Genomic DNA, 57,671 nt, shown 5'->3' with positions numbered 1-57,671 from the left:
GGCCACAGAGATTTCGATATTTCATTATGCTATTCTAGGGTGGAAAAAAAAGATTGAAACCAAAACTTCTACTTATTTTACATACCATAAGGAAAACGGCTATATCGCCTTTATGGTCACCATTGCGTTAGTGCTCATTGCTGAGACCGTAGTCCTGCATATTTGGTTAGCGAGCTGGAGCAATGTGGTTGCATGGGTATTGACTGGAATAAGCATTTATTCTTCCTTCTTTTTAATAGGTGACCTAAATGCTGCACGCCTGCGTCCCATCTTTTTCACTGATGAAGGAATCGTTTTTCGAGCTGGTTTGCGGTGGAGAACCACAGTTTTATATAGCCAAATTGAGGCTGTTGAACTTAAGACACCAGACAAGGAAAATGAAGAATTTCAAAATTTTTCGCTAACAGGAGACCCAAATGTTCTATTGACTTTCAATACTGAAATTGATGCAAAAGGACTCTATGGTTTAAGTAAAACCTTCACCAAGCTGGCCATTCATTTAGATGATAAGCTTGGCTTTAAGGCAGAAATAGAGAAGCATATTTAGCGTTAATCTTCCCCAACAATCCTTTTTCTCAATTTAACCACGCGGTCTTTGCTGCGTTTTCTCATGTTGAGGGCCTCCACTGATAAGGAGAAGAAAACCGCAAAGTAGATATAGCCTTTTTCGATGTGTTCGCCTAGACCTTCGAGCACCAACATAAAGCCAATCAAAATCAAAAATGACATGGCCAGCATTTGCAGCGATGGATGTTTGTTGATAAAAGCACTGATTTTCCCTGCTGCAGACATCATAACAATCATCGCCAAAGTAACTGCAATGATCATGATCAAGACATGCTCGGTAAGGCCCACAGCGGTTAGAATAGAGTCAAAAGAGAAAACAATGTCCAAAGCAACTATTTGAAGAATCACTTTACTGACAGTAACGCTTTTACTCTTTTTTACATGATGCTCATCTCCTTCTAAAGTATGGTGTATTTCGGTGGTGCTTTTTCCGATGAGAAACAGACCTCCCAAAATTAAAATCAAGTCCTTTATGCTCACCGGATGATCAAGTACGGTGAACAAAGGTTCTGTGAAACCGATGATCCAGCTAATGCCTAAAAGTAAACCAATCCGCATGATCAAGGCCAAAGCCAATCCAATATTTCGTGTTTTCTTACGGTCAGCTTCTGGCAGACGATTCGACACGATCGAAATGAAAATGATGTTATCGACCCCAAGAATAATCTCTAAAAAGGTAAGGGTTAATAGTGCGATAAGACCTTCTGAGCTAAGTAATACTTCCATTCCTAAATTGTATGTTTATTGATGAGGGAGAGGCACGTAATTTTCTTTGGCGTAATTCAGAATGGTTTTGTTAGTAAACCTCCAAACAGCCCTTTCCATTTCCTTGCTCTTTTTGTCCAGTGTAATATAAAGCTTCAGGTTAACGGTATCTCTTAGAATATGAAAGATTCTAAGACTGAATTTTTCAAGATTGATACTCGGAAACTCCGATTTAAGCGCTTTGACAATGTAGTCTTCAAGGTCATCTGGGTTGCCCAATGTCTGCCTGTCCATTTCAAAATCAAAGCTTAGTTTTTTGAAATTCTTTTTACTCGTGTTCACCACATTATGCGTAACGAGCAAGGTATTCGGCACATAAACAATTTCATCTTCATCGTTCAATAAAACCACGTTGAGCAAGGTAATATCAGTGATTCGGCCACTGAGCTCTTCAATAACAATATAGTCGTTCAGTGAAAGCTGATTAGAGAACATCAGGATGAATCCGTTGATGGTATTGGCAATATAATCTTTAGAAATAATAGCAATGGCTGCTGCTACAATACTGATGGAAGTAAAAAACTCCTTGGCATTCAACTCAAAAAAAGCCAGCAAAGCAAAAAGCAATATAACAATGTGTAGTATTGCCGAAATTCCGTTGATCCCCAAAATGAAGTTATCCTTAAAGTCAGTTCCCTTCTTTTTTCGCTTTAGGTAGAAATAGACCATCAAAATACGACCAAGTGATACGAGAAGTATACCTGAGATGTAAGAAATAGCCGCAGGCACTATCCTTCTACCGAAGAAGCTACTCTCATCAAAATCTGGCTTGCCCCAGAATCTCCAAATCAATATGACCACTAGTAAAATCAGTTTCAGGAAGAAAAACAATCGTTTTCTTCCTTCTTTTTTGGCCTGATTGATAGGCTTATTTGTTTTTACTCTCGTCTTAATCATTCATCTAAATCTGTTGCAAAATTAAAGGAATTTCGAACCAAAAAAGTTTAAAGTTCTAACTCTTTAATGGGCTCCCAATACACCTCTTTAAACCCCTCAATTTTATCATCGTTCACTTTTACTCCTTCGGCTTCCAAACGTTCTTGCATCAGGCTAGGTGTCTGAAAATGGTGGCGGCCGGTTAAAACGCCAGCTCGATTTACCACCCTATGGGCAGGAACATCACTTAAGCCATGAGCGGCATTCATCGCCCAGCCCACCATTCGAGCGCCACTCTTTGTGCCTAAGTATTCGGCAATGGCTCCATATGAAGTAACTCGCCCGGCAGGAATGAGTTTAACTACTTCGTAAACATTATTGAAAAAATTGCTGTGGTCTTTTGCCATGAGGTAAATTTGGGCATTCTGATCAACGGAAACAAAAAATGGAACCTGTTACAGTGCCATTTTCCTACAATGCGTTAAGCTTCGATTAGCCACCTCCACCAAAAATGCCAAATACGCCCATCATATTGAGAAGCACAATGAGTATAACCAGCGGACATACGTAACGGATGAAAAACACAAAGGCATTTGAAGCAAATGTGTTGGGTTTCCAGCCGGGTGCTCCCATATCAATTTCAGAAACGATATTCTTGATTGGCATTTTCCACGCCACATAAATACAAGTCACCAAGGCCACTACCACAATAAAGAAGGTGCCGAAGAAGAAGTCGAGAATATCTTGAAAGCCAGTGTAGGTCGATCCGAAAACTGTAACGTTCATTTCTGAGAAAAATGCTGAGCCCCCTTGCGAAAGCGCTGAGGGAATTCCCACAATGAAAAGTAAAATACCCACTACCCAAGCCGATTTGTTTCGGCTCCATTTTTTCTCATCCATAAAATAAGAAGCGGGCACCTCTAACATAGAAATAGAAGATGTAAGCGCAGCTACCATAAGTAATAAGAAGAAGAATGCCCCTATAATTGCTCCTCCAGGCATATGGCTAAAAATATCGGGAAGCACCTGAAATACCAAAGTTGGGCCAGCGGCAGGGTCTTTTCCAAAAGCAAAAACCGCAGGGAAAATCATAAAGCCAGCAAGCAAAGCCACACCAGCATCCATAAAACCAACCCAAACACCACTGCTCACAATATTGGCCGTTTTAGGCAAATATGAGCCGTAAGTAATCATAATCCCCCAGCCAATACTCATCGAGAAGAAAGCTTGACCCAAGGCCACCAGAAATGTCTGACCTGTAATTTTACTAAAGTCTGGATTTAAGTAGAAGTCCACCCCTTTCATTGCGCCTTCTAACGACATACTTCTAATCGCTACAATGAGAATGAGTAAAAAGAGAACAGGCATTAATATTTTAGCTGCCTTTTCAATCCCCCCGGAAATTCCTTTCCGGACAATCAGAATCGTAATTAATGTAAACAAGCCCATTAAAGGGATAGTGTTCATTGGATTGGCGGCAAATTCTTCGAAAGGAACTTGACTACCACTTAGCGATTTGAAAATATAGCCAATCGTCCAACCAGCAATATTCCCATAATAGGAAAGGACAAAAAAGCTCACTAACAAAGCCATAATGGCACCTAAGCCCATAAAGATAGGGTTGGCACCCGTATCTTTAAATGCACCAATGGTACCCTTCTTTGTATACCGGCCAAAGCCCATTTCTGTAAAGAGCAAGGGCACTCCAATAAGGACTACACAAAGCAAATAAACCAAAACGAAGGCTCCGCCTCCATTCTGACCTGTGATGTAAGGGAATCTCCAGATGTTCCCTAACCCGACAGCTGAACCGGCAGCAGCCATGATAAACCCAAATTTGGATCCCCATTGACCTCTGCCCTCATTACTAACGTTAACCGCCATAATCTTAAAAATTGAGTTGAGTGTTGAAAAAATTAACGTAGAATATTGAGAATTTTCCACCTAAAAACCTAGCGGTTAGACACCTACGGCAGACTAATTAATAAAACCAGATTTACCGCAAGTCAAGTTTTAGAATAGAAAATCAGTCTAAGGCTTGGGTTTTAATTTCAAAAAACTACCTTGTTGGGCTGGAAAAACGATTTTTCTTAAACTTTAAACAAAACTTACAGGTAATTGAGCACGCAAGAAAAACCAGAAGAATTTAGTAATCGGTGGGGAATTATTTTAGCCGCTCTAGGGATGGCCATAGGTGCTGGTAACCTTTGGCGCTTTCCGAGAATAGCTGGAGAGTACGGTGGCACATTCATTATTTTATGGATGTTCTTCCTAGTTGTATGGTCCATCCCGCTGCTTATGGCCGAACTGGCGATAGGTAAGTATTATAAAAAAGGAACCATAGGTGCTCTAGGCAGATTAGGGGGCAAACGATTTAATTGGATGGGCGTATTTGTTACGCTTGTCACGATGGGAATTGCCTTTTATTACTCAGTAGTAACAGGTTGGTCTTTTAGGTATTTCCTACTCAATACTCAGAACTTAATAGACTATATTTTTGGCTCAGGAACTATGAATGCAAAGTTCGCAGATCCTGATGTCCACTACATGGATAATTTCTGGGCTCAACTATCTAACTCCAGCTGGCAGGCAGTCGTTTGTTATATGTTTACAATCGCCATAGCCATATGGGTTTTGGGAAAAGGAATTAAACAAGGCCTAGAGAAAGTAAACAAAATACTTATCCCAACCCTGTTTATTCTACTCATGATAGTGGCAGCTTTTGCTATTCAATTGCCAGGTGGAATTGAAGGGCTTGAATACTTATTTACGATTAATGTCGAACTCTTCAAAGACCCAAATATTTGGATTCAAGCCATTACTGACTCCGCTTGGAGCACTGGGGCAGGCTGGGGTTTAATGATTACCATTGGTTCATTTTCACGAAAGAAAGAAGATGTTACACTTAATACATTCTTAGGAGCCTTTGGGAATAATTCGGCAGCCCTATTGGCAGCCATGGCAATTTTACCAGCCGTATTTGCAATGTCAGCAACATCGGGTGAAGCCATTGATTTTTTACATGGTGGGAATACAGCTTTAGTATTTACAGTTCTCCCTCAGCTCTTTTCTCAAATGACTGGAGGACCTTTCTTATCTTGGATTTTCTTTGGTGCATTTGCCATGGCAGCTTTTAGCTCTATACTGCCAATGATGCAATTAATCATTAAGAACTTAACCGACTATAGTATATCTAAAAAACGAGCCGCATTAATTACTGGCGCAGCTTGCTTTATCATTGGTTTCCCTTCAGCATGGAGCCTCGCAATATTCGAAAATCAAGATTGGGTTTGGGGCGTAGGCCTATTGGTGAGTGGTATCTTTATTTCATTTCTCATTATGCGTTACGGTCCAGCTAAATTCAAGCGAGACTTTATTGATGATAATTCAGATTTCAAAGTCTCTGCTAAATACTTCTCTGCGATGATCTATTTCATCTTTTTTGCTGGACTTTTCTTGGTCTACTGGTGGATGGATCAAGGATACAGTGAGTATCCATGGTTCGATGCGGACGGTAATTGGAATGTGTTCGATACGTTTAGTAATGCTTCAATCGTAACACAGTGGGCCATTGCCCTCATCGTTGCCATTGTATTTAATGGGTGGTTCTACAAAAAATTCGTAAAAAAATGAGTCAAGCAGCAATAATAGGAATGATCATATGTTTAACGATTACCTTCGGAGGTTTTATCACCTTCCTAATGATCGCGCTTAAATCTGATAAGAAAAAATCTGATGCAGGTTTAGAAGAATAAGTCTAAAGTTAACGGCTGGCTATTTGTTCTGAAACAATGGCTATCCCTTCGCTAAAAGTATGAGGCTCGTACCCCAAAACGGTGCGGGCCTTTTCTATTAACAAGCCCGTTTTTGGTGGTCTTTTGGCGGTTTGGGTAAAAGTTGAAGCGTCTGCTTTTTGCATCGTGGCAGTATTTAAGCTGAAGAACTTGGCGGTCTCAATTGCCATTTCATAAGGCGTAAGTAAATCACTACCACTAATATTGAATGTACCTTTCGCTTTTTGTTCCGAAATTAACAAACAGCCTTTGGCCAAATCCTCTGCTAAAGTGGGGCTTCGCAATTGATCATCCACCACTTTGATTTCTTTGCCATCTTCCAAACTATTTTTCACCCAAAGAATAATGTTAGAACGGCTCATATCATGTGCAATACCATACACTAAAACGGTGCGAGCGATGGCCCAATCAATTTTACTGTCTTCTAAAATACGTTCGGCTGCAAGCTTGCTTTCTCCATAATAACTAATGGGATTGGCTTCAGCCTCTTCATCATAAGGGCCACTTTCTCCATCAAAAATAAAGTCGGTAGAAAGGTGTACTAGAAAGGCATTGTACAGTTCGCAAGCTTCAACAATGTGCTCTACGGCAGTTACATTCAAATCCCAACAGGCTTCTTTTTCCAACTCGCATTGGTCCACATTGGTCATGGCTGCAGTGTGAATTATAACCTCGGGCTTGTGCTCTGCGATTACTTCAAGTACTTGATCACGATTAGTGATATCAAGGGATTGGAATTGATATTTTTCTTCTGGAATAGGCAGTCGATTGGCTCCTCTGGCAGTCGCCACCAACTGATGGTTTCCCTCATCTAAAATAAGCTTGACCAGCTTTTGGCCAAGTAAACCATTGGAACCTGTGACTAATATTTTCATTTCTCCTTTTGAGGGTATTCTATTCCGTATTTTTTCGTGATCTCTTTTTTCGACATTTCGACCACAGAAATGGTCATTCTAACTTCTTGGGTTGGCTTGTCTCTTCTGCCTGTCTCTACAGCTGCAATTTTATCAATTACACCCAAACCTTCGACCACCTGGCCAAACACTGTGTACTCACCATCTAAATGTGGTGCGCCACCCATGGTGGTATAAGCTTCCACTTGCTGTGTTGTAAAACCTGGATCTACTTGCGGGCCAAATTCCTGTTCAATCAACTCCTTCGAACCAAAAACTAAGCTTCTTTGTGCCTCCTCAAAATTGTAGGTGGTATCTTCCTGATACTTGGTTACATGGTAATTATACTTCTCATTCAACTCAATGTATTTATCCATTTTGCGCATGCGATCAAAAAAACCATTGAGTTTCAAAAATTCTCTTCTTTGTGCTCTGGTCGTTAAGCCTTCCTGATCGTACACTTCGCCATCGACAATATAAAATTGAGACCCACTAGATTGCTTCTGTGGGTTAACGTTATCTCCCATTCTCGCAGCAGCCAAAGCTCCTTTTATATGGATATATTTCTCTGGAAGAAACTCTGCATCAATTCTATAATCAGCATCGTTCTCCTGGTTTCCTGTTGAAAGATCTCCTGTCTGAATCATGAAATTTTCAATGACTCTATGGAAAATCACAGAATCATATTTGGCTTCTTTGGCCAAACTCAAAAAATTGGTTTTATGTAGTGGAGTATCGTCATACAAAACCGCAGTCATGTCTCCGTAAGGAGTTGAAATCACCACTACCTCATCCATTTCCGTATCACAGGCTGAAAAAAACAGGCTGAAAGTAAGTAAGAAAGCTAAGTTTAAAAAGGTCTTTTTCATCGCTAATTATTGATAAACTGGTCCGTATTTTTTCACTATTTCAGTTCTTGGCATTTCTTCTACTGAAATGTACATGCGCACATCTTCAAAAGGCCTATTGTTTCGATCAACTCCAACCGTAGTAATTGAGTCAATCACTTCTAAGCCCTGAATTACCTGACCAAAAACCGTATACTCATCATCCAATGGAGGGTAGCCGCCAAGTGTAGTGTAAGCCCCTACTCTTTCTTCAGGCATTTTTATCGTAATTCCAGTTGCCTCACTGAGCTTATCTGCTAATTCCATTGCTTTAATTCTGAAAGACTCGTCTCCTCCTTCGTTAAAAGAATCTTCCAACTCCTGATTTAAAGGGTTATCAGGGTCGTTCCTTCTCAAATTGGATATCGATTGCGACAAAGCCTGCATGTCAATACCTGTTTCTTGTTCAGAGAACACTCTGCCTTGCACAATAAAAAACTGGCTTCCACTTGATGATTTCTCTGGGTTCACTTGATCAGGCTGTCTAGCTGCTGATAAGGCTCCTTTTTTATGGAAAAAGCTTTTTACAAACTCCGCAGGAATGGTATAACCTGGTCCACCGGAACCTAAACGAGCACCAGATTCGGCACCTTTTGAATTAGGATCTCCGCCTTGAATCATAAAACCGGTCATTACCCTGTGAAACAAAAGGCTATCGAAAAAGCCTTCTTTAGCTAGTTTGATAAAGTTTTCTTTGTGTTTCGGGGTTTCATCATAAAGAATGGCCTTCATTTCACCCATGTCGGTTTTGATGGTGACCAAAAAATCATTGCCCGATAGTTTCTCGGAATTTGTTCCTCCACAAGAAGTAATCACCGCAATTAACAAGGCCATTGTGGCTAGCTGTAGATAGTTTTTCATTCGATAGATAGTTCGGTTTTTATAGATTTCAATATGCGATCTCCGCCCGAAGATAATACTTCTTCCGCAAGTTTTTGTCCTATTGATTTTGCATCTTTTAGCTTACCTATGAACACTTTACGGATCATTTCCTTCCCATCAAGGCTCACTATTCCTCCCGTCATTTGCAGGCTATCGTCTTTGATTTGCGCCAAACCAAAAACAGGGATTGAACATCCCCCATCCATGGTTTTCAAAAAGGAGCGTTCAGCCAAAAGACAAACCTCCGTAGGCTTGTGGTTAAGTGCTTTTCTCACCAAGTCCTTTTTGGTTTTACTCAGTCCTTTGTGCACCTCAATGGCGACAGACCCCTGACCAACCGCAGGTGTAAACTCCGTCAAACTCAGTTTCTGAGCAATTTTATCTTCATAACCCATTCGGTGTACACCTGCATAAGCAAGCAATAATGCATCGCATACGCCTTCCTCCATTTTAGCAATTCGGGTTTGGAGGTTTCCGCGTACTGGAACCGTTTTGATATGGGGATAAAAGTGTTTTAATGTAGCAATTCTTCTAGTGGAAGAGGTGCCTATGACCAAATCTCTGTTCTTTAGAGAAGCCTCTTTATTATTGCTAACCAATACGTCATTGGCCAATTCTCTTTCTGAAAAAGAAATCAATTCAAAACCCTCTGGAAGAGAGGACTGCATATCTTTAGCGCTATGTACGGCTATATCTATACTGCCATCGGCCAGCTGTTCTTCAATTTCTTCCGTAAAAACCCCTTTGCTCCCTATTTTGGAAATAGAAACATCTAAGATTTTATCTCCTTTAGTTTCAATGGTGACAATTTCGGTTTCTGCTCCAGCGGCTACCAACTTATCCTCCACAAAGTAAGCTTGCCAAAGCGCCAGCTTACTTCCTCGCGTACCTATTCTAATCTTCATTTAAGCATTCAATTTTGCTTTCGCGCCTCTTTTCTTAGGCTGATTATTCTCAATAAATTCAACGATGGTTCCTGCAATATCTACACCTGTAGCCTTTTCAATACCTTCCAAGCCTGGTGAAGAGTTTACCTCCAACACTAAAGGCCCTCTTGATGATGGCAACATGTCTACACCTGCCACAGAAAGCCCCATGGCATTGGCTGCTTTAATGGCTACAGATTTTTCTAATCTCGAAAGTTTAATGACTTCTGCCGAACCTCCTCTGTGAAGATTCGAGCGGAATTCGCCTTCCATACCTCTTCTGCGCATAGCGCCTACTACTTTTCCGTTGACTACGAAAACACGTATGTCGGTAGCCTTGGCTTCCTTTATAAATTCTTGTACTAAAATTCTAGCTTTTAGGCCGTGAAAAGCCTCTATTACTGATTGGGCAGCTTTTCGCGTTTCGGCCAAAACAACCCCCAAACCCTGAGTACCTTCTAATAATTTAATAATCACAGGAGCTCCACCCACATGCTCTATCAGGGACTTTTCTTCCTTAGAATAATTAGTGAAAGCCGTTCTAGGCATTGGCAAACCTGCCCCAGCCAAAATCTGCATCGATCTCAGTTTGTCTCTAGAACGAACAATGGCCTGAGAATCGGTGGTGCTAAAAACACCCATCATTTCAAACTGACGTACCGTTGCTGTTCCATAAAAAGTAACCGAAGCCCCAATTCTAGGAATTACCGCATCGATCCCCTCCACTTTTTCACCCATGTAGTACACGGCTGGCCCTGCATCTTCAATAACAAGGTCACACTTCAAGTGATCGAGGATGACGGCCTCGTGCCCCCTAGTTTCAATCGCTTGTACCAACCGCTTTGTACTGTAAAGGGCTGAGTTTCGAGAGAGCACTGCAATCTTCATTTTTTCTGGGTTATTGGTTATTCGGCACTGTCGGCCTTAATGTTTTTTGATGTCAATTTTAGCGAAATATCTTTTTGGCTAACATCAACTATAAATCGATTGGTGAGCACCTTACGTCCTAATAGGACAGGGAATTTCATCTTACTACGATCTGATAATGAGAATTCTGTATTGAAGCGCCTCTTCATTATTACCACCGATGTTTTGATAATATAACGCTCTTCTGTTACTCCGTTTGAGCTGCGAATTTTCTTCTTCTTAAATGTAGTTGTGGAAAACTTCCTAGCCTTCTTTTCATGGATTTTATTTCCTGACAATTGGAAATTTAAAGTCGGTACCCCATCCACTTTAGTAAGCTTCACTTTGGAACAATTGATAGAGGATGTGTAGGCACCAGTATCCACTTTAGCGGCTACGCCTTTTAATCCAAATTCTGGCAAATGAATAAAATCTTGCCTTCCAATAAGCTGTAACGGTTTCGACATTCTACTTTTTAGAACGTGCAATTTGGGCAATCGCTAGAGATAAATCAAGGAAGAGGATTTTAGGATTGGCATTTCGTTCTATATGATAAGCAGCTTCTTCTATTTTCGGGACAGCTTCAGCGATTTTTTCAGTATTAAAGACTTTACCAAAGTTAGCCACGAAACCTTTTTCAGCATCGGGAATCCGTTCCAGTTCGGTTACCTCATACTGATGAATCAGCGTATCGCGCATCACCTTGCTTCCTGTATTGAGCAATCCTTTCTGAAACTCCTTTCCCCCACTCTGAAATTCATCGGCCATTTTAACTAAGGCTTGAAAATCGAAAGTGAAACACAAGCGCATCCATTGTTTAAACTGAACGCCCATGGCGTCTTGGCCTCCCTGCACCAAATGTAAGGCTTCGCGCATATTGCCTTCGGCCAAATAGGTAATTTCTTGTGCACGTTCTGCACTTGTTCCTTCTACTTTACTTACAGTTGAAGAAATATTTTCATCCGTAAATGAAGGGATTTTCATTAACTGAACCCTAGAGCGAATGGTGGTGAGCAGCTTATTCTCATCATTCGATACCATTAGGAAAATGGTTTTAGCAGGTGGCTCTTCTAATACTTTCAGAATTCCGTTGGCCGCATTGCTATTCATCAGCTCGGGCAGCCAAATGAGCATTACCTTGTATTTACCCTCAAAAGCCTTAAGCGAAAGATTGGTGATGATATTTCGGCTTTCCTGACGCGGAATAATCAACTGCTTGTTTTCCCAACCAAAGTGAAAGCTCCAGTCACTTACGTTTCCGTAAGGTGATTTTTGAAGATAATCCCTCCACTCTTTCAAGAATTTTTCGCTGGTAGCGTCTTCCCTTTTTATTTTGGGTGTTGCCGAAGTAGGGAAGACAAAATGCACATCGGGGTGAATGTGCTTTGCCTGTTTTGTGCAGGATGAGCATTCTCCGCAAGCATCGCTCTCTTGCTTGTTTTCGCAATTCAAATAGGCTGCAAAAGCCAGCGCCATTGGTAAGTTGGCTGAGCCTTCCGCTCCTAAAAAAAGCTGTGCATGCGCCACATGATCTACCTTAACGGCTTCAATGAGCTTATTTTTAACTTCTTCTAAACCGGGTATGTCTTGAAAACGCATGTTTATTTTTTATCCCAAGTTCTGTAATGGGTAGTAATTTCAAAAATTCGGTCGATGATCTCCTTTTCGGTATCATCAAAAGTCAAGCCCCTGCGTTGCATTACCGCTTCGGCTACTTCGTAAAATTTTCTTGACTGGAAGGTAATTAAACCGGAAGCACCACCCCAAGAGAAAGAAGGAATAAAGTTTTTCGGAAAACCAGCGCCAAAAACATTGGCACCAACACCCACTACCGTACCCGTATTAAACATTGTGTTGATACCACATTTGGCGTGATCACCCATCATTAATCCACAGAACTGTAAGCCTGTTTGCACAAAACGTTCGCTGGTGTAGTTCCAAAGCTTAACGGGTGCGTAGTTATTTTTCAGGTTGGAAGTGTTGGTGTCAGCACCTAAGTTACACCATTCGCCAATCACTGAATTACCCAAAAAGCCATCGTGCCCTTTGTTGGTAAAGCCGAAAATAACGGAGTTACTCACTTCGCCTCCCACTTTAGAATGAGGACCAACCGTGCTATCGCCTTTAATTTTTGCACCCATATTTACATGCGATCCCTCGCACAAAGCAAAGGCTCCGCTAATAATCGCTCCCTCATGTACCTGCGCATTCTTACCGAAATACACCGGGCCATTTTCAGCATTGATAATGGCTGCGCGAATATTGGCACCTTCTTCCAAAAACACGTTTTCCTTGCCATAAACCACTGTATGCGGGTCGGTGATTGGCTGAGAAGTTCTGCCTTTGGTGATTAGGGCATAATCAGCTTCAATTTGTTCTTTATTGAATTGGAAGATTTCCCAAGGCTGGTTGATCATTCTAAACATGCCTTCAAAAGTCACTTCTTCCAATCCGTTTCCTGAAACAGCCAAAACCGTGCTTTCTGACACCAGTTTAGCATCTGCGGTTAAAGCCAAAATTGCTTCAGATAATTCTTTTGACGGACACAATGCGCCATTCACCTTTACGTTTGTTGGCAAGGCTTGAAACTTCTTTCCCAAATACTCTTGGGTTTCGAAGCCAATGTGAAAGCCATATTTCTCCCACTTTTCGGCAATAGTCAGAATCCCTATGCGAATGCAGGCCACTGGTCTGGTAAAAGTAAAGGGAAGAAGATTCTCCCTGATTTGGGGCGGATCGAAAAGATTGATGTGCATGTAGCAAAAATATAAAAGGCTTTGGATTAAGTATCAATTCTGTGATTATATCTCGCGATTACCAAGAATTTGGAAATTACAATTATTACTCTACATTTGTAGAGCACACTCTAAACAAGTAGAGCATGAATTTATCAAAAAGCGAAGAACAACTCATGAATTATTTGTGGAAGCTGAAAAAGGCTTTCATGAAAGATTTGCTCACAGAGTTCCCAGAACCAAAGCCTGCCACCACAACCGTGGCCACGCTATTAAAAAGAATGAATGACAAGGGCTTTGTGGATTACAAACTCTTTGGAAACTCACGAGAATACTACCCGCTGGTGCGTAAAAGCGAATATTTTTCGCAACACCTCAAAGGGTTTATCAAGGACTTCTTTAATGATTCAAGCACTCAGTTTGCCTCGTTTTTCACCAACGAAACGGATTTGACTACGGAGGAATTGGAAGACCTTAAAAAGGTGATTGACGAACAAATAAAGAAGAAACAATGATTGCGGGCTTATTCGAAATCTTCTTGTGCTTATTAGTACTCTTTGGTATTTATAAGCTGGTTTTAGAGCAAACTGCGCTGCACCGAGTAAAAAGGTTTTACTTACTCTTTGCTTTGGTTTTCTCATTGACCACTCCTTGGCTGAACCTAGAGATCAGCTCCGACAAAATCATAATCCCAACTGGAGAAATGATTTCAGAGACACTTTACGAAGTAGTAGCCAACGAGCAGGCGATGATTCCAGAAGCAGTTAGTCCATCGGAATTCACAGAAGTAAAACCTAAAACGAGCATCAACTATTCGGCTTGGGCAATTGGGGGGCTTTATTTAATAGTTGCCTTAATTCTGGTGATCCGCTTCGGACGGAACATTTACGAGCTGTTTTCTAAGGCTAGAAAGAATACTCGAGTTCCTTACAAATTGGCCGAAGTGGTGCTTCTTCGGCAGCCTACCATCCCTCATAACTTCTTGAAATTCATATTCATGCATAATGAAGACTATGAAAAGGAGGTTTTGAGGGAACAACTTTTAGCACACGAACTAGGCCATGCACAGCAACGACATTCATTAGACATTCTATTGGTAGAGTTGCTTCAAGTGCTGTTCTGGTTCAATCCAATGTATTATTTCTATGCCAAGGCCATTCGGCTGAACCATGAGTATTTAGCAGATGCGATGGTGCTTGGCAAGTTTAACGACATCGCTACTTATCAGCGCCTGTTGCTGAAGTTTGCCAACCGCAATCACAGTACAGAAATGAACTTGGCCTGTCTTTCAAATTATTCATTAACAAAAAAAAGATTCAAAATGATGACACAACAAACCTCTAAAATGGCTGCTCTGGTACGTGTAGCTGTTTTGCTGCCGCTCCTGGTGGTAACCACACTCTGCTTCAGTTTAAAAACTAAGGCCGAAGCTATTATAGGCAGTAATGCGAATGAGCTTATTTACACCATTGAAAACTCCTTATTTCAGGAGAACAAACCAGAATTACTTCCGCTTGCAGAAAGTGATATTTCAAGAATGACTTCTGGTTTTGGTATGCGACAAGACCCCATTTCTAAGCAACAGAAAATGCACCTAGGTGTTGATTTTTCTACCAAAACGGGAACGCCAGTAATCGCTACCGCCTCCGGTACAGTAGAAAAGGTAGAATCTCTAAAAGGTGGTTACGGCAACTACATTCAAATTAAGCATGACAATCAATACCAAACCCTTTATGCGCAGCTCAGTGAAATGGATGTTCAGGTGGGTGATAAGGTAGAAAAAGGACAGCTCATAGGAAAAGTTGGTACCACAGGAATGAGCACAGGCCCGCACCTTCATTATGAGGTAATCAAAGATGGCGAAAGGGTTGACCCGAAAGGTTACTTCACAATGACTCGCCCAGCTCCGCCTACTAAAGAAGCCCAAGCCAATGCGAGCACACCTGCCCCACCTACAAAAGCGCAGAACAATACCAGCAAGCCTGCACCGCCCACGAAAGCTAAAAACAACACGAACAGGCTCGCGCCTCCTAGAATAATAGAAAACGGAAAGATAACAGACCCAAAGAACGCTGCACTATACGACCTAGAAGAACGAAACTTTGCTGTAAATTTTGGAAATGGGTTCAAATATGAAGGAGTTATTTATGATGTTAACAAAGTCGTTTTCTTAAGGAAGAATGAGGAGCCGATCATTAAGAAGATGGACGACTTATCGGCAGAGCAAGTTGAAGCCTTAAAATCCCTGACTTTACCATCCCCCCCTTTCCGCGGAAGACTTGAACTCACACAAGAAATTGTAGACAATTGGAGTGACCCTACCATTTACGGAATTTGGATTGATAACAAAAAAGTAGACAATTCTGTAATGAGTAATTACAAGGCTTCTGATTTCGCCACCTACTTTAAAAGTTTTCTACACCCAAATGCCAAAAAAGGCAAGATTTACGATTATCAGCTCAACCTGACCACTAACGAGAAATACGAAAAAGATAAAATAAGAGCAGCACAACAAAAAGCAGAATGGGAGAAAATAACCAAGGCCTCGCTCGCCAAGCTAGATTTTTAGAAAAACCTGATCAACTCAAATGCACAACAAAAAAGCCCCGACATGTCAGGGCTTTTTTGTTGTTAAAAATCTCCAATTAATACTTTTATGGAGTAAGCGCCTCTTTTGGGAGATGATATATGTAATACATATACACCACTCACCAAGTTGGGGCTGTTCACTTCCACTTCATTTCCAGAAAAGTTCTTAACAGACCAGTGCGACTTGCCATCTCCATCAATTAGGTTCAATTGATGTTTATCATTAAACGGATTAGGGAATTTGACTTTAAATATTCCTTTTGATGGGTTCGGGTAAATGAGTACCAGTTCATTTTTCAATGGCCCATCATCCAAAATAGAGGTAGCCGCCACTGGCTCCGAAACTACAGCGCAGCCAGCGCCTGAAGTTACACGAACAGTATAATTACCGTCATCCGACACCTGCAATGTACGGTTCGTTTCTCCGGCCAATTCAGCGCCATCTTTAAACCATTGATAAGACGCTCCATCGGGTGCGGTAAGCGTACTTCCTTCCACAGTTATTTGTGTACCTGGTAATTCGTTCACAACAAATTCAAAAGGCTTTGATGTACTCGAACAAACACTATTACTAATCACTTTCACAGTATACTGACCCGAATCACTGGCCTCGTAAGTTTGAGAATCAGCACCAGCAATAGCCTCTTCATTTAGAAACCACTGATATTGATCAAAGCCAGCGCCAGCATCCAATAAAGTTAACCCTTCACCACAAACAGAACTATTTGTACCAGAAATCACAAAATCATTATTACACGATTTATACTCTCCTTTTCCAGACAATTCAATAACAAAATCTCCCAAACTGGTTTGAACGGTTAACGCACCAGCATAGTCGTTTTCATCCAAGGGATTAAAATCTACTGAAATTTCATTAGTCTGTCCTACTGCGATTTGACTTGGAGGATTGGAAACTGAAAACACATTATTATCGGTACTAAATCCGGTTATGATCAAGGGTGCATTTCCGTAGTTGGTCATGTTAAATTTTGCAATTCCCGACTCAGCAACTTTCACTGTGTCAAAATCTAACTTTTCTATAAGTGGGCGCATAAGCGCTTCATTAGTTAACTGCATGCTGAAAACTCCTCGCCCTTCAGATGCTGAATAAACAAATTTACCATCACTAGAAAATTCGATATCTCTCAATATTCTAGTCTCAAGTCCTGTATTGGTTAGGTTCCAGGAGGTACCTCCATCCAAGGAAAGATAAACTCCTGACCACCAATCTGCAGCCATAATAATATTGGCATCTAAGGGATGAACCGCCAATGCTCCAAACAAACTATTTACTTCATCAATCGCCACCGTCATTGGTGGGCTAAGGACTTGCGACCAGGTACCTCCACCATCAACCGTTTTCCAAAGCCCATAAAACCTTGTTCCAACATAGATTATGTTCGAGTCTTGTTTTGATATGTCCAAGCTATATAAATTCCTCTCAGGTAGATTATTTGTAATCTCGAGCCAATTACTGCCACCATCTGAAGACTTGAATATCCCCCCTGAACGCAAGGTTATAAACACCTTGTTTTCATCATTTGGGTCAACTCGAATTTGCGTCACATTGAGTTTTCCTCCTAAGCCATTATTAATCACCTCCCAAGTGCCTGACTTACCTCCTTCAGTAGACTTGACCATTCCATAACTACTCTGAAAATCACCTTGAAATCCATCGTAGCCAGCGCCTCCAGATACAATTGTGGAGTTACTCTCAGAAACTGCGGGTCCAGAATCTATCCCCTGATAAGCGAAGCCGGCATAAACCACACTGGGTTTTGAAGGAGCGAAAACTATTTTTCTTGCTCCATTTCGATCTTCCACATCGAGTGGGTCAACTGAAGATGGATGACGATAGACCACTTCCCAACTTTGTCCTCTATCCTTAGACTCAATTATTATGGCTTGGTGTTCATCAGAAACAAACAAATGCGTATCATCAGACGGGTCAATCACAATATCATACCATTCAGGAAAATCAGCCGTTCCGAATTGAACTCCCTTCCATAAGGCACCACCGTCAGAAGAAATGAATGGGCCACTTCTTCCTATGGAAGCCACTACGCTGTGATCTTGATGGCTAACACTGACACTGTGCATCTGAGCTCCCGTGTAACCATTGCTTAAAGAGGTCCATGTAACGCCTGCATCTATACTTTTAAAAACACCTCCACCATAATTATTAATAAAGAGCGTGTTAGGGTCATCAGCGTCTACCGTCATTTCAATCGGGACTCCAGCGATTATACCAACTGGCCCCCACGAGCGGCCAGCCTCGGTTTGCTGATTCCATGTTTCTCCCGAATCATCACTCTTCATAATTACAGCTTCGTTGGCTGCATAGACAATGGTTGGATTTGAGGCGCTAAATTGAATGGCAGTGAATTTTCCAAGTGGCTGTCCGTCACTATCATTAAGCAGTTTAGCCTCCCAAGTACTACCTCCGTCAATGGTTTTATAAATACCTCCATTTTCCCCTTTGAGGAGTTCGGCATTATTACCCGTTCCTACTATGATCTTATTTAGGTCTGAAGGGTCTGCGTGCATTCCACCCACAAATAGGCTCGACATTCCCTGATTGGAATTTGTCCAAGTCGCACCATTGTCGTTACTTATTACAATGCCATCACCAGTAGTATTGAAGGCTTCGCGATCAAAAATACCGGTAGCCAGAACCAGTCTGGTTGGGTTTACATTTGACGGAACCGCCTCCAGCCATCTGGCCAAGCTATTCCCTTCCCATGCTTTTGTCCAATTTGCACCTCCATCTATACTCTTATACAGAATACCTTTTACTTTAGAGAATTCGTCCCCTTGCACAGCAACATCGTACTCGCAACTCATGAAAACGGTTTTAATGTCATCAATTTTTACGATCGTGAAATTTCTTATGGTCAAGCCTTCATCTTCGGTAATACCATTTACCTTGGACACATAGGTTTCTCCTGTATCTGTCGATTTATAGACACCTCGGCCGCCTTGTGTACCCACCCATATTTCGTTAGGGTCGAAGGGGTCAATTGTTAACGAAAAAACGGGGATTGCATCACCTGTCTGGCCTGTTCGCATATCAATCCCATTGTTTGATGAGACCCAAGAAGCGCCTCCGTCTACAGATTTATTTACGCCACTGAAAACGTCTGTCACGAACATTACATTTTTGTTCACAGGGTGGGTTCGAACATTATAGCCAAGACCACCAATTGGGCCACCTGTTTTTTGCCAAGGATTTTGGGCGTTTAGTAAAGTGGAAAACAGTAAGCTGATCAATAGATAGCTAACAAGTCGCATATCGAAAAAATTGTGATTAAAGAATCAATAAACATAACAATAAACAATTGCACAGACAACCCTAAGTCTACTTGGGGGTTCTTTGTGCAGTTGAATCGGACACGAGAAAATGCTATTTTGAAGGAACATATGGAGGCGTATATCCTACAATGCTCGCATCGTAAAGCGATTTCTTAAGAAATAATGTGATTAACCCAACCTCGCTCGAAGTAAGGTTCAGCGGTTTAAACAATGGGGACAACTGATCTAAATGGATCTCCTTACTCTGAGGTTCGCCCGTATTTATATAATGGATTACTTCATCAATAGATGTAAAAGTAGCCCCATGCCCAAAAAAGGCCGCATCTGCCAAGTTATAGAGTTGAGGGGTTTTAAACTTGTACATATCTTCGGGCCTTCTAGTAAAACCACCCCTTCCAAGTCTTTCATTTTTGAAGCCATTGGTTCTGTATGTTCCAATGCCTTTGAGTTCCCCCATTCCTAAAGCATGGAAGTCGACATTGCCTAATGCAGGGTTCGAATGACAACTAACACAGCCCGCTTTACCAAAAAACAGTATTGCTCCCTTTTTTTCATTTCTACTCATCGCCTTACGTTCTCCATCTAGCCATTTTTGAAAAGGAGCTTGATTAGTAAGAAGCGTTCTTTCATACGCTGCTATGGCAAGTGCAGCGGCAAAATCAGTGTGGCGTTCTTCTTCCTCTAAATCGGGAAAGGCCTCAGCAAACAATTCTATGTATTCAGGATAATCTGAAAAAAAATCTTCACCCAAACCCAATCGATGGACTTCAAAAGCTGCAATAGCCTGTGATTCCAGGCCATCAAAACCTAGCTGATTTACAGCTGCTGGAACACTATTTTTCCACTCATTTTCTGTTCCAATATTAGACCCCTTTGCCCCAAACTGACCATCCCAAAATACGGTTTCACTAAAAGCTGAATTAAGAACAGTAGGGGATTTACGCATTTGTACGTCTATCTCCCTTTCTCTGTAGTCAGGGTTTTTCACTCGATCCTCCCCTCGTTTTCCAAAACCTATACCACCATCGCCAATGGATTGGCGAGTTGCCACTTGAAAAGCAGCTCCAGCATTGTGGCAGGTTGCACAGGTATATGATCTATACGAAAGCCCCTCTATCAAAGGCTTACTTCCTAAAGCTGTATCATGAAATAACAGCCTACCCAAATCAACCTTCGCAATTGTTAAAGGATTTTTGGGATCTTGTGGAACGGCATCTAAGTTAGAAGGGGAAGGAAGCTTAAAGTATAATGCTCCATTGATGCCCCCAAGTTCATCCAGCTTATTCATCAATCTTTGATCAATCCCGTGACTATAATCAGGAGCGATAAAGAGCTGCCGCAACAGCGTGACCACAAAAATCAATATTGATAAAAAAAATAGCTTGGATTTCACATTGTCAAAATGACCAAAAAGCCTCAGGGATCAAAAAAATAAAGCTCTAAATAATAGATTTAACCTACTATTTGGATTTTATCAGTCAACCTATTTCAGGACGATACAGACAACGATACAACAAAAAAAGCCCCGATAAATCGGGGCTTTTTTCGTATAAGCTAATTTGATGATTACTTCTTGTAACGTCTGTTGAACTTCTCAACACGACCAGCAGTATCAACAAATAATTTCTTACCAGTGTAGAAAGGATGTGAAGCAGAAGAAACTTCCACTTTAATCAATGGATAAGTGTTTCCATCTTCCCACTCAATGGTTTCTCCTGAAGTCATTGTAGACTTCGTCATAAATTTGAACTCGCTCGAAGTATCATAAAATACTACTGGCTTATATTCAGGGTGGATTTCTTTTTTCATAACGCTGTTCTTAGTACTTCCCTCAAAAAGGACTGCAAATGTAGTGAGCCACAGTCTATTTCACAAATATAATTACTTTATTATTGATGTTTTTAAGCTTTCGCTAAAATTAACCCCTCAGTACCGTAGCAGTGCTTATCTTGCGTCAGCGATATACGCCTATGAAAAAGCTATTTTTACTGCTCTGCATTACATTCTGTTCAATTTCAGCCTTTGCTCAAAGCAGCCTAATTCCTTACAATCGAGATTATTACCATATCATCGATCGTTTTGTGGCTCAATTCCCAGAACAAGCAAAAGAGTTTCAAACTACTTATAAACCCGTCAGCAGAGAAAACCTGGCCGCCTTCTTAAATTCCATCAAAGAGGAATACTCAAGTTTTTCAGAACAAGATAAATTCAATTTTGAATTCTTGATGAACGACAACTGGGAGTTCACCAATTCAGAATACATTGAAAACGATAAAAGCTGGTGGAATGTCTTTTATGAGAAGAAGTCCGACTTGCTTTATTACCAAGGAGCAAACTCTACCATACACATCAATCCGGTTTTTGATTTTACTGGTGGAAAAGACTCTGAAACGGACGCCACTCTGTACACCAATACCCGTGGTGCAGAAATTCACGGTTCCATTGATAAAAAAATTGGCTTCTACACTTTTGTAAGTACCACTGAAATGCGTTTGCCTGAATATGTCAACAGATATATCACTGGGCCTCAAAAGGCATTCCCAAACGAGGGCTTTTGGAAAAAATACGGTGACACTGGCTGGGACGTTCTTCATGCCCGAGGTTACTTCAATTTTGGGCTCACCAAGAGCGTTAAAGTGCAGGCTGGTTATGACAAAAATTTTATAGGCAACGGGCATCGTTCCATGATTCTTTCCGATTTCTCTAGTCCATACCTGTTTCTAAAAATAGATGCTCACGTTGGTCCTTTTCAGTATACCACCATGTTTTCTGAACTTACCGAAGACATTGCTTTTGCTGGAAGTGGCGTACCTGGCGATGGTGACTACCCAAAGAAATTCTGGGCTTTCCACCGTTTAGGATTAAACATTACTCCGAAATTTAGTATAGGCTTCTTTGAGTCGATAATGAGTGAGAAAGCAACCCTAGCTTACTTCAACCCTATTATCTTTTACAGGGCTGTGGAATTGCAGGAAGGTAGCCCCGACAACGTTTTACTCGGACTAGATTTTAATTGGAAAGTGAAAAAAGGAATCTCCGTGTACGGCCAAGCACTCTTAGATGAGTTTGTAATTGGTGATTTGCGCGCTGGTGATGGAAGTTGGAGAAACCGATTCGGGATTCAGTTGGGTGCAAAAAGCATTGATGCCCTCGGAATCTCAAACCTCGACCTTCAAGCCGAAGTGAACCTAGCACGTCCGTATTTATACCAAAGCGAATTCAAAAACAGCTATTCAAATTACAGAAACCCATTGGCACACCCGCTGGGAGCCAATTTTCAAGAATTAGTTTTGGTTGGCCGATATCAGCCCTTAGAAAGACTTTCGCTTGTAGGCAAAATCATTTATTCTGATTTGGGTGAAGACCTTGGTGATGGTGTTAACTATGGTGGTAATGTTTTGGCCGATACGGATGACCGTGTCTCGACTTCGGGCAACAGTATTGGGCAAGGCGCAAATGCTAAAAACTTGTACATCGAATTAAGAGGTTCTTACATGCTTATGCACAATGTGTTTTTCGATTTAGGTTTATTGAAAAGAAACTTTAACAGCGAATTGGCAGCGCGAGACTTAAACAGCTCAACCATTAGCGCTTCGCTTCGTTGGAATTTGGCCAAGCGCCAACACGAGTTTTGAAATCGGGCTTTCCCCATTATTTATATTTAACTTTGGCCGAAATTGAATTATGAAGACTTTTCGGAGAATTCTGGCATTTGCCAAACCTTACCATAACCACTTCCCGCAGTACTTTCTGTTTGCCACGCTGGCCATTATATTCAGCTTAATGAATTTGGCTTTGCTTGAGCCTTTGTTCAGCATCATATTTGAAAATACAAAGGAAGGACTTGACCCTGTAGCAGCTGTTGGCGAAAAGATTGGTTTTCTGGAGCAAGTGAAAGGCCTTCTCTATGAAAAGTTGACTTACCTCCGAGATACGCAAGGGAAATCAAGCAGTCTGATTTATGTTAGTGTGATCATCGCCATTTCGGCTTTGCTCTCCAACCTCTTCACTTACCTTTCCAATGTCACCATGGGGATTGTAAGGGCCAATGTGGTGCAAAAAATTCGAACCAAAGTATTTAAAAACACCACTAACCTCCACTTGAACTTCTTCTCTGGAGAAAGAAAAGGCGACATCATGTCGCGCATGACCAACGACATTCAGGAAATTGAAGTCACCTTAGTCAGTTCCATTAAAGTGCTTTTTAGAGAGCCTGCTACTATCATTATTTACGTGGCTTTCCTTTTAGCCACTTCGCTTCAGCTCACACTATTCGTTTTGGTTTTCTTCCCTATAATGGGCATCCTGATTTCATGGATAGTAAAGAGACTGAAGAAAAAGGCAGTCTTAAGTCAGGAGTCACTTGGGCGCATTGTCAACCTCATGGACGAAGTTTTTTCGGGCATGCGTATTATCAAAGGTTTTAATGCCAAGGATTATGTAGACGATCTGTTCGAAAAGGAAACGATGACTTACCGAAAGATCAACATTTCCATGGCACGCAAGAATGAGCTGGCCTCACCCGTTTCGCAGTTTTTGGGTATCGTGGTAGTGGCTTCGCTTTTGGTCTATGGAGGAACACTCGTTTTGGAAGACAAAGGCGGACTACAAGCAGGTGAGCTATTGGCTTATATTGCCGTGTTCAGTCAGATCATTAATCCCGCAAAAAGCATCTCTCAATCACTGAGTAATATTCAGCGTGGAATTGTTTCGGCCGATCGTATTTTCAAATTGATTGATGAACAACCGAAAATTGAAAACGCACCGAATGCCACTGTTCTAAAAGGTTTCAATGATAAAATTGAGTTCCGAAATGTGAGTTTTGCTTACGACAAAGAAACGGTGTTAAAGAACATCAACTTTACGGTTGAAAAAGGAAAGACGGTGGCTTTGGTAGGTTCTTCCGGAGGTGGAAAGTCTACCATGGCCGATTTGATTCCACGCTACTTCGACCCCACTGCTGGTGAAATATTAATTGACGGCCATGCGCTTACCAGCGTAACCGCGGAGTCCTTACGAGCGCTTATGGGCATCGTCACGCAAGAGTCTATTCTATTTAACGATACGGTATTTAAGAACATCGCTTTTGGCATGCCCAATGCCAAGCTGGAGGATGTAATGCAAGCGGCTAAAATCGCCAATGCCTACGACTTCATCATGGAACTGGAAAATGGTTTCGAAACCAACATAGGTGAACGAGGCGGAAAGCTTTCAGGCGGTCAGCGCCAACGATTGAGCATTGCCCGTGCGGTAATGAAAAACCCACCCGTATTGATTCTGGACGAAGCCACTTCGGCACTAGATTCTGAATCTGAAAAACTGGTGCAGGAAGCTTTGGCCAACCTGATGAAAAACCGAACTTCCATTGTGATTGCGCACAGACTCAGCACCATTCAGCATGCCGATGAAATTTTGGTGATGCAAAAAGGTGAGATCGTAGAGCGTGGTAATCATCAAACCTTATTGCAACAAAACGGAGTGTACAACAAGCTCATCAGCATGCAATCCATTTAGATTTATTTCAGATTCAATTGATTTATTTCTTATAATTCACTTTATTCGATTAAAACCCCTTCAACATGGACAATCATAGTCTGATTAAGCAAGAACTACAGGAAGCTGCCAAAGTGTTAGAAAACTTTCTGGAGAACGAACAAAACATTGAAGCCATAGAAAAGGCCGCGCAAGTCTTTGTAGATACCATAAATAATGACGGTAAAATCTTCAGTTGCGGCAACGGTGGTTCGCATTGCGATGCCATGCATTTTGCCGAAGAGTTGACAGGCCGTTACCGCGAAAACCGCAGGGCATTGCCTGCCATTGCCATTTCAGATCCCAGTCACATCAGCTGTGTTTCAAACGATTTCGGTTACGAATCTATTTTCTCGCGCTATATCGAAGGTTTGGGTCGTGAAGGCGATGCCATTTTAGCCATCAGCACCAGCGGAAATTCGAAGAACATTCTTCGCGCAGCAACAGTAGCCAAGCAGCGCAAAATGAAAGTAATTGCCCTTACTGGGAAAAACGGGGGTGAATTGGCAGAACTGGCCGATGTAGAAATCCGTGTGCCACACATGGGCTATGCCGATCGCGTTCAGGAGATTCACATTAAAGTTATTCACATACTCATTCAACTAATAGAAAAAGGAACCATAGATGTTGAGTAAAGGCTACGGGGCGGCTGTTCATGGCGTTGACGCAAGAGTTATCACCATTGAAGTGAACATTGTGCAGGGCATTAAGTTCTGGCTCAGTGGTTTGCCCGATAGCGCTGTAAAAGAAAGTGAGCACCGCATAGAATCTGCCCTCAAGCATTTTGATTACCGCATGCCACGCCAAAAAGTGGTGGTAAATATGGCGCCAGCCGATATTAAAAAGGAAGGTTCTGCCTATGATTTGCCCATCGCCTTGGGTGTGCTGAACGCTTCTAACCAAATCAATGCTCCAGAGCTTGAGAAGTACATCATTATGGGTGAAATGGCCTTGGATGGAAATCTTCGTCCGATCAAGGGCGTGTTGCCCATTGCCATTGAGGCCAGAAACAATGGCTTTAAAGGTTTTATCCTTCCTACCGAAAATGCGAATGAAGCGGCCATTGTCAACGACCTCGATGTAATTGGCGTAGGCAACCTGATTGAGGCCATCGAATTTCTGGAAGGAAAGCGACACATTGAGCCTTTAGAATACGATACCCGCGACAAGTTCTTTACGCACTTGAATGATTATGAAGCTGATTTTTCAAATGTTCAAGGACAAGAAAACATCAAACGTGCTTTAGAAATTGCTGCAGCTGGTGGCCATAATGTGATTATGATTGGCCCTCCTGGTGCAGGAAAAACCATGTTGGCGAAAAGGCTTCCTTCCATTCTTCCTCCATTGAGTTTGTATGAAGCGCTGGAAACTACCAAAATTCATTCGGTAGCAGGTAAACTGACTATCAATGGCGACTTGGTTACCAAAAGACCCTTCCGTTCACCGCACCACACCGTAAGCGATGTGGCCTTGGTCGGTGGAGGTGGGAATCCGCAACCCGGAGAAATTTCATTGGCGCACAATGGGGTACTTTTTCTGGATGAATTACCAGAATTTAAACGCACCGTTCTAGAAGTAATGCGTCAGCCTTTGGAAGAACGCAAGGTGACGATCTCACGCGCCAAGGTTTCGGTAGATTTCCCTTCCAATTTTATGCTGATTGCCAGCATGAACCCATGTCCTTGCGGTTATTACAATCACCCAGAAAAAGACTGCGTTTGCGGTTCGGGACAAGTGCAACGCTACCTCAATAAAATCAGTGGCCCATTGCTGGATCGCATTGACTTACATGTAGAAGTAACGCCAGTTTCCTTCGACCAAATGACAGAAAACCGAAAGGCCGAAGACAGTGCTGCCATTCGCGAAAGAGTAATCAAAGCCCGCGCTATTCAAACTGCCCGACTCAAAGACCACGGCCTACATTCCAATGCCATGATGCCTTCGCAAATGGTAAAAGACATTTGCCAGATAAACGATGCCGGAAGAGTGCTTTTAAAAACCGCCATGGAACGTTTGGGACTTTCTGCCCGTGCCTATGATAGAATCCTAAAAGTAAGCCGCACCATTGCCGATTTAGCCGATAGCGATGAAATCAAAATTGAGCATTTGGCCGAAGCCATTCAATACCGCAGCTTGGATAGAGACGGATGGGCGGGCTAGGTCAGTTTTTCAAATACCTTAAGTTTCGAAAAGAGTATTTCTTTGATGGCAAGCCGGAAGAGCTTAGAGATATCATTTCAGCTTATCAACAGAATTCTCGAAATGGCTTTAACTGCACAAGGATAAATAGGAATACTTATCTTGTTAGTTCAAAAGTTTCGCTTGGAGTAGGCATGACTGAGAGTTGGTATAGCAATCCAATCAAAGCAAAACTAGTTATTGAAGACCAAAAATTTAGAACAAAGATAATTGCTACTACAGGTACTAGAGTTGAGCATTTGTTCATTCTTTTAGTAGGTTTAGTTATTTGCGGTGGGCTTCTTTTCTCAGATGAGCCTTGGTATATGGTCTTCTTTGGTTTGGGGCTATCCATAATGGCTCATTTATGGTTTCATCTTATTTACCGAATGCAAGAAAAAGCTTTAATCGCCCGATCAGTTGAGAGTTTTTCTTTGTGTATTAAAGAAACTGGTGGTTTAGAGAATTAGACTCTGTTATGACACCCCTGTCGCAGGTTCTCCGATTTATCTACCATTAGGTAGACCCTGTGACCCAATATGGGCGCTAGGACTCCGACCGTTTTTATTCAATAAGACCCCAATTACTTCTCCAGTAATTTGAGGGGTGCTGAAACACTTCGAAGCTTCGGATCAGCATGACTCTTTGAACAGTCGATGCCCAGCACCGTCACTGCGAGGCACGAAGCAGTCTTATATCGAGCTAAGCCTACTATTACAGTCACCTCGTAGAGGTCTTTTCACGTTTCACAAGACAAAACACCCTCCTTCTGTGTTACTGGAAAGGATGCTTACAGCATGACCTAACTATGTCCTCACTGTCGCAGGTTCTCCGAACCTGTGACTCATTATGAACGCTAGGACTCTGTCCGTTTTAATTCATTAAAACCCCAATTCATTCTCCAGTGAGGGGTGCTGAAACATTCCGAAGCTTCGTAGCTGCATGACTGTTTGAATGGTCAATGCCTAGCACCGTCACTGCGAGGCACGAAGCTTCGGGGCTTACAGCATGACTTAGCTTGTTAGCTTCATCGCTTACAGCCCACTAAAAGGTAAATGGCCCAAGGTGATTTTGACTTTTAGGACGATAATAGAGTAAGTCTTAAGATTGATATACATGGTCTGACCTTCGGTGCCGACCATAGAATAGCTCCTTGCGTAATCGGTCGGTACCGAAGGTCAGACCGTACCCCAAAAGAAAATTGTGATTGCTTCGCGTAGTCATTTGTTCATAGATAAGTTCAGTCGATTGGCTTTACCGAGTGATTAGTTTAAGTTGGGTTGAACCCAAAACACTTATCATCACTCGGTGCAACCGAGCGATGGTGCTCCGATTTAACCTTTGCGAAACCCCGCGTTCTTTGTGGTTAAGAAGCATCCGAGCGGTGTGACGGATCGAACAGGCAATGCAAAAATAGAAGCAAATAAAATAGTGGCAATTGAAGAATATAATAGCACGAATAAGTGAGACTATTTTGAGCCATAAAATATTGGAAAGCCAAAAAAGAACAACCAACACGCTAAAACAAAGCCCATCAACAAGCACCTAAAGTGAACCGATTTAGGCTTCTCTAACAAATATTAAAAAACAGATTATTGGACGGGTTTTTTTTTGATCTTTATCACACTCAACTGGATAACTAAAAAAATTTGGAATTCGACTACCCTTCGATATTGTTTTTTTTAGCGCTGAACAATCTATTCATTATTGTATTGTTCATCTATCAATATTTCTACCATCATAAACAGTGGTATCTATTATTAGTCGTACTCGGAATTGCATTTCAAACGATTACCATCATTCTGTTCGGCAATAGAGACATTTTACCTGAACTGCTTACATCGAGAATAAACAATTTCCTTTTGATTTCGAGTTTCGCGCTCACATCCTTTGGCCTTCTTTCTTTTGATGGTAAACTCCGAAAAAACCTCTTGTGGGTTTTCACGGTGTCTGTTTTACTATTTTATTTCTCCATTTTGGTGGTTGAAGAAAACAACACAACTATTAATGTTGTTCGTATAGTTTCCACTGCATTTTTTTATGGAATTGGTGCCTTTTATCTTTTTAGCCATCAGCATAAATACAGGTTTTCTATACTGATCAGTGGCGTCCTTTCAATCTATTCCGTATTTCAGCTTTTTCGTGCTTTTAAGATATACCAAATGGGTGAGGCCTATAATTTCACGAAGGTTTCTACCATTGATAATTGGTTTTTTGCGGTTTCTGTCTTCGTAATTAGTGCTTCCAGCATAGGCTTTATAATGCTTTTAAAAGAAGTAGATCAAAAAACGATACTTAGTAAAAACAAAATAATTCAAGAGGATAAGCTGAAGCTTCAAGAGCTAAACCTCACGCAGAATAAGTTATTTTCAATTATTGCACACGATTTAAGAGGCCCATTTAGTAACATATTAATCCTCTCTAAACTACTGTCAGATAGCGCAAACAATACCGACAGTTCAGAATCTAAAAAGTACATCGGTTTAATAAATTCGACAGCCGAAAACACCCTCAATTTGCTTGAGAACTTATTAAACTGGTCAAAATCACAAACCAGAGAACTCAATGTCAACCCAGAAAAAGTTGTGCTATCAAAAGTGATCCGTGAGATAATAGCGCTTAAAACGTCATTGGCAACCACTAAGAATATTTCTTTGCATTACTCCCCAGCAAATGAAATCGAATTATATACTGATGAAAATATCTTGCGAACCGTTTTACGCAATCTAATTTCGAATGCAATAAAATTCACAAACATTGGAGGACGTATAAATGTATTTGCGACTACAAATCATAACCAAGTTGAAATTTCAGTTGCCGATAATGGAGTGGGTATGAGTGAAGAAAGGATTCATGAAATTTTCGAATTATCTACTAATACGACATCGCGAGGCACAGCCAATGAAGCTGGTTCCGGTTTAGGTTTAGTGCTTTGCAAAGAGTTTGTAGATAAACTTGACGGGCAGCTTTGGGTTGAAAGTGAGCAAGGAAAGGGAAGTAATTTCAAATTTAAGTTTCCTATAAATATTTCAACAGCCCACATTGCAGGCGTTCCTTCTATGTAACGTCACTGCGAGGTACGAAGCAGTCTCAATCCAGTCGCTTGGCTTTGCCGAGTGACTTGTAGTAAATTGACTTCAATCCAAAACACTTATCATCACTCGGTGCAACATAGCGATGGTGCTTTGATTTATACTTTGTGAAACTCAGCACTCTTTGCGGTTTTAAAAGGACAGTCCACTATTACAGTCATCTCGTAGATTCCGAAGCCTCGGAATTTCACATTTCACAAGACAAAACACCCTCCAACTGTGCTACTGAATACCCTGAAGCTTCGGGGCTTACAGCATGACTTAGCTTGTTAGCGATTACCCAAAAACTAGCTTTAATAGAATAGCTAACGGACTACATTCTGCAACATTTGCGAAACTCAGCACTCTTTGCGGTTAATAACAGAAATCATTCCTGCTTTAAAGCTTTAATCGGACTACTCATAGCAGCTTTTGTGCTTTGAAAACTCACGGTGAGGATAGAGATAACCACAGCCATAAAAGCCGTAAGCAAATACACCCACCAAGGAACTTCAATCCGATAAGAGAAATCCTGCAGCCAGCGGTTCATAAAGTAACCTGCTAATGGCAATGAAACTATAGTGGCCAAGCCCACCAATTTTAGGAAATCAATAGACAGTTTGTAAGTAATTTGACCTATGCTGGCGCCTAACACTTTTCTGATACTGATTTCCTTAGCTCTTTTTTCGGCATTAAATGCAGCCAAACCAAACAGGCCAAGGCATGCTATAAAAATGGAAAGCGAAGTGAAAATCACAAAGATTTTGCCCAAACGCTGTTCAGCATCATAAGTATTATTGAAGGAATCGTCCATAAAATAATAATTGAAGGGCTGACCTGGTGCAAACTTCTCCCAAACGGTTTCCAATTCCGAAATGCCTTTTGAAAAATCTCCAGCATTCAGCTTGACCAACATTTTCTTAGGCTTTCCACCAAGTGTGAGGCTGAGGGCATCAATGCTATTTCTCAGGGTTTCGAAGTGAAAATTTTTGACCACTCCGATTACGGTGAAGTAACGCATGTTCTCCTTGTCCTCTCTATGAAAATCATTCGTAAAGCGCATTCCTATGGCTTCTTCGGGAGACAAACCAAGTAGTACAGCGGTGGATTCGTTCAAAATCATGGCGCTAGAATCCGTGGCAAATTTTCTGTTGAAATCACGACCGGCAACCAACTCCAGCCCCAAGGTGGAGAGGTAGTCGTAATCAATATCCCAACTGCCAATGATCAAGGCATTTTCGCTACCGAGCGATTTATCAGGAAAAAGAGTGGTGGCACCTCTTGACGAAGGAGTTGGTAAATAACTGCTCAGCGAAGCGTTTTCTACCTGAGCTATTGTCTTCAATTGGTTTTTAAAAGCTTCGATTTGTTTACCTGTGGCATCTACATCATCAATGATCAACACCTGATCTTTTTGATAACCTAGGTCTTTATTTTGAATGAAATTGAGTTGCTGAAAAACTACAAAAGTACCCAACATCAGAAACAGAGAAATGGCAAACTGAACAACCACAAGGCTGTTAATCACCGTTCTACCCCCATTTCCGTTGACGTCTCCGCCTTTCATTCCCTTGATAGGCGCAAATTTCGACATGAGAAAAGCGGGGTAACTTCCCGAACCAAAGCCCAAAACAAGCGAAACCCCCAAGAGTGCCAACCAAAACAACGGATTCCCAAAAGGAATTGAAATGGCTTTTCCGGCCAATTGATTAAAGTAAGGTAAACTGAGTGCCGCAATGGCGATGGCCAATACCAGCGCCACAAATGCTACTAAAGTAGATTCTGTTAGAAACTGTTTGATCAAGCCTGACCTACTGCTGCCTAAAGTTTTGCGCACCCCTACTTCTTTTGCTCTTTTCAGAGACCGCGCGGTAGACAGATTCATAAAGTTGACACAAGCCAGAAGGATTAAGAAAAGACCAACCGCAGCAAGGATATATACATTCTGGATATCGCTATTGGTGCTTAACTCATCTTCGATATTGGGTGAATGCAGGTGAATATCAGTTAGCGCAATGGACGTGAACCGCATGAAATCACCAGAGGATTTTTCCATTTCTCTCGCACTCTCAACAGTGAGTCCTGGCATAAATGTCATGGCCCAAGGAATTAAGTAACGATCTTTCACCGTACTCAAATAGGCTTGCAGACTTTCTTGAGTTACGTTAGTGCGAAGTTTTACAAAAGTGGGAAAGCTCCAGGTATTCCAAGCCAAGCTTTTCGCATCATCAAAACTGGAAAGTGAAATAAAGACCTGATGATTTCTTAAGAATGAATTTTTGGGTAAATCGTCCATCACGCCAGTGACCACATAGACCTCGTCATTATTCAGCACCATGCTTTGGCCTAGTGCTTCATCTAAATCAAAATGCTTGAGGGCAGCGGTTTTGGTGAGTACAATAGCGTTTGGCTTCTCCAACGCGTTTTTAGCATTTCCATAGAGCAGTTTCAAACCAAACATTTCAAAAAAAGTAGAGTCTGCACCGGCAACGTAATCTTCTTTTACATTTTGTTCGACATCTACTGCTTTCAATAAAATGCTGTTGCTCACCCTTAATCGAGTGATCATTTCTGCCTGCGGAAAATCGCTTTGCATTACATTGGCCAAAGGGCTAGAAACCGCTGCAAAGTGATTGGTTTCGCCAGCCGTTCGGTTGTCGATATTGACCCGATAAATGCGGTCGGCATCGGCAAACATTTTGTTGAAGCTAAGCTCATCATGGAGAAACAAAGTAATAATTAAGGCACCCGCCATACCGATGGCAAGCCCCGATGTGTTGAGGAAAGTGAAGAAAGGTTGTCGAAGCGCATTGCGCCACGCTACCTTCAAGTTGTTTTTAAACATAGCTGTTGTTATTGAATAGTTGACCTTGTAAAATGCTTTCATAAACCCTGGCCTGAAAGAGCGCATTACCCCCCAAAAGAATTTTCTTCTGGCCTTTTTGGGTGATGTTTCAAAATGCTTCTCAAAGAGCTCAATTAGATCACCCTCGAATTCTTCGAGGTAATCTTCTCTGCAGAACCAGCGCAGAAACTTGATTGCTCTTTTTGGCGGTTGGGCTTTCATTGACCAAATGAAATTTTAGGAATCTGCTGATAAATCGAATTTCTGACTTCGTATTGCTGATCCAGCACCTTTTTCCCTATTGAAGTAATGCTATAATATTTTTTTCTGCGGCCTCCACGTTCGTGGGTGATGCCCCCATAACTAGACTCTACAAAACCCTTGTTTTCCATACGTTTGAGGGCCACATGCACGGCACTGACATTTACCTTCTTTCCCAATTTTTCTTCAAGGTTTTCAAGAATCAGTACACCATAAGCCTCTTTATTATTGGCAGCTACCAGCAGTAATACCAGTTCCTCAAATTCACCCAGCGAATGTTCTGACATAGTTCTTTGTTTACTTAACAAAAGTAAAAGTAATAATTAGTTTCATACTTGTTAAGTAAATAGGAAAGAATAATTGAAACGGGTAGAGTTATTACTTCTCAGGTAAATTGAGGGATGCTGAAATACCCGCGAAATTTCAGGGCAGCATAACGGTTCTAACAGGCTTAGCCCAGAACCGTCACTGCGAGGCACGAGGCAGTCTGAATCTAATTTCCCAGACACTATTACAGTCATCTCGTAGAGATCTTTTCACATTTCACAAGACAAAACACCCCCCTTCTGTGTTTCTGAATACCCCGAAGCTTCGGGGCTTACAGCATGACTTAATTTGTTAGCTTCATCGCTTACTACCCACTAAAAAGGTAAATGCCCCGAGGGTAAATCTGACTTTTAGAACCAATAGAGTAAGTCTTAAGATTGATATACATGGTCTGACCTTCGGTACCGACCATAGAATAGCCCCTGTGTAATCGGTCGGTACCGAAGGTCAGACCGTACCCCAAATAAGATTGTGATTGCTTCGCGTAGTGATTTGTTCATAGATGAGTTAAGTCGAGTGACTTGTAACCAGTTGACTTCAAGCCAAAACGCTAATCAACACTCGGTGCAACCGAGCTACTGTACCCCAATTCTCAAAAAAAATCTCGCCATTTAAAATATTTCTCTCTCTCATTTGTCTACCTATACAAGAGAACATAATTAACGATCGAAATGAGAAAGAAGGAATTTATATATAAGTACAAATACATTTTTTTCCCTGTATTTGGAGCAGCAGCGTTATTTCTGTTTGGCTCGGTAATCATGCTATTATGGAATTGGTTAATGCCCGACCTTTTTGGTCTCACCACCATTACTTTCTGGCAAGCCTTAGGACTGTTCATCCTTTCGAGAATCCTCTTTTCAGGAATGGGAGGCAAAGGCAAGCATTCACATCGTAAAAAGTGTAGAACTCATTCAGGCCGTGAAGAATGGATGAATATGAATCCTGAGGAACGCAAAGAGTGGTTCAAAAAGAGAAAATTCGCTCAATGGATGGAGCATAAAAATGATTGTTTTTCCGATTCGGACACAAAAGAAAACGATGGTCCTGACCGTGAGCAAAACTGAGCATAGGCAAAATGTAGAACGGCAGATTAAGGAACATCAGCCTAGGATCCGCTCTTTTATCAAGAACAGGGTTCCGATCAATGAGGATGCTGAAGACATTGCTCAAGATGTGTTTTTCCAGTTCGTTAAAACCATGGACACCACGCACAATCCCATTGAAAATATCTCTGGCTGGCTGTTTCGTGTTGCCCGAAATCTGATTGTCAATAAAAGCATGAAAAAGAAGGAGGAAAGCCTTCCTATGGAATCTGATACTGATGATTCGGGAGATATTTTTGCTACGCTGTTTCCACAAACAGATGAAGCAGACAGCCCAGTGAATGTTTTTATCAGGTCATTGATGTGGGAAGAGCTGGAACTTGCGCTTACCGATTTGCCAATTGAACAACGCGAAATTTTTGAATTGACAGAATTGGAAGGCCTCCCTGTGAAAGAAATTGCAGCGGCTACGGGAGTAGCCACCAACACTTTACTCTCTCGAAAACATTACGCTGTAAAGTTTCTTCGCAAGCGACTCAAATCGACTTATGAAGAATTGATTAACCAATGAATTGCCACATCACTCCAAAACTAGAATAACAATTACCATGGTTCATGTCTTTAAAACTTCCGTAGTCAGTAAAAAGCAAGTCCAGGCTGTGGGCTCATTTTTGAATATCTTATTACCAAGCGAAGAGTGGAACTTTGACCTAGAAGACTGCGATAAAATCCTACGTGTTGAAACCGAAGAAGTCGCCCCCGAAACCGTCATTACTATATTGACCAGCCAAGGTTTTTATTGTGATGAATTGGCTGGATAACGACTCCTCAAACATTATGCTGAAAGAATTCTTCTGGGGATTCAGTAATGGGTAAAACGTATTATTTTGTAACTTTTGATCTATTTGCTTGTGTAAATCAGGTGTGCCGCTTCATTCAATTCAATCAAAAACCTAGAGTTATGAAAACGAAATCAATTATAGCTTCATTCATTGTCTTAGTTTTCTTTTCTTCTTGTGACAGACCCGATTGTCAAAACACAAATTCTATTTTTGACTTAAATGGACTAGAAACCACTGTGTATAAGCAGGAATTGGTAAAGGAAATGGATAGAGTTGGAAAGGAAAACTTAACCTATTGGCTATCTGATTATACCGAACAAAATGGGCAAGAATTTATTACTGTAAATATTCAAGGTGATGGGCTTTGTGCCAAAGGCTTACTTCAAGTTAATGATTGGACGAATATTGAAGGAATTAAAAAAACCAAAGGCGTATCGTACATTGGAACTGAACTCAGAGGATTGATATTTGATATTTTTACCTCTGGCGAGTCCATTGATTTTATTTATAAAAGCACAGAAAGCATAGTAGATTAAAATAGCCATTGTCGTAGTGACTGATTGTGAATGCTATGACTGGCTCCCTTGTCTTCTCAAGTTGACTTTTAGGGCGGTAATAGAGTAAGTTTTAAGGTTGATATACATGGTCTGACCTTCGGTGCCGACCATAGAATAACCACCTGTGTAATCGGTCGGTACCGAAGGTCAGACCGCACCCCAAAAGAAGATTGTGATTGCTTCGCGTAGTCATTTGCTCATAGATAAGTTCAGTCACTCAGCGCAATTGCGGTTAAATGCCCATTAAAGTCTACCGGTTTAAACTTCATTTTTGCTAACTTTATTGCAAGTTCAAAACCGCTTTTTCATGAAACGAATACCGCTTTTTCTCCTCTCCCTTCTCTTCGTTTTTTCAACGGCTTGTTCGCCTAAAAAATCTTCTAACACCGTAAACTTCATTGTTCTACAGATGAACGATGTCTATGAAATTGCTCCATTAGAAGGCGGTAAAGTGGGTGGAATGGCTCGTGTAGCCACAGTGAGAAAAAATCTATTGAAGGAAAACCCGAATGTTTTTACCATCCTTTCAGGAGACTTTGTAAGTCCTTCGCTTATTGGCACTCTCACTTATGAAGGTGAAAAGATTGCAGGCAAGCACATGGTAGAAGTGATGAATGCCGTGGGTGTAGACATTGTAGTGCCCGGTAATCATGAATTCGACCTCAAGGAAAATGAAATTCAGGCCAGAATTGATGAATCTGAATTTGAATGGACGACTACAAATGTACTTCATGCGGTAGATGGCAAAAACACTGCATGGACACAAAAGGGAAGGGCTTTTCCCGATCATATTATGAAGTCTGTAGATGGCGTTGATGTTGCTTTTTTCGGCTCAACATTGCCCTTCAACAACGCTCCCTACTTGGCTTATACGGACAAATATGAGTCGGTGAAAGCGGTGTATAACAAGGTGAAGGAAGAAGCTGAAGTATTCATAGGTGTCACACACCTCAAGAAAGTGGAGGACGATTCTTTGGCCACTTATTTTGTACCCGAATTGGACTTGCTTCTTGGCGGCCACGATCACGCCCATATGAAATATACGTATGGAAATACACTAATGACTAAGGCCGATGCCAACGCAAAAACCGTCTATGTCCATAGGCTGAGTTATAATAAAACCACGGGCAAAACCAGTATTGCCTCCGAGCTAATTCCTATTGATGATAGTGTAGTAGAAGACGCAGATGTAAAAGCCTTAGTAGACAAATGGGTAAACATTTCGAATGAGAGCATGGCCACCATGGGGTATACGCCCAATGAAATCGTGATGACGACCACGGACACCCTCGATGGACGCGAAAGCAGTATTCGTTATCGCCCCACAAATTATCCAATGATGACGGCTGAGGCCTTTCTTTTTGCCGTGCCTAATGCCGATTTGGCTATTTTTAATTCAGGTTCCATTCGTCTAGATGACGAACTAACTGGTACCATTACCGAGTATGATATCCTTCGTTCTTTTCCTTTTGGCGGTGGCATTTCCATAATAGATATAAAAGGCGATGTAGTACAACGTATTTTAGAAACCGGCACCGTAACCAACGTAGGCATTGGGGGTTATTTGCAATTGGCCAATGCCGAAAAGAAGTCCGATGGCTGGTATATCAACGGTGCTAAACTCTCGACTTCCAAATTCTATAAAATGTTGCTCCCAGATTTTGTACTCAGCGGTGGTGAAGCCAACCTTGAGTTCATCAAAGATTATCAAAATCAGGCCATTGCCTCTTCAGACTTTAATGGTATCAAAAATGATGTCCGGGATATTGTGATGGCTTATTTTAGGGAGTTTTAGAGGGTAAATATATAAATATAGTAAACTGATGAAGGAAGACCTCCAGACACATTTTGAAAACGGCTTTTTCATAAATACTCAAAATGCAAATTTCCATTTTGAGGTATTTGAACTCATCGCTTCAGAACATCAAAGCATAAAAATGTTAAAAGAGGAAGAGCAAGCTTTGTTCGTCTATTTACAACACTCGGCCGAAATACAATTAATGCTTAATCTATCTAAATGCTTTGAAAAAGTTGATCCAAGAAATCCAAATCGTAGCATAAATACATTCCATAAAAAATACAAGAATTCCATTAAAGAAGTAAAAATAGACTTGCAAAAAGCATCCATTGAAACATTCAGAACTACACCTTATTTGACAGAAAAACAATACCAGTGTAATACGCTGGGTGAGTTTCTGACAAAATCCTTAGAAATCAAGGAGGAGAAGTTCGGTAGCCTTATGAAGGACATCAAGACTTACAGAGATAAGTTTATCGCGCATAACGAAATACATCAAGGGCTTAATGTGAATAAAAAGAAGACGAGCGAATTAATAGAGTTCAATAAATCTATAATATATGTTATCGGTTATTATCTCTTTGAAGCACATTATGTAACTACTCAGAACAACAAGTTTTTAGGAGGTACAATAGATCGCAAAACAACATTCATCAAGCTCCTACTAGAAGAAAAGTGCCTCAAATGATCTACTTCATCATAGGCTTTATAGCAATCACAGTAATGATGGTGTCGAGTATCTTTTTTGCCGATAAGAAGAAACCTAGTCAAGAAGAAAAATATTTGGATGACCGAACAGACAAGTTCATCCTAGGACTTCTCCTTTCGACAATTGCTTCATTTTTTATTTCCATGAGTGCTGATATTCCGAATAGTGCTGGTTTGGGTGGCTTTCTTTGGATTATAGGCCCCCTTATTTCAGGGTTCTTTTTTGGATTTGTCTATTTGATTGTCATTATGATTAGTATAAAGCTCAAAGTATATGCAGGTTGGACTTGTATTACTTTTAACCTAGCCACCGGTATCTATTTATTCTTCTCAGCTTAGTCGAGTATCGTCACTGCAATGCAAGAAGCAGCCTAAGCCTACTATTAAAGTCACCTCGTAGAGGTCTTTTCACGCTTTACAAGATTACTTCCCTCCCTGTGTTTCTGAAAAAGATGCTTACAGCATGACTTAGCTTGTTAGCTATTACCCAAAAACTAGCTTTGGTATTATAGCTAATGTACGTCTCAATACCACCTTCGCGTAACTCTGCGTTCTTTGCGGTTCAAAGCATTTTTTATAAAAACTGCAATTGCGAATAAAATAATTCTATATATTTACTGCAATTACGAATGATATAGTTATGAAGAAAACCAAATTAGGAGAGTTTGAAGAGCTGGTGCTTATGACGGTAGTCGTATTGCAAGCCGAAGCTTACGGGGTAGAAATCAAACGTGAACTCGAAGACCGATTGAAAGAAAAACTGAGCGTGGGCTCCATCCAGTCCGCTTTAAAGCGTATGGAAGAAAAGGGTTTTCTCACTTCTGAATTTGGTGAAGCGACCCAAAAACGAGGGGGAAAGCGCAAGCGCATTTATAGCGCCACACCTTATGCGCACAGAATTTTGGAGGAAATGAAAGACATCCGCACCCAACTTTGGTCAGCAATGCCCAACATAGCCACCAGCTAATTTGAACAACACGCAAAACCATATTCAGCCACCTCGCTGGTCATTAAGGCTTCTCCGTTTCTTTCTGAAAAAAGACTTTTTAGAAGAAATAGAAGGCGATATGGAGGAAGTATTCGCTGAAAATCTAGCGCAGTACTCGGTCAAAAAATCCAGAAGGCTTTACAATCGTGAAGCCTTAAAACTGCTACGCCCTGCTTTGGTCAGAGGGCTTGGCGGAAATCATCAACTCAATTATCTCGGTATGCTACAACATAATTTACTAATTACGCTCAGAGGTTTCAAACGACACAAAGCCACTTTCCTTATCAATCTAATCGGCCTTTCCACAGGCTTGGCAGCCTCATTATTCATATTCCTTTGGGTGAATGATGAACGTTCCGTAGACACTTTCAATGAGAAAAACGACCGACTGTACTGGGTCTTTACCAATTTCACTTTACCCGAAAGTATTATCACTTGGGATTACACTTCGGGCAAATTAGCGCAAAGTATTAAAGAGGAATTTCCAGAAGTGGAGGATGCCGTCAGGGTAGGAAATCACTTCTTCAGACCCCAAGGGCTCATTACGCATGGTGAAAGAAACTTCGAGGTAAACGGGCTTTTTGCCAGCCCTAACTTTTTCCAAGTAATGACTTACTCCCTGATTTCGGGAAAAGCAAACAACATCATTCAAGACAAAAAATCTGTCGCTATTTCAGAGTCCTTGGCCATCACCGTTTTTGGTACTGCTGAAAAAGCAGTGGGTAACACCATAGCATGGGAGAACTCATTTTTCAATCAATCTTTTGTGGTTTCGGGCGTATTTAAAGATCCACCCAAGAATGCAACTGAGCAATTTAACATTGTAACGAGCTACCAAGTATTGCTTGATGTGGATGAATGGGCCGAAGATTGGAAAGGTGGCTATGCACGCACCTATTTACTTTTAAAAAAAGGGACTGATGCTGAACAATTGAATAAGAAGATTGCTGATTTAATGTATGGAAAAACAGACAATAATAAACAGGCGTTGTTCATTCAGCCTTATGCCAAAAACTACCTCTACGGTGCTTATGAGAATGGAATCCAGGTAGGTGGAAGAATTGAGAACGTAAGGCTTTTCACTGTCATCGCCTTTTTTATTCTACTGATTGCCTGCATCAACTTTATGAACCTCTCCACAGCGCAGGCTTCCAAAAAAATGAAAGAAGTAGGCGTAAAGAAAGCGATTGGTGCCAACCGCAGTGACTTGATTTTTCAGTTTTTGGGGGAGTCCATTCTACTTTCGTTACTGGCACTTTTGGTGGCCATTGGCTTGGTGTTTTTATTGCTTCCTCAGTTCAATGAAATCACCTCGAAACAGCTTGAGTTTAATTTGAGCGATTTCATTTTGCCGCTATTGATCATAGTGTTGATCACTGGAATTTTGGCCGGAAGTTACCCTGCCTTCTACCTTTCAGGTTTTAAGCCTGTGGCCGTGCTCAAAGGAAAAGTAGCCAACCTGCGGGGGGAAGAATGGGTCAGAAAAGGCTTGGTGGTAGTGCAATTCACCTTGTCGGTCATCTTCATCATTGGTATTATCACCATCAACCAACAGATGGACTACACCTACAATAAACCGCTGGGCTATGACCGTGAGAACATCATGATGTTCACTCGAAAAGGGAATGAAAACTTGGATCCCACGCCATTTCTAACCGAACTAAAGAACATCCCTGGTGTAATAAGTGTGGGCAATATGACTGGCTCATTTCTCTGGGGGAATGACAACAGCAGTGGTTACTCTTGGGAGGAGGGAGACGCTGATGATAATCACTTGTTCAAATCACCAAAAATAGGTTTTGACATTGTTGAAACGCTGGGGCTAAAACTGGTCGCAGGCCGTTCATTTTCTAAAGAAATGAATGATGATGAAAGCAAAATTATGCTGAGCGAGGCCGCAGTGAGATTCATGGGACTGAAGGATCCGATTGGTTTTAAATTGGAAGCAGCACCAAATGATTTTAAGGAAGTTATTGGTGTGGTAAACGACTTTCAATACGGCTCCTTACATCAAAAAATAGAACCTATGCTCTTCCGCTTCAGAAATGCTGGAGATCATTTTATTGTAAAATTACAGGCAGGAACAGAAGTACAAACCCTAGAAAAAATAGAAGCGGTTTATGCCAAGTTCAATCCAAAATACGACTTCGAGCCTTCCTTTTTAGAAGATGATTATCGTGCCCTTTATAGCACAGAAGATAAGGTAGCCCAATTGTCCAATTACATGGCGGGCATTGCTATTCTCATTTCGTGCCTTGGCCTTTTTGGCTTGGCCACCTTTACTGCAGAACGAAGAAGCAAGGAAATTGGAATCAGAAAAATACTGGGCGCAAGTCAGGTGGTAGTGGTGAAATTACTTTCCGCCACATTTACCAAAACGGTATTGATCTCTATAGTTCTGGCCATTCCCATGGGCTATTACTTCTCCAACGAATGGCTTCATAACTTTGCTTATTCCATCGAATTGAAATGGTGGTTCTTTGCGCTGGCTGGTGCTTCGGCCTTATTAATTGCCTGGCTTACCGTAGGTTTTCAAACGCTTAAATCTGCTAGAATTAACCCTGTAGACTGCTTGAGGAATGAGTGAGAATTAAAAGTTGAACTATTAAAATTTAGATAACCCTTCGGTCGTTAACTACGTGTTTAATTCTGTTAAACCTATTTTTTGATAATGAGAAGACAATCAAGTGCTATCTATTTTTGTTTTTGGCTCCTAATTACTTTTGCTGCCCACGGGCAAGAAGCCACCCACAGTCATAAAGACTCCTTAAACGCAGTGGTTCAATCTTACTACGATTTAAACCTGAAGATTTTTCAGGCCAACTCTAAAGTGGCTGACATAGATTGTGTATTTGAACTCTTTACTGATGATTTCACCTATGTGCATCCAAAATATGGAGGCACTTATACCAGAAAAGTATTGTACGATGGCTATGTAAGAAATCAGAAAAGCGGAGGTTATGACGGAACCGTGGTAGACATGAAGATTGAGAACAAAATCGTTGGACTTAATGCCGTTGTTGTTCAAAAAAGGTTTGTTGAGAAAGGCGAAAATGGTGTTGTTGAAAGCGAGTTACAGATGACTCTTTTCGAATTTAAAGATGGTAAGATTTCCAAAATATTTGAATATTGGTGATGCCCTACTATCAGCAACTTGGCTTTGTTGATTGACCTAAATATGTTGGCTTCAAGCCAAAACGCTAAATATCACTCGGTGCAACCGAGCGATTGGCTCCGGTTTAAACTTTGCGGAACTCAGCGGACTTTGCGGTTACACAATCAAAACATATTCGTCTGACCGCCTTGCTGTTCAGGCACATGTAGACTGTAGCCCAGTTCGTTATTCAGTCGCTTAATAAAATAAGCTGAGAGACTTTATTATCACCCGAACCATGCACGAAAAAAGCCCAAACCTTTTCAGGATTGGGCTGCAAGTAAAGAGTGAAGTCATCCTTTTCTTTAAATTGAGTCATGATTTGGATGAATAATCACGATCAATGTTCATTAAATTTCCACTCAAATCTAATGACGCATTCTACATAAAAAAACTATTTTAGCTAATTCTTCAGAAAAGATTTTATGCTGAAAAAAGGGATTCAAATACTGTACACGGCTTGGTGCGCCATTTGGTTTGTAGCCATCATGATCGCCCTGTCTCCTTTTACAGTTATTCCAAGATTGATCAGCCCCAAGCTGGATAAATTTAGTTACTTTTTTGCTCGTGTTTGGGTCTTCCTTTTTTCGATGTTTTCATTTATTCACTTTAAAACACATCACCGAAAGTTGGTTCAGCGCGGCCAGCCTTACATTTTCACTATTAATCATACGTCCTTTTTGGACGCGCCTGCCATTCCGAGGGCAGTTCCGGTTCCTTTAAAAGGTTTGGGCAAAAAGGAATTAGCCCAAATACCCCTCTTTGGATTTATCGCCAGTAGCTTTGCCGTTTGGGTAGACCGTACCAGCGAAGAAAGCAGAAAGAAAAGTGTACAGAAACTAGTAAAGAACTTGAATAGAGGTTTGTCCATTATGGTAGCGCCAGAGGGCACGCGAAACAATACCGATGAGCCACTGCTTCCTTTTTATAACGGCCCTTTCAGGTTGGCGATTGAAACAAGCACTCCCATTATGCCTTTGATTATTCACGATGCGAAAAGACTTATGCCAAAGGGACAATTGGGCCTAAGGCCAGGACTAATTCATAATTATTTTCTTCCTCCAATTTCAACCCAAAATATGACGCAGGAAGACCTTCCAGCCCTAAAAGCTCAAGTTTATGAAATGATGAAATCTAAGATCATTGAACTAGATCAAGAGAATAAACGCTAATTTGGCATTCATTTTGGAATGGAGGGTTACACAACCAAACAATAAAGCTTATGAAAACTTTTCTACACTCACTTTTGGCACTAATGGTGCTGACTATCGTAAGCTGTGCTACAGGAAAAAATGCACTTGAAAAAGGCAATTACGAAACGGCTTTAGACCGTGCCATCAATCGTTTACAATCGAACCCAGACAACAAGAAATCACAAGATGTATTGATTGTAGGTTACCGCTTGGCGACCAACTACCATATGGATTACATCCGGATGCTAGCCGTAAATAACGATCCAAATAAATGGGAAGCGACTTATTACCAGTACCAGCAATTGAACAGCTATTATCGTCAAATTCAGCGATGCCCAGCTTGTTTATCACTAGTAATGCCTAAGTCTTATATTACTGAAGAAAGCGATGCGGCCAGAAAAGCGGCAGATTACCAAGTTGAATTGGGTAATAATGCTTTGGCTACTAACACTATTGAAGGCGGTAGAAGGGCATTTAAGCATTATAACTTTGCGCTAAGATTTGATAGAAACGTACCGAACATCGACAGCCTGTTGACTGATGCTAGAAACATGGGAACTGTACGGGTTTTAATCGAGCCCATTCCAATTCATTCTCGCAGCTTAGAGTTGACAAATGAATACTTCGAAAACCAAATAATTGAGTATTTGGACAGGTTCAGCGAAGGCAGGTTCATCCAGTTTTTCACTGTTGATGAAGCCGAGCAAATTGACTTGCAGCCCGACCAAATCGTATCAATGCAGTTTGATGATTTTGTATTGGGTCAAACTTTGATTGAATCGAATACCAAAGAAATAAAACGCGACAGTGTAGTGGTTGGACAGTTTACTGACGACAAAGGCATTAAGCATGATGTTTATAATACTGTGAAAGCTCAATTGACTGTAAACCGTAAAACGCTTTCGTCACAAGGTGTAATGAATTTCGAAATAAGAGATGCGTATACTAACCGAATTTTGACGAATCGTAAGTTACCAAGCAAAGATGTTTGGGTACACGAATGGGCTTCGTTTAACGGAGATTCTAGGGCGCTTAACCGCGATGAAATAGAAATGAGTAAAGGGAAAGAGTTACCTCCGCCTCCGCCTCAAACCCTGTTCATCGGTTTTATAGACCGCATCTACGATCAAATTATTGGCAACATCAGTAATTTCTATAGAGATTCTGAGATATAAAAAGAGAGGTCTATCTCAATCATTACCTGTCATTTTGAGATAGACCTTCAACCTTTTAAAATAACACTATGACCTCCCCTAAAGAAGCTCAACCCAACAACCCTCTCCACGGTATAAAACTGGCCGATATCCTTGCGGTATTGGTGAAAAAATATGGCTGGGAAGAACTGGGTGACAGAATCAATATTCGCTGTTTTACGCACGATCCCTCCATTAAATCAAGCCTTACCTTTTTGCGTAAAACGCCTTGGGCCAGAGAGAAAGTAGAACAGCTGTATCTTAGATCTATCTAGTTGACATGGCTATCTTTTCTTCTTTCTAAAAAAGGTATACCAAACAAAACCTATTGCCATAATTCCAATCAGGATTCCCCAGATCAAATCGGGGTTTTTAGAAAGGAAGTCGCTATCATCAGGGTTGTCGGCATTAAAGATTGACCTTTGAACCACCGGAGTGTATTCAACTGAATCGAAATGGCTTGAAGGATTTTCTATGAATGTATAAAGCATAATTTATCTCTTAATTAAGGTAAACAGACTCAATAATTGAGCAGCGTTGACTATGCTTTAGTAACTTTTAGAAGTGTTAAAGGTTTATCGAGCTTTGATAAAGGAAAAGCCCCGATCTACTAGAAACCGAGGCTTTTGGGATAGAAAACACCAATCGGTGTGTCTTATTGATAGGTTACCGCAGTTCCGCTTGCTGTGACCATAAGCATACTGGAACTTTGACCTATCGTTTCGTAATCCAAATCAATGCCCACTACAGCGTTTGCACCCAAGGCTTGGGCAGCATATTCTAATTCTTGCATTGCATTATTTTTTGCTTCTCGAAGTACTTTTTCATAGGAGCCAGAACGGCCACCGACTAAATCGGTAATACTGGCGAAAATATCTTTGAACAGGTTGGCACCAATAATGGCTTCTCCTGTAATTACGCCATGGTATTTTGTAATCGTGTGACCTTCAATTGTTGGGGTTGTTGTTAAAAGCATGTTGTTGTTTTTGGTTTTATTTTTCGCTGCACATTCATGCAGAACACAACTATGCTTTCGTAAAACGCTTAATCAGTGTTTTATGATCCGGATAAGCGGAAGCTAAAGTCGAGCGATCGGCCAATTCAAAGTCCTCAAACTCGAAACCCGGTGAGACAGTACAGCCTACTAAAATGAAATCTCCTCGAATAATTTCTGCAGCAAACCAGTGGTGTTTTGGAATGACCACCTGAAATTGCTCACCCTTTTCTAAGTCCTTACCAATGGTTTTCGAAACCAAATTTCCTCCTGGTGAAAGCATATGGATGCAGGCACCACCACCGTCATGAAAATGCCAAATTTCGTCCGAATTAAGTCGGTGGAAATTTGAAACGCTGTTTGGGGTAAGCAAAAAGTAAATTGAAGTTCCGAACGTTCTTGCCGAAGGATAGTGATTGGGTAATGCGCTTTTCTTAATACTTTCTTCAGACCGATAGTTTTCAGCGTAATAACCTCCTTCAGGGTGAGCTAAGAGGTTCAGCTTTTCAATATAGTATTCAGCAGTTTTTTCAGTCATTCCCAAAAATAACAAAAAAGGCCACTTCATTAGATGAAACAGCCTTTCAGTATTGTTTGGACAGGTTTATTTCTGCGTAGCCATCTCTACATTACAGATAATTTCAATCGTTGGAGCGACAGATCCGCCTGCGCCAGAAACGCCAAATTCGTTCCTGTCTACACTTCCTTTAATTTGAAAACCCACTTTCTTGCCTCCATCTCGGTTGTCGATAGACCCAATGTGCTGAGCCATCAGCTCCACCTGTTTGGTATTGCCTCTCATGGTTAAATCACCCACTACTTTATACATGCCATCACCAGACTTGGTGAAAGAAGTGCTTTTGAAAGTAACCGTAGGGTGGTTTTCCATATCGAAAAAATCAGCAGATCTCAGGTGGTTATCTCTTCCTTCAACTCCTGTGTTGATGCTTTGCACTTGAGCGGTAAATGAGATTTTGGCATTGGTAAAATCTTCGGCTGTTCCGCCCTCAACTGTGGCTTCAAACTTTTCAAATCTTCCATTCACAAAGGAAATTCCAGAGTGTTTTGCATTAAATAATATGCTTGAATGCGCTGGATCTACTTTCCATGTTTGGCCATTCATTAGGTGGACCGAAAACAAAGTAGAAATAACAAATAAGGTAAGTACAACTCTTTTCATAGAATATGATTTTGTTCGTATTCGAATAAAACTAACGATTTTTTCAATGGAGGGAAACGGGTATTTCTGTTAAACGGTAAGCGTTTCTTTAAAATCGCATTAGTTATCAATTGGCTTTACCACTAAAAATTTGCGTGTGCATGAGCTGAAGCAGAGTCAGCTGGTTTCTGGCCCTGATGTAGTTCTCTTCAGTGAAACTTATTTTGTAATAGGTATCGCCATTCACGTAGTCAGCTAAAAACCGAATGGCTTGCATGTAGGTCATGTATAAACCGCCAAACTCTAAATTCTCAATTTCAAGGGGTGAAAGTGACTCAGCACAAGAAGAAAGGTAACCAGATTTCAAGGCCTCTAAATAACCTTCTCTGATTTCAATTTTACTTTCATCCAGTTCCGCCTCTTTTGTTGGTGTGAGCAAGGTGCGCATCATATCGCCAAAATCAGAAAGCACATAGCCCGGCCCTGTAGTGTCTAAATCAATCACATGGCGGAATTCATCACTGCCCTGGGATAAGAGTATATTGTCGATTTTTGTATCGTTATGACACACTCTGATCGGCAAACCCCTATCAACCAGTCTATTAAAATAATCCGTTATCCAACCGAATGCATTTACTTGGTCAATAAGGCTTTGGGCTGTTTCTTTTCGATTTGCTATGTTCAGCGCAATCGCTTCATCTAACTGTTCTAGCCTCCATTTTAGGCTGTGGAAATTAGGTATGGCTTCATCAAAGGCCTTAGCTTTTAAAGAAGCAGTTGCCTTGGTAAACATACCAAAACCTTTCCCTACTTCTTCCACCAAAGTAAGATTGCTAGGGGTAGTTGGGCCATAGGCATTCGACACAAATTCTTGCAATTTCCAGCAGCCACTTTCATCCACAAGAAAGCAGGTGCCGCTTTCAGTAGTAATGTGTTTTGCGAAGACAGGCGATTGCAAGCCTTCCAGAAGTTTGAGATTGTTTTCCAAGGTTTCGGTATTTTGAAAAACCTTGGTATTCACCTTCTGAAGCAGATAGTTTCCGCAAGTGGATTCTACTTTATAGGTGTCATTGATATGGCCAGAACCGAAAGGGGCAACCTTCTCGATCGCCCCCTCTAACTTGAATCCCTTCAATGCTTCTAAGGCAGTGTTCATTATTTTATTTCTTCTGGATATTTACCATCCGCAATCATTTTGCTAATTCCGCTTACTACAAATGGTTTATCCTCTTGATAGGTTACACCAAGCCAAGAAGCCGAAGTAGGCACTACGCGAATGGTTGCTTTTCCTTCATTCATTAGGTTGTCCATTTCGGCAGGAACAAAACATTCTGATTTAGGATTGGTATGATTTTCCTTCACAAAGGCCACAAACTTTTCTTCAAAAAGCGAAAGTGCTGAAACCGGAAAGCCCAAGAAATTCATTGATACGTAAGTGTCTGGAGCGAGTGAATGTTTCACCCCATCTTCTTCGTAAGTGATATCGTTACCATTTTTGCTGATGGCCAAAGTCTCTTTGATGCCTGTTAGGGTCATATCCTCTTTCACTTGACAAACGCCACGGTTTACCGTTCCGTGATCCGAAAGGGTGTTGACCAAGCTGTAGCCCATGATCAAGTATTCATTTTCGCTTAAGTTTTTCATGGCTCTTACCACTTCCCCAAAAGATTCTTGACCATAGTAATCATCGGCATTAATGACCACAAAAGGTTCATTGATGAGGTGTTTGGCAGCCAAAATAGCGTGGGTTGTTCCCCAAGGCTTTTTTCTATCCGCCTCATAAGCAGCTGTATGCTCAGTGTATTCATTCTGAAAGGCATATTCCATTTTGATCTTTCCGTTGAATCGGTTTTTGTAATGCTCATCAAAAGCATCTTTCAAATCGGTGCGGATAATAAATACCACTTTAGTGAATCCAGCATTGATGGCATCATGAATTGAATAGTCCATAATGATCTCGCCATGTGGGCCAATTCCATCCAATTGTTTATTCCCGCCATAGCGGCTTCCCATGCCAGCGGCCAATACTACCAAAGTCAAATCCATAATGTCCTCTATTTTAATTATAATTGTTGGCTCGAAGTTGTCGAAAAAGACAAGACGAGTCAATTTAACAAATCAATTTATTATGCAGCTAGCGACACTCGACTGGATTATCATCCTCGGTTTTTTTGTCATTTTTTTGTTAATCGGCCTTAAAGTATCAAAAAAGGCAGGTACCAGCTCAAAAGAATTTTTTCTCTCAGGTAGAAATATGCCTTGGTGGTTATTGGGGATTTCTATGGTGGCCACTACTTTTTCTGCTGATACCCCAAATTTAGTAACAGACATCGTTCGTCAGAATGGTGTGGCTGGTAACTGGGTATGGTGGGCTTTTCTCGTTACCGGTATGCTCACCGTTTTTGTATACGCCAAACTTTGGAGAAAATCGGGCGTACTTACCGATTTAGAATTTTACGAAACACGTTACAGTGGAAAAGAGGCGGCCTTCTTAAGAGGCTTTCGCGCCATTTATTTAGGTGTTTTCTTCAATGTGATGATTATGGCCTCGGTTTCCTTGGCTGCTATTAAGATTGGGGAGATCATGTTTGGCTTGGAGCCTTGGAAAACAATGTTGTATGCTTCCGTAATTACTGTGGCCTATAGTTCAATGGGTGGATTAAGGGGTGTTATTCTCACCGATTTCTTACAGTTTTTAGTGGCCATGGTAGGCTCTATAGCCGCAGCGGTATACATCATCAACTTACCTGAGGTGGGTGGTTTAACAGAACTTTTGGCCAACCCAAATGTCGCACCAAAACTCGACCTGATTCCTGACTTCAACAATAGAGAATTATTCATTACACTCTTAGTTATGCCGCTGGCCGTGCAATGGTGGAGTGTCTGGTATCCTGGCGCGGAACCTGGCGGAGGGGGTTACATTGCCCAACGGATGCTATCTGCCAAAGATGAAAAAAACGCAGTTTCGGCTACTTTGCTCTTCAACATTACTCATTACGCCTTACGCCCTTGGCCATGGATTTTGATTGCCTTGGCTTCGCTGGTGGTTTATCCAGATCTAGAGTCCATCAGGTCGGCCTTCCCGAATATTTCTGAAGGAAAAATGGGACATGATTTAGGCTATTCAGCCATGCTACTCACTTTGCCTAAAGGACTTTTGGGCATCGTTATCGCATCATTGATTGCGGCCTTTATGTCCACCATATCAACGCACCTCAACTGGGGCTCTTCTTATGTGGCCTATGATTTCTACCAAAGATTTGTGAAGCCAGAAGCAAGTGAAAAAGAATTGGTGAATGTTGGTAGAATATCTACAGTGGTTTTAATGCTTTTCGCTGCCCTGTTTGCCTTGGTGCTTACCAGTGCTTACGATGCTTTCCAAATTCTTTTGCAAGTAGGCGCAGGAACAGGTGCGGTATTCTTGTTCCGTTGGTTCTGGTGGCGTATAAATGCTTATTCAGAACTTACTGCTATGGTCGTTTCATTCATCATGGCATTGCTTTTCTTTGAGAAAACAGGCCCAGAATTTATGACTTCAATTTCGCCAGATTATCAACTGCTTTTGAGCGTAGGTATAACCACCATAGCTTGGGTAGCGGCTACTTTACTGACCAAACCAACTGACTACCAAAAGCTGGCTACATTCTTCAACTCCGTAAAACCCTATGGTACGGGTTGGAATGGTTTCAAGAAAATTGCTCAAAAAGAAGGCATTCATTTAGAAGCTAAAGTAGGCCGTTTCAGTGTTGACTTACTTGCTATGTTCTTAGGAATTATCATTGTTTACAGTGCCCTATTTGGTGTGGGCATGTTGCTTTACGGTAACATTTCAACGGCAGTGATTCTACTCTCTGTTACATTGGTGAGTGTTTTACTCCTACTACGAACTTGGAAGAAATTGACATTCTAAACCTAAAAAAACAGGCTGGCCAAATGGGTGGCCTGTTTTTTTATAAGTATTCCGTCCAAAGCCAAGTCATGCTGTAAGCCCCGAAGCTTCGGGGTATTCAGAAACAAAGGGTAGCAAGTCAAGACCTTGTGAAGCGTGAAATTCCGAAGCTTCGGAATCTACGAGGTGACTGTTATAGTGGGCTGACTTTTCAACCGCAAAGTCCACAAGTTTCGCAAAGCCTAGATTATAGAGCTGTTTTTTAATCAGTAGATTCTTGTCCTCGTTTCTGAAAAATGAAATAACTGAGCAATAGGAACAAGCCGCTGATGAAGATGACTTCTATTCGACCTAAAATCACAAAGAACAATATTGCGGTAGCAAAGAAAACCACCTTTATAAAGTTTTCCATGTCTATTCCTTTTAAATAGAAAAGGCAATGATAGAAGAGCAGCAAAGTCAGAGGCAACAGCGCACTTTTCAGTAGAAAAAGGGTAGAAATATCAAGGCCCAGATTCCCAAAGAAAACCATCAATTCGGGCAGCATTAAAATGAGATAACTCAAGCCATACCAAACAAATTGAAGGTTATTGGCAATGGGCAAATTACGGTAGATCAACAATTCACTTTGTTGGTATTGATGGTAATGAAAACAGAAAGCAGCGTTCACCGCAGCACTCAACAACAGACCAAGGTTTAGTAATCTTAGGTCTGTTCCTTCCATTTCGAAAATCCAGATAGACCCCACCAAAACAATCAGAGAAGCCGTTTTTGTTCCTAAAAGTAAAATGGACTGCCGGTTTAAAAGGTGATGAACGAACAGCATAGGAAAAGGCTTGGGCAATCTGTTGGTAAAGTTTTTAAACCCAATTTGAAGCTTGGTATCTACAGGGCTTATAAGTTTGCTTTCCACCATATTAGTAGCGCCAAAGAGTAAAATCAAGTTTCCAGCAATTACCAATACAGCAGAAGTCCATTGATTTAATTGAATGGCAATGGCCGTCATAAAAAAGCCATAACCGAGTATGGGCAAGAAGAGTAAAGCCTGAATATGCAGCACAAGCAGTAGCCTTTTAAGTGGGTTGAGCAAAACTAAATAGGATAACCAGCTATTATTGGGCAGCCTTTTAACCATGAAAACAAAGCTTAGCGTTTTAGCGGTATAGAGCAGCCAAAGCACTAAAACCACCAAATAATAGAAGGGCTTGACAGCTAAAAATGACGTAAGATCAACATGCTGTGCCGTTTTCAGAAAACCGAAACCGAGGCCAAGCACCACCAAAAAGAAGCCTGTATTGGCCTTGTAAAACTCCTTCACCAAAGCCCTCACCAATACCTTTCTTACTGCCTTCATGATTCTGGAATCAACGACCGGTTTTCCACCTTATAAGTATGAGAAGCTTTGATCAACGAGTTATCAAAATCCTGATGAGTAGAAAAGAGGAAAGACACCCCTTTTGCCTGTGATTCCACAATCATTTTACTCACCAATTGTTGCGCTTCAACATCCAAAGTAATTAAAGGCTCATCTAGAATAATCCATTCGGGCTCACCCAAAAAAGCCATAACGATGGACAGCTTCTTGGTCATTCCGCTGGAGTAAGTGCCGCAGGCTTGATCGGCATACACATCTACCGAAAGCTGTTGGGTTAACAATTCTGCTTGGCCGGTTGGCGCTTTCTTGAGTTTAGCGAAAAACTTGATCAGATCATTTCCAGACAGAAACTCAGGGAAAAGTGGTTCTGACTGACTGTAATTTACCTTGAGTTTATAAACTTGTGGTGATTTTCTCAAATCAATTTCTCCCAAACTAATTTCCCCTTGGTAAGGAGAAAGGCCAGCCAGACAATTAAAAAGTGTGGATTTCCCTGATCCGTTTCTGCCTTTGATCCAGTGGATTCCTCTTTCAAAAGTCAGTTTAGGAATCTCCAAGATCAATTGCTTAACAAACGACTTTTGAAAATTATGAAGTGAGAGCATAGACATTTAGAGTACGAAGATTCTATAAAAAAGGTAATGAGATTGGGGAAAAATAAAAAGCCCTGATAAATCAGAGCTTTTTTGAGTGCGCACGAGAAGATTCGAACTTCCACACAACTTAATGCACCACCCCCTCAAGGTGGCGTGTCTACCAGTTTCACCACGTGCGCTTGGGTATTAATTAGGGATCGCAAAAGTAGAGAAGTTTTGACTGAATTCAAACATTGGCCGCTACCATTTGCAGGGAATCTAATTGTAAATAGACAGGAACCTTTCTACATTTAAACTCTGAAAAATCACTTTATGAACAATCTAAACAGAAATGCTATTGTAGGGCTAATCTTCATTTTGATTGGTACTGTATTTCTACTGGATAACCTCGATATCATCTCATGGCATTACAGGCGCTATATTTTCCAATGGGAGAATATTCTCATCATCATTGGCGCAGTACTTATTCTGAACAAGGAGAATGTAAAAACTGGTGGAATTTTAATGGGAATAGGGATTTTTCTGAATCTCGATGAATGGTTTAGTATTGACATTAATATTTTCGACTTATGGCCATTGGTTTTTGTGATTGCTGGCTTTGCCATTGTAAGCCGAAACCGAAACTCAACATCGGACGACAACTATAACACGACAACAGGAAATTTAGACGCTGATAAAATTAACGACACAGCAATCTTTGGCGGGGGAGATAAAATCGTCAACAGCAATAATTTCAGAGGAGGTTCACTCACTGCAATTTTTGGGGGCTCCAATATTGACCTTACCCAAGCCAAACTGGCCGATGGTAGACATGAAATTGATGTGTTTTATATGTTTGGTGGCTCTAAAATCCGTGTACCTCAAGATTGGAATGTACAGTTGAACGTCACCGGCATTTTTGGAGGAATGTCGGATAGAAGAAAGTTCATAGACCCGCAGGCAGATGGGACCAAAGAACTTGTAATCCGTGGAACTGCAATTTTTGGTGGGGCTGAGGTAACCAATTAATCGACACTTTGCTAACCCGACAATTAGGTTTAGTTATAAGGCGCACTATAAAATCTTTCTCTGGCGTCATATTTGTAAATGAAGTTCGAAAAAGCCTAAATTCGAACATGATCAAATCATTTGCTTTCACTGCTCTTTTATTCATCTCAATTAGTGCTTTTGCACAAATAGATGACACCGCTGTTGCCAACTTTGCCAAGTCATTCTCTGAAAAGAATAATGTACCAATTGAAGAAGTCAATGCCATTCTAAATAAGGCCACCTACCAAGCCGATATCATTGAGAAAATATCGAAGCCAGCCGAAGGTACAATGACCTGGGAGCGCTATCGCAAAATTTTTATTACTGACGAACGCATTAATGCAGGAGTAGAGTTTTGGAAAGAAAACAGCGAAACTTTAGCAAAAGTGAGTGCAGAAAGTGGCGTTCCAGAACATATCATCTTGGGAATTATCGGAGTGGAAACTTACTTCGGAAGAATTAAAGGAAGTTACAAAGTACTTGACGCGCTTTACACACTTTCTTTCGGCTATCCTAAACGCGCCAAATTTTTCACTTCGGAACTCGAAGCTTACCTGATACTGGCTACAGAAGAGAACCTCGACATTGAAACCACGAAAGGCTCTTATGCTGGCGCTATGGGTTACAGTCAGTTTATGCCTACTAGCTACCGGGCTTATGCCAAAAGCTTTGAGGATAACGGAACAAGAGATCTCATCAATTCTGCAGATGATGCTATTGCTTCGGTTGCCAATTACTTAAAAGTTCATCGTTGGGAAAAAGGCGAGCCTGTCACTTCAAAAGCTACTATGACTCGAAAAATAACGAAGCTGAACCCTCAAGCTTTAAAGCCAAAAAATAAAGTTTCTGATTATACCGCCATCGGTTTTGAACCAGCTGAAAAGCTAAATACTAGTATCCCTGCTACAATGATTATTCTAGAAAACGAAAGCGGAGAAGAGCATTGGTTTGGTATGAATAACTTCTATGTGATCACTCGTTATAACCACAGTCCACTTTATGCCATGGCCGTATATCAATTGGCAGAGGCTGTTAAAGCGAAGCGTATAAAGTAGAGCGTCTGTAAGGTCTTAATATTTGAGAGGATTAGAGTAGCATTACAAAGACAGTCAGCATTGCTGAATTTATCTTTTAGCTATTTTTCTAGACTTACAGTATAGTTTCCAGAAGTACCAGCAGCTACTGGGCCACCAGTATGCGTAAAGCTGAACTTAAAGCTGGTCAAGCTCAAATCCAATATGGTTACCTCTTCACCAGTATCTAGATTGATACTGCCACCCGTTTCGTTCGCCCAAGTCCAAGTGCCAGTGGCCTTGAATAAGTCACCCCCATTGGTGGTTGTATAGGTTCCATCAGTAAATGACATTGAGAAACCTACGTAATTCAAACTCACATCTTGGCCATCCAAAATGATTTGCCCATTAGTACCATAACTCCAGTCTCCTGCCAACTTCTCAAAAGCCAACTCATTAATTGTCTTCCCTATAGGGCTGTCTGACCCACAACCTATTAAAACCATCACAAGTAACACTAATACACTTAAGAACGGAATTCTCTTAATCTTCATGGTTTCCTTATTTTTTGATCATTACTTTTTTCCTTACAACTGATTTACCATCACTAAACTGAATAATGTAGATTCCGCTAGTGTAGCCAGAAACATCCAGTTGCAGCGTTTGCTCGGTAAAGGATTTCTTATTGAATAAAGAGAGCCCTGATGCATCAATAATATCAATATTAAGCTTAATGGCTCCGAGTTCCGACAAATCAATGTTCAATACTTTACTTGTTGGGTTAGGGAATATGCTAATGGCCTCTGCTATGATATTACCATCGTCAAACCCAGTTATTATGGCTCCATCCCCCGCTATATCCACCGAAACATTACCCGCATTGCTAATGAACTGGATCACTCCAGTGTAAGCCTTTACTTCCATTGGTTTAAAGCCTAATGTGATCGTTTTGCTTTCTCCGGCATTTATATTAACCTCAGCACCACCTCCAATAAACCCTTCTGGAAGTGATACACTGTTGACTATTAGTTCAGCTTCTCCGTCATTATGGATTGTAATTTCAAAGTTGCTTGTTAGCCCTAATGCCGTTTCTGGAATATCAATATTTGAAGTGATTCTAATCTGTGGTTCTGCCACATTGATGATAGTAATGGTGAACACTTTCTCGAAGATTCCGCCAAAACCATCGTCTGTATGGATGCGAATATTGTAGCTGGACTTGGCTTCAAAATCAAAAACTTCAGTGGCCAAAAGCTTATCTCCACTGATCGTAAAACTGGCATTGTCGGTATCGCCCATTCCTGATACTAGCGTATAAGTATGGATATCTCCATCAGCATCATTATTACTGATCACACCCACTTCGGCATTGACCGCATTGTTCTCTGAAATATTCGATGGCTCTACAACAAGCTCGGTCGCCACATAGTTGGTGCTATATGTGCCACTAGAAAAGGTAGTACTCATGGGGTTATTCGCTTGGTCAACAATACTACCATCACCTTTTACTCTTAAAAAAAACGCGCCTTGACCTTCAATGCTATTGACACTGATGTCATAGGTTTTTGCGTCTATCATGGTAATGGTATTTAAACTTCCTGTCACTGTGCCTGTTAATACCAATTCAAAATCAGTAAGGGCAACGCCTGTTACCGCCTCTGAAAAGAGGACTCTAAAGTTAGCCGTAGTGGTTCCTGCTGGAATTTGTAACGCGTCTGTTCTGCTTACACTGACTACATCGGGTGCAGTATTATCAAACTCTCTTACCAGGTCGGTAGCCGCCTGGTTAGCGTTGCCTGCCAAGTCGGTGGCTGTCGATGCCGCTAAGGCTACCGTTACTGTGCCAGCAGCCGTGGGAATCACATCTACTGTCCAAACTTTATTGGTTGTTACAATCGCGAAGTTAGTGGTCGTACCATTGGTAATTATTAAATCCTCGAGTGCAAAATCTATTACCGGCCCATCATAGGTGATTGTAACTGTAAATTTTCCTTTCACCTTACTTGCTGAAGTACTGCTAAGTGTTGGTACAGCAAGCTTTGTATCTACAGTTACTGATAACACGATACTTACTGTACTAACATTACCTGCTGTATCGGTAGCCTTCGCAGTTATACTATAAGTGCCGTCAGCTAAGGTAGTGCCACTGTGGTCAAAGCTGAAGTTACCAGCTCCTTTGGTATTAGTGGTACCGATGCTGGTACCGTCAATAAATAACTCTACCATACTACTAGGAGTTGCGGCACCATCAAACTGTAGCGTATTATCATTCGTGATTTTATCGGTGACATTCGCTCCGCTATCCGTTGTAATACGGGATACCGTTGGGGCAGCGGGCGCAGTCGTATCTACTGTTACTCCTACCGCAGTACTCGCTGCACTGACATTACCAGCGGTATCTTTTGCCTTAGCGGAGACACTAAAAGTACCATCCGTTAGTATGACGCCTGTGTGATCAAAACTGAAGTAACCCTCACCATTGGCGGAAGTACTGCCAATGCTTACACCTCCAATAAGTATTTCTACCACGCTATTGGCTTCAGCTGTACCATTAAACTTCAAGGTGGTGTCATTGGTGATTTTATCTGTGCTATCTACTCCGCTATCTGAGCTAATACTTGTGACCGCTGGGGCAGCGGGCGCGGTTGTATCTACTGTTACTGACAGGGCAGTACTGGCCACACTCTCATTGCCCGCGGCATCTTTCGACTTGGCCGTAACACTATAGGTACCATCGGCTAAGATCGTGCCGCTGTGGTCATAGCTGAAATTGCCCGAACCATCAGCGGTA

55 protein-coding genes and 1 tRNA gene (2 of these 56 running past the window's edge) are annotated in these 57,671 nt (G+C 41.3%); 27 read left to right on the top strand and 29 right to left on the bottom strand.

The features are described 5' to 3' along the window. Positions 1-547, top strand: partial view of a hypothetical protein gene (locus VOI17_RS15105; protein ID WP_323758061.1) — the 3' portion only. The gene continues 461 nt to the left of window position 1, outside the view; 547 of the gene's 1,008 nt are visible here — the last part of the coding sequence; the start codon falls outside the window, past its left edge; the stop codon is at positions 545-547. Between the two features lie 2 nt (positions 548-549). On the opposite strand, the gene VOI17_RS15100 is transcribed toward VOI17_RS15105, so the two are convergent. The 4 genes from VOI17_RS15100 to VOI17_RS15085 all read right to left on the bottom strand — a co-directional run bounded on the left by VOI17_RS15100 (position 550) and on the right by VOI17_RS15085 (position 4,092). Further along, positions 550-1,293, bottom strand: a complete 744-nt coding sequence (locus VOI17_RS15100) for a TerC family protein (RefSeq protein ID WP_323758060.1) — start codon at positions 1,291-1,293, stop codon at positions 550-552. Positions 1,294-1,308: 15 nt separating this feature from the next. Next, complete coding sequence (locus tag VOI17_RS15095; RefSeq protein WP_323758059.1) at positions 1,309-2,229, bottom strand: mechanosensitive ion channel family protein; 921 nt, start codon at positions 2,227-2,229, stop codon at positions 1,309-1,311. Between the two features lie 47 nt (positions 2,230-2,276). After that, the gene (locus VOI17_RS15090; RefSeq protein ID WP_323758058.1) at positions 2,277-2,615 is read right to left on the bottom strand and encodes an MGMT family protein; all 339 of its coding nucleotides are present in this window, start codon (positions 2,613-2,615) and stop codon (positions 2,277-2,279) included. Between the two features lie 85 nt (positions 2,616-2,700). Next, positions 2,701-4,092: a sodium-dependent transporter gene (locus VOI17_RS15085; protein ID WP_323758057.1), complete on the bottom strand. Its 1,392-nt coding sequence runs from the start codon at positions 4,090-4,092 to the stop codon at positions 2,701-2,703. A 234-nt stretch (positions 4,093-4,326) separates the two neighbouring features. Between VOI17_RS15085 and VOI17_RS15080 the strand changes: the two genes are divergently transcribed. After that, positions 4,327-5,841 carry a sodium-dependent transporter gene (locus tag VOI17_RS15080; protein WP_323758056.1) on the top strand — a complete coding sequence of 505 codons (1,515 nt, stop codon included), beginning with the start codon at positions 4,327-4,329 and terminating at the stop codon, positions 5,839-5,841. After that, positions 5,838-5,963, top strand: coding sequence for a hypothetical protein (locus tag VOI17_RS15075; RefSeq protein WP_323758055.1), 126 nt, complete (start codon positions 5,838-5,840; stop codon positions 5,961-5,963). Before VOI17_RS15080 ends, VOI17_RS15075 begins: the two co-directional genes overlap by 4 nt. Before the next feature lie 8 nt (positions 5,964-5,971). On the opposite strand, the gene VOI17_RS15070 is transcribed toward VOI17_RS15075, so the two are convergent. The 8 genes from VOI17_RS15070 to VOI17_RS15035 are packed head-to-tail and all read right to left on the bottom strand — an operon-like array spanning position 5,972 to position 13,252. Next, positions 5,972-6,877, bottom strand: a complete 906-nt coding sequence (locus VOI17_RS15070; protein WP_323758054.1) for an NAD(P)-dependent oxidoreductase — start codon at positions 6,875-6,877, stop codon at positions 5,972-5,974. Further along, complete coding sequence (locus VOI17_RS15065) at positions 6,874-7,764, bottom strand: peptidylprolyl isomerase (RefSeq protein WP_323758053.1); 891 nt, start codon at positions 7,762-7,764, stop codon at positions 6,874-6,876. Before VOI17_RS15065 ends, VOI17_RS15070 begins: the two co-directional genes overlap by 4 nt. 6 nt (positions 7,765-7,770) lie before the next feature. Next, a complete protein-coding gene (locus VOI17_RS15060; RefSeq protein WP_323758052.1) occupies positions 7,771-8,643 on the bottom strand; it encodes a peptidylprolyl isomerase in 873 nt (290 codons plus the stop codon). Continuing rightward, positions 8,640-9,569 carry a hydroxymethylbilane synthase gene (gene hemC / locus VOI17_RS15055; RefSeq protein WP_323758051.1) on the bottom strand — a complete coding sequence of 310 codons (930 nt, stop codon included), beginning with the start codon at positions 9,567-9,569 and terminating at the stop codon, positions 8,640-8,642. The genes VOI17_RS15060 and hemC overlap by 4 nt, the downstream gene beginning before the upstream one ends. Continuing rightward, positions 9,570-10,478 carry a 30S ribosomal protein S6--L-glutamate ligase gene (rimK, locus tag VOI17_RS15050; RefSeq protein ID WP_323758050.1) on the bottom strand — a complete coding sequence of 303 codons (909 nt, stop codon included), beginning with the start codon at positions 10,476-10,478 and terminating at the stop codon, positions 9,570-9,572. Positions 10,479-10,495: 17 nt separating this feature from the next. After that, the gene (locus VOI17_RS15045; protein ID WP_323758049.1) at positions 10,496-10,963 is read right to left on the bottom strand and encodes an ATP-dependent zinc protease; all 468 of its coding nucleotides are present in this window, start codon (positions 10,961-10,963) and stop codon (positions 10,496-10,498) included. A 1-nt stretch (position 10,964) separates the two neighbouring features. Beyond that, positions 10,965-12,095, bottom strand: coding sequence for a DNA polymerase III subunit delta (locus tag VOI17_RS15040; RefSeq protein WP_323758048.1), 1,131 nt, complete (start codon positions 12,093-12,095; stop codon positions 10,965-10,967). Between the two features lie 2 nt (positions 12,096-12,097). Beyond that, positions 12,098-13,252 carry a GlmU family protein gene (locus tag VOI17_RS15035; RefSeq protein ID WP_323758047.1) on the bottom strand — a complete coding sequence of 385 codons (1,155 nt, stop codon included), beginning with the start codon at positions 13,250-13,252 and terminating at the stop codon, positions 12,098-12,100. A 125-nt stretch (positions 13,253-13,377) separates the two neighbouring features. Here VOI17_RS15035 and VOI17_RS15030 point away from each other — a divergent pair, with 125 nt between their 5' ends. Together VOI17_RS15030 and VOI17_RS15025 are read left to right on the top strand one after the other, a co-directional pair. Continuing rightward, positions 13,378-13,746, top strand: a complete 369-nt coding sequence (locus VOI17_RS15030) for a BlaI/MecI/CopY family transcriptional regulator (protein ID WP_323758046.1) — start codon at positions 13,378-13,380, stop codon at positions 13,744-13,746. Then, positions 13,743-15,800 (top strand): peptidoglycan DD-metalloendopeptidase family protein, encoded by a 2,058-nt coding sequence (locus VOI17_RS15025; RefSeq protein WP_323758045.1) that lies wholly within the window; start codon positions 13,743-13,745, stop codon positions 15,798-15,800. Before VOI17_RS15030 ends, VOI17_RS15025 begins: the two co-directional genes overlap by 4 nt. 62 nt (positions 15,801-15,862) lie before the next feature. On the opposite strand, the gene VOI17_RS15020 is transcribed toward VOI17_RS15025, so the two are convergent. The 3 genes from VOI17_RS15020 to VOI17_RS15010 all read right to left on the bottom strand — a co-directional run bounded on the left by VOI17_RS15020 (position 15,863) and on the right by VOI17_RS15010 (position 20,941). Next, a complete protein-coding gene (locus VOI17_RS15020; protein WP_323758044.1) occupies positions 15,863-19,111 on the bottom strand; it encodes a YCF48-related protein in 3,249 nt (1,082 codons plus the stop codon). Between the two features lie 112 nt (positions 19,112-19,223). Continuing rightward, positions 19,224-20,420 carry a cytochrome-c peroxidase gene (locus VOI17_RS15015; protein ID WP_323758043.1) on the bottom strand — a complete coding sequence of 399 codons (1,197 nt, stop codon included), beginning with the start codon at positions 20,418-20,420 and terminating at the stop codon, positions 19,224-19,226. Positions 20,421-20,698: 278 nt separating this feature from the next. Continuing rightward, positions 20,699-20,941 (bottom strand): type B 50S ribosomal protein L31, encoded by a 243-nt coding sequence (locus tag VOI17_RS15010; RefSeq protein WP_062588506.1) that lies wholly within the window; start codon positions 20,939-20,941, stop codon positions 20,699-20,701. A 161-nt stretch (positions 20,942-21,102) separates the two neighbouring features. Between VOI17_RS15010 and VOI17_RS15005 the strand changes: the two genes are divergently transcribed. The 6 genes from VOI17_RS15005 to VOI17_RS14980 all read left to right on the top strand — a co-directional run bounded on the left by VOI17_RS15005 (position 21,103) and on the right by VOI17_RS14980 (position 29,907). Continuing rightward, positions 21,103-22,767, top strand: a complete 1,665-nt coding sequence (locus VOI17_RS15005; RefSeq protein WP_323758042.1) for a hypothetical protein — start codon at positions 21,103-21,105, stop codon at positions 22,765-22,767. A 49-nt stretch (positions 22,768-22,816) separates the two neighbouring features. Beyond that, on the top strand, positions 22,817-24,646 hold the full coding sequence (locus VOI17_RS15000; protein ID WP_323758041.1) for an ABC transporter ATP-binding protein: 1,830 nt from the start codon (positions 22,817-22,819) through the stop codon (positions 24,644-24,646). A gap of 65 nt (positions 24,647-24,711) precedes the next feature. Then, positions 24,712-25,299, top strand: a complete 588-nt coding sequence (gene lpcA / locus VOI17_RS14995) for a D-sedoheptulose 7-phosphate isomerase (protein WP_323758040.1) — start codon at positions 24,712-24,714, stop codon at positions 25,297-25,299. Next, entirely contained in the window at positions 25,289-26,824 is a 1,536-nt protein-coding gene (locus VOI17_RS14990; protein ID WP_323758039.1) for a YifB family Mg chelatase-like AAA ATPase, read from the top strand. Before lpcA ends, VOI17_RS14990 begins: the two co-directional genes overlap by 11 nt. Beyond that, the gene (locus VOI17_RS14985; protein WP_323758038.1) at positions 26,812-27,312 is read left to right on the top strand and encodes a hypothetical protein; all 501 of its coding nucleotides are present in this window, start codon (positions 26,812-26,814) and stop codon (positions 27,310-27,312) included. Before VOI17_RS14990 ends, VOI17_RS14985 begins: the two co-directional genes overlap by 13 nt. 1,179 nt (positions 27,313-28,491) lie before the next feature. Continuing rightward, entirely contained in the window at positions 28,492-29,907 is a 1,416-nt protein-coding gene (locus tag VOI17_RS14980) for a HAMP domain-containing sensor histidine kinase (protein ID WP_323758037.1), read from the top strand. Positions 29,908-30,301: 394 nt separating this feature from the next. Here the strand turns inward: VOI17_RS14980 and VOI17_RS14975 are convergent, their stop codons facing one another. Then, the gene (locus VOI17_RS14975; RefSeq protein WP_323758036.1) at positions 30,302-32,980 is read right to left on the bottom strand and encodes an ABC transporter permease; all 2,679 of its coding nucleotides are present in this window, start codon (positions 32,978-32,980) and stop codon (positions 30,302-30,304) included. Next, positions 32,977-33,306, bottom strand: coding sequence for a PadR family transcriptional regulator (locus VOI17_RS14970; protein ID WP_323758035.1), 330 nt, complete (start codon positions 33,304-33,306; stop codon positions 32,977-32,979). Before VOI17_RS14970 ends, VOI17_RS14975 begins: the two co-directional genes overlap by 4 nt. Before the next feature lie 711 nt (positions 33,307-34,017). Between VOI17_RS14970 and VOI17_RS14965 the strand changes: the two genes are divergently transcribed. From VOI17_RS14965 to VOI17_RS14920, 10 genes are all read left to right on the top strand, one after another. Then, positions 34,018-34,413 (top strand): hypothetical protein, encoded by a 396-nt coding sequence (locus VOI17_RS14965; RefSeq protein WP_323758034.1) that lies wholly within the window; start codon positions 34,018-34,020, stop codon positions 34,411-34,413. Beyond that, complete coding sequence (locus tag VOI17_RS14960; protein ID WP_323758033.1) at positions 34,388-34,963, top strand: sigma-70 family RNA polymerase sigma factor; 576 nt, start codon at positions 34,388-34,390, stop codon at positions 34,961-34,963. Before VOI17_RS14965 ends, VOI17_RS14960 begins: the two co-directional genes overlap by 26 nt. Before the next feature lie 37 nt (positions 34,964-35,000). Continuing rightward, positions 35,001-35,213: a hypothetical protein gene (locus tag VOI17_RS14955; protein ID WP_068412610.1), complete on the top strand. Its 213-nt coding sequence runs from the start codon at positions 35,001-35,003 to the stop codon at positions 35,211-35,213. Between the two features lie 140 nt (positions 35,214-35,353). Next, positions 35,354-35,770 carry a hypothetical protein gene (locus VOI17_RS14950; protein ID WP_323758032.1) on the top strand — a complete coding sequence of 139 codons (417 nt, stop codon included), beginning with the start codon at positions 35,354-35,356 and terminating at the stop codon, positions 35,768-35,770. Positions 35,771-36,098: 328 nt separating this feature from the next. Then, entirely contained in the window at positions 36,099-37,586 is a 1,488-nt protein-coding gene (locus VOI17_RS14945; RefSeq protein WP_323758031.1) for a bifunctional metallophosphatase/5'-nucleotidase, read from the top strand. Between the two features lie 28 nt (positions 37,587-37,614). Continuing rightward, positions 37,615-38,277, top strand: coding sequence for a hypothetical protein (locus VOI17_RS14940; RefSeq protein ID WP_323758030.1), 663 nt, complete (start codon positions 37,615-37,617; stop codon positions 38,275-38,277). Beyond that, positions 38,274-38,636 (top strand): hypothetical protein, encoded by a 363-nt coding sequence (locus VOI17_RS14935; protein WP_323758029.1) that lies wholly within the window; start codon positions 38,274-38,276, stop codon positions 38,634-38,636. The genes VOI17_RS14940 and VOI17_RS14935 overlap by 4 nt, the downstream gene beginning before the upstream one ends. Positions 38,637-38,937: 301 nt before the next feature. After that, positions 38,938-39,264, top strand: a complete 327-nt coding sequence (locus tag VOI17_RS14930; RefSeq protein WP_323758028.1) for a PadR family transcriptional regulator — start codon at positions 38,938-38,940, stop codon at positions 39,262-39,264. Position 39,265: 1 nt separating this feature from the next. Next, positions 39,266-41,872 (top strand): ABC transporter permease, encoded by a 2,607-nt coding sequence (locus VOI17_RS14925; protein ID WP_323758027.1) that lies wholly within the window; start codon positions 39,266-39,268, stop codon positions 41,870-41,872. 84 nt (positions 41,873-41,956) lie between these two features. Then, complete coding sequence (locus VOI17_RS14920) at positions 41,957-42,421, top strand: nuclear transport factor 2 family protein (RefSeq protein WP_323758026.1); 465 nt, start codon at positions 41,957-41,959, stop codon at positions 42,419-42,421. 208 nt (positions 42,422-42,629) lie between these two features. Here VOI17_RS14920 and VOI17_RS14915 read toward each other — a convergent pair whose 3' ends face one another. Then, on the bottom strand, positions 42,630-42,758 hold the full coding sequence (locus VOI17_RS14915) for a hypothetical protein (RefSeq protein ID WP_323758025.1): 129 nt from the start codon (positions 42,756-42,758) through the stop codon (positions 42,630-42,632). A 106-nt stretch (positions 42,759-42,864) separates the two neighbouring features. On the opposite strand from VOI17_RS14915, the gene VOI17_RS14910 reads away from it, so the two are divergent. The 3 genes from VOI17_RS14910 to VOI17_RS14900 all read left to right on the top strand — a co-directional run bounded on the left by VOI17_RS14910 (position 42,865) and on the right by VOI17_RS14900 (position 45,100). Continuing rightward, positions 42,865-43,611, top strand: coding sequence for a lysophospholipid acyltransferase family protein (locus VOI17_RS14910; protein ID WP_323758024.1), 747 nt, complete (start codon positions 42,865-42,867; stop codon positions 43,609-43,611). A 50-nt stretch (positions 43,612-43,661) separates the two neighbouring features. Beyond that, positions 43,662-44,807: a hypothetical protein gene (locus VOI17_RS14905; protein WP_323758023.1), complete on the top strand. Its 1,146-nt coding sequence runs from the start codon at positions 43,662-43,664 to the stop codon at positions 44,805-44,807. 68 nt (positions 44,808-44,875) lie between these two features. After that, positions 44,876-45,100: a VF530 family protein gene (locus tag VOI17_RS14900; protein WP_323758022.1), complete on the top strand. Its 225-nt coding sequence runs from the start codon at positions 44,876-44,878 to the stop codon at positions 45,098-45,100. Positions 45,101-45,109: 9 nt separating this feature from the next. On the opposite strand, the gene VOI17_RS14895 is transcribed toward VOI17_RS14900, so the two are convergent. The 6 genes from VOI17_RS14895 to VOI17_RS14870 form a co-directional block, all read right to left on the bottom strand. Continuing rightward, positions 45,110-45,316 (bottom strand): hypothetical protein, encoded by a 207-nt coding sequence (locus VOI17_RS14895; RefSeq protein WP_068412638.1) that lies wholly within the window; start codon positions 45,314-45,316, stop codon positions 45,110-45,112. A 164-nt stretch (positions 45,317-45,480) separates the two neighbouring features. Beyond that, positions 45,481-45,801: a heavy metal-binding domain-containing protein gene (locus VOI17_RS14890; RefSeq protein WP_323758021.1), complete on the bottom strand. Its 321-nt coding sequence runs from the start codon at positions 45,799-45,801 to the stop codon at positions 45,481-45,483. 49 nt (positions 45,802-45,850) lie between these two features. Beyond that, positions 45,851-46,357 (bottom strand): cupin domain-containing protein, encoded by a 507-nt coding sequence (locus tag VOI17_RS14885; protein ID WP_323758020.1) that lies wholly within the window; start codon positions 46,355-46,357, stop codon positions 45,851-45,853. 66 nt (positions 46,358-46,423) lie between these two features. Next, a complete protein-coding gene (locus VOI17_RS14880) occupies positions 46,424-46,999 on the bottom strand; it encodes a YceI family protein (RefSeq protein WP_323758019.1) in 576 nt (191 codons plus the stop codon). Between the two features lie 106 nt (positions 47,000-47,105). Next, positions 47,106-48,134, bottom strand: a complete 1,029-nt coding sequence (locus tag VOI17_RS14875; RefSeq protein WP_323758018.1) for an aminoglycoside phosphotransferase family protein — start codon at positions 48,132-48,134, stop codon at positions 47,106-47,108. Then, positions 48,134-49,024 (bottom strand): nucleotidyltransferase family protein, encoded by an 891-nt coding sequence (locus VOI17_RS14870; protein WP_323758017.1) that lies wholly within the window; start codon positions 49,022-49,024, stop codon positions 48,134-48,136. Before VOI17_RS14870 ends, VOI17_RS14875 begins: the two co-directional genes overlap by 1 nt. Before the next feature lie 82 nt (positions 49,025-49,106). Between VOI17_RS14870 and VOI17_RS14865 the strand changes: the two genes are divergently transcribed. After that, on the top strand, positions 49,107-50,888 hold the full coding sequence (locus tag VOI17_RS14865; protein ID WP_323758016.1) for a sodium:solute symporter family protein: 1,782 nt from the start codon (positions 49,107-49,109) through the stop codon (positions 50,886-50,888). A 241-nt stretch (positions 50,889-51,129) separates the two neighbouring features. On the opposite strand, the gene VOI17_RS14860 is transcribed toward VOI17_RS14865, so the two are convergent. The 3 genes from VOI17_RS14860 to VOI17_RS14850 form a co-directional block, all read right to left on the bottom strand. After that, positions 51,130-52,221, bottom strand: coding sequence for a hypothetical protein (locus VOI17_RS14860; RefSeq protein ID WP_323758015.1), 1,092 nt, complete (start codon positions 52,219-52,221; stop codon positions 51,130-51,132). Further along, the gene (locus VOI17_RS14855; RefSeq protein WP_323758014.1) at positions 52,218-52,847 is read right to left on the bottom strand and encodes an ABC transporter ATP-binding protein; all 630 of its coding nucleotides are present in this window, start codon (positions 52,845-52,847) and stop codon (positions 52,218-52,220) included. Before VOI17_RS14855 ends, VOI17_RS14860 begins: the two co-directional genes overlap by 4 nt. 86 nt (positions 52,848-52,933) lie before the next feature. Then, positions 52,934-53,017: transfer RNA gene (locus tag VOI17_RS14850), tRNA-Leu, on the bottom strand. A gap of 133 nt (positions 53,018-53,150) precedes the next feature. Here VOI17_RS14850 and VOI17_RS14845 point away from each other — a divergent pair. Both VOI17_RS14845 and mltB read left to right on the top strand, forming a co-directional pair. After that, on the top strand, positions 53,151-53,846 hold the full coding sequence (locus tag VOI17_RS14845; protein ID WP_323758013.1) for a LiaI-LiaF-like domain-containing protein: 696 nt from the start codon (positions 53,151-53,153) through the stop codon (positions 53,844-53,846). 107 nt (positions 53,847-53,953) lie between these two features. Then, on the top strand, positions 53,954-54,922 hold the full coding sequence (mltB, locus tag VOI17_RS14840; RefSeq protein WP_323758012.1) for a lytic murein transglycosylase B: 969 nt from the start codon (positions 53,954-53,956) through the stop codon (positions 54,920-54,922). A gap of 80 nt (positions 54,923-55,002) precedes the next feature. On the opposite strand, the gene VOI17_RS14835 is transcribed toward mltB, so the two are convergent. Both VOI17_RS14835 and VOI17_RS14830 read right to left on the bottom strand, forming a co-directional pair. Further along, a complete protein-coding gene (locus tag VOI17_RS14835) occupies positions 55,003-55,434 on the bottom strand; it encodes a hypothetical protein (RefSeq protein WP_323758011.1) in 432 nt (143 codons plus the stop codon). Positions 55,435-55,441: 7 nt separating this feature from the next. Next, positions 55,442-57,671: the 3' end of an Ig-like domain-containing protein gene (locus tag VOI17_RS14830; RefSeq protein WP_323758010.1), read on the bottom strand. 2,702 nt of this gene lie beyond the right edge of the window; the window shows 2,230 of its 4,932 coding nt (coding positions 2,703-4,932); the start codon falls outside the window, past its right edge; the stop codon is at positions 55,442-55,444.

The organism is Roseivirga sp. (genome assembly GCF_034669765.1).
GTDB lineage: Bacteria > Bacteroidota > Bacteroidia > Cytophagales > Cyclobacteriaceae > Roseivirga.
The sequence above is the reverse complement of the archived record's forward strand: the minus strand, read 5'-3'. Positions and strand labels throughout refer to the sequence as shown.

Bases quoted from the DNA above. Each gene is read 5' to 3' on its own strand.
- VOI17_RS14895 (WP_068412638.1), bottom strand. From the start codon at position 45,316: ATGCTTTATACATTCATAGAAAATCCTTCAAGCCATTTCGATTCAGTT.
- VOI17_RS14910 (WP_323758024.1), top strand. From the start codon at position 42,865: ATGCTGAAAAAAGGGATTCAAATACTGTACACGGCTTGGTGCGCCATT.
- VOI17_RS14960 (WP_323758033.1), top strand. From the start codon at position 34,388: ATGGTCCTGACCGTGAGCAAAACTGAGCATAGGCAAAATGTAGAACGG.
- VOI17_RS14865 (WP_323758016.1), top strand. From the start codon at position 49,107: ATGCAGCTAGCGACACTCGACTGGATTATCATCCTCGGTTTTTTTGTC.
- VOI17_RS14940 (WP_323758030.1), top strand. From the start codon at position 37,615: ATGAAGGAAGACCTCCAGACACATTTTGAAAACGGCTTTTTCATAAAT.
- VOI17_RS14950 (WP_323758032.1), top strand. From the start codon at position 35,354: ATGAAAACGAAATCAATTATAGCTTCATTCATTGTCTTAGTTTTCTTT.
- VOI17_RS14880 (WP_323758019.1), bottom strand. From the start codon at position 46,999: ATGAAAAGAGTTGTACTTACCTTATTTGTTATTTCTACTTTGTTTTCG.
- VOI17_RS14975 (WP_323758036.1), bottom strand. From the start codon at position 32,980: ATGAAAGCCCAACCGCCAAAAAGAGCAATCAAGTTTCTGCGCTGGTTC.
- VOI17_RS15065 (WP_323758053.1), bottom strand. From the start codon at position 7,764: ATGAAAAAGACCTTTTTAAACTTAGCTTTCTTACTTACTTTCAGCCTG.
- VOI17_RS14985 (WP_323758038.1), top strand. From the start codon at position 26,812: ATGGGCGGGCTAGGTCAGTTTTTCAAATACCTTAAGTTTCGAAAAGAG.
- VOI17_RS14965 (WP_323758034.1), top strand. From the start codon at position 34,018: ATGAGAAAGAAGGAATTTATATATAAGTACAAATACATTTTTTTCCCT.
- hemC (WP_323758051.1), bottom strand. From the start codon at position 9,569: ATGAAGATTAGAATAGGTACGCGAGGAAGTAAGCTGGCGCTTTGGCAA.
- VOI17_RS14890 (WP_323758021.1), bottom strand. From the start codon at position 45,801: ATGCTTTTAACAACAACCCCAACAATTGAAGGTCACACGATTACAAAA.
- VOI17_RS14970 (WP_323758035.1), bottom strand. From the start codon at position 33,306: ATGTCAGAACATTCGCTGGGTGAATTTGAGGAACTGGTATTACTGCTG.
- VOI17_RS14845 (WP_323758013.1), top strand. From the start codon at position 53,151: ATGAACAATCTAAACAGAAATGCTATTGTAGGGCTAATCTTCATTTTG.
- VOI17_RS15075 (WP_323758055.1), top strand. From the start codon at position 5,838: ATGAGTCAAGCAGCAATAATAGGAATGATCATATGTTTAACGATTACC.
- VOI17_RS14860 (WP_323758015.1), bottom strand. From the start codon at position 52,221: ATGAAGGCAGTAAGAAAGGTATTGGTGAGGGCTTTGGTGAAGGAGTTT.
- VOI17_RS14900 (WP_323758022.1), top strand. From the start codon at position 44,876: ATGACCTCCCCTAAAGAAGCTCAACCCAACAACCCTCTCCACGGTATA.
- mltB (WP_323758012.1), top strand. From the start codon at position 53,954: ATGATCAAATCATTTGCTTTCACTGCTCTTTTATTCATCTCAATTAGT.
- VOI17_RS15100 (WP_323758060.1), bottom strand. From the start codon at position 1,293: ATGGAAGTATTACTTAGCTCAGAAGGTCTTATCGCACTATTAACCCTT.
- VOI17_RS15015 (WP_323758043.1), bottom strand. From the start codon at position 20,420: ATGAATAAGCTGGATGAACTTGGGGGCATCAATGGAGCATTATACTTT.
- VOI17_RS14945 (WP_323758031.1), top strand. From the start codon at position 36,099: ATGAAACGAATACCGCTTTTTCTCCTCTCCCTTCTCTTCGTTTTTTCA.
- VOI17_RS15010 (WP_062588506.1), bottom strand. From the start codon at position 20,941: ATGAAAAAAGAAATCCACCCTGAATATAAGCCAGTAGTATTTTATGAT.
- lpcA (WP_323758040.1), top strand. From the start codon at position 24,712: ATGGACAATCATAGTCTGATTAAGCAAGAACTACAGGAAGCTGCCAAA.
- VOI17_RS15020 (WP_323758044.1), bottom strand. From the start codon at position 19,111: ATGCGACTTGTTAGCTATCTATTGATCAGCTTACTGTTTTCCACTTTA.
- VOI17_RS15005 (WP_323758042.1), top strand. From the start codon at position 21,103: ATGAAAAAGCTATTTTTACTGCTCTGCATTACATTCTGTTCAATTTCA.
- VOI17_RS15035 (WP_323758047.1), bottom strand. From the start codon at position 13,252: ATGCACATCAATCTTTTCGATCCGCCCCAAATCAGGGAGAATCTTCTT.
- VOI17_RS15060 (WP_323758052.1), bottom strand. From the start codon at position 8,643: ATGAAAAACTATCTACAGCTAGCCACAATGGCCTTGTTAATTGCGGTG.
- VOI17_RS15040 (WP_323758048.1), bottom strand. From the start codon at position 12,095: ATGCGTTTTCAAGACATACCCGGTTTAGAAGAAGTTAAAAATAAGCTC.
- rimK (WP_323758050.1), bottom strand. From the start codon at position 10,478: ATGAAGATTGCAGTGCTCTCTCGAAACTCAGCCCTTTACAGTACAAAG.
- VOI17_RS14875 (WP_323758018.1), bottom strand. From the start codon at position 48,134: ATGAACACTGCCTTAGAAGCATTGAAGGGATTCAAGTTAGAGGGGGCG.
- VOI17_RS14920 (WP_323758026.1), top strand. From the start codon at position 41,957: ATGAGAAGACAATCAAGTGCTATCTATTTTTGTTTTTGGCTCCTAATT.
- VOI17_RS14915 (WP_323758025.1), bottom strand. From the start codon at position 42,758: ATGACTCAATTTAAAGAAAAGGATGACTTCACTCTTTACTTGCAGCCC.
- VOI17_RS15000 (WP_323758041.1), top strand. From the start codon at position 22,817: ATGAAGACTTTTCGGAGAATTCTGGCATTTGCCAAACCTTACCATAAC.
- VOI17_RS14855 (WP_323758014.1), bottom strand. From the start codon at position 52,847: ATGCTCTCACTTCATAATTTTCAAAAGTCGTTTGTTAAGCAATTGATC.
- VOI17_RS14885 (WP_323758020.1), bottom strand. From the start codon at position 46,357: ATGACTGAAAAAACTGCTGAATACTATATTGAAAAGCTGAACCTCTTA.
- VOI17_RS15030 (WP_323758046.1), top strand. From the start codon at position 13,378: ATGAATTTATCAAAAAGCGAAGAACAACTCATGAATTATTTGTGGAAG.
- VOI17_RS15085 (WP_323758057.1), bottom strand. From the start codon at position 4,092: ATGGCGGTTAACGTTAGTAATGAGGGCAGAGGTCAATGGGGATCCAAA.
- VOI17_RS14930 (WP_323758028.1), top strand. From the start codon at position 38,938: ATGAAGAAAACCAAATTAGGAGAGTTTGAAGAGCTGGTGCTTATGACG.
- VOI17_RS14935 (WP_323758029.1), top strand. From the start codon at position 38,274: ATGATCTACTTCATCATAGGCTTTATAGCAATCACAGTAATGATGGTG.
- VOI17_RS15025 (WP_323758045.1), top strand. From the start codon at position 13,743: ATGATTGCGGGCTTATTCGAAATCTTCTTGTGCTTATTAGTACTCTTT.
- VOI17_RS14990 (WP_323758039.1), top strand. From the start codon at position 25,289: ATGTTGAGTAAAGGCTACGGGGCGGCTGTTCATGGCGTTGACGCAAGA.
- VOI17_RS14835 (WP_323758011.1), bottom strand. From the start codon at position 55,434: ATGAAGATTAAGAGAATTCCGTTCTTAAGTGTATTAGTGTTACTTGTG.
- VOI17_RS14870 (WP_323758017.1), bottom strand. From the start codon at position 49,024: ATGGATTTGACTTTGGTAGTATTGGCCGCTGGCATGGGAAGCCGCTAT.
- VOI17_RS15095 (WP_323758059.1), bottom strand. From the start codon at position 2,229: ATGATTAAGACGAGAGTAAAAACAAATAAGCCTATCAATCAGGCCAAA.
- VOI17_RS15045 (WP_323758049.1), bottom strand. From the start codon at position 10,963: ATGTCGAAACCGTTACAGCTTATTGGAAGGCAAGATTTTATTCATTTG.
- VOI17_RS14955 (WP_068412610.1), top strand. From the start codon at position 35,001: ATGGTTCATGTCTTTAAAACTTCCGTAGTCAGTAAAAAGCAAGTCCAG.
- VOI17_RS14905 (WP_323758023.1), top strand. From the start codon at position 43,662: ATGAAAACTTTTCTACACTCACTTTTGGCACTAATGGTGCTGACTATC.
- VOI17_RS15090 (WP_323758058.1), bottom strand. From the start codon at position 2,615: ATGGCAAAAGACCACAGCAATTTTTTCAATAATGTTTACGAAGTAGTT.
- VOI17_RS15070 (WP_323758054.1), bottom strand. From the start codon at position 6,877: ATGAAAATATTAGTCACAGGTTCCAATGGTTTACTTGGCCAAAAGCTG.